Genomic DNA, 57,671 nt, shown 5'->3' on the forward strand with positions numbered 1-57,671 from the left:
GGTGGGTTCAAAGTCTATTTTCTCGATGATTGGCGTCAGGTTCAGCGCCTGGCTGCCGTCCATTTCCTTACTCAGAAAACGGTCGATGTTCTCTTTGGTAAAGAACTGCTCCATCATCAGGGTTTTGATCGCGGTTTTAAACTCTTCAAAACGCGCCGGGATAACGCCCGAACCATACAGGCCTGGTACTTTTTCAAACAACATGTGGACGGCCAGCCAGTTAGTGATGGCACCGGAGAAGGCGAACAGGCCGGCATACAGAGCCAGTTTGCTGGCCGTCAGGTAACCTGCGCCCAGCAAAACAAGGGCAATAAGGTTGGTGATTAAGCTTTTATTCATTACGACAGGGTTCAGGTTGGAAAGAATGGCGGGGATTGTAGGCAAACCTGCCAGGTTTGCCAAGGCGTTCCGGGTTGGTATTACCTGCAGTGCTGTGTCTGAGGGTAGTGGTTAAGCAGGTTGGCCAGGTTGATGGCTTCATGGCAGTTGTTTTTAAAATACAGCCGGGTCACCGTTTCCAGACGGCTTTCCTGGCTTTGTTGCTGATCCAGCCAGATTTGTTGTTCGATGCTGGTTTCCAGCTCGTCCTGGAACGAAGCAGGTGTACCTGGCGGGCGGGTGAATGCCGCAGCGATGGTCTGGTCAAGTATGGCGATAGTACTGCGGTAGGCAGCGTCAAGCCCCTGCAGGTGCAGGTGTTTTACTTTCAGGGGGTGGATCATCCGGCAGGCACTCTGCAACTCTTTAGGTCGCGGGTTAAACTTTACTTTTTCCCACTCTGTGCGTTCAACCGTGGCAAGGTAAAGGCACTCTGCTGCACTGCGGTAGACGTTGGCTTTGGTGCTCATCAGATCGGCTTTGTCCCGGCTGGAAAGTTCTTGTGCCTGGGAGAAAAATGCCGTGGTCAGAAAAAGCAGCATGATGACGTAGTGAAGCTGAGCGGCCATAACTTCCGGGTCTCCTTTTCGAAAATGTGACGCGTATCTGATTCTCGGGCGGGATTTATATCCGGAAATGATTTGAAATGCAACCAATCGTTTTGGGAGCTTATGGGTCTTTTGATTCACCGCAAGTAAGGGTGTTATGCGAGTGCGAGTAGCCGGGAGTTTCCGGACACCAGCCGCTGCTTTTGGCTCCCCTGCCGGGGCATAATGCGGTAAGATTCTGTTAGTTTTAGCAACGAAGTCAGCCCGGTTAATGACAAGGATTGAATGTGCAGTACATAAAAATTAAAGAAGCGATTACAGAGCAGATTGAATCTGGCTACTTAACTCCGGGAAACAAACTGCCATCAGAGCGAAAGCTGGCAGAAACGTTTGATACTACACGGGTCACTCTGCGCGAAGCCCTGTCTTCACTGGAGGCGGAAGGAAAGATTTTCCGTGAAGACCGCCGGGGTTGGTTTATTGCTCCCGGCCCCCTTCGTTATGACCCGGCCAGAGGGCTTAGTTTTAATGCAATGGCTGAAGCCCAGGGACGCAAGCCAAAAACAGAAGTGATTTGTGCAAAAGCGATGCTGGCGAACAAGCAGGCCGCTCAGTTGCTGGAGTTGCCGCCTTTCAGTGATGTTTGCCGGATAGACCGGGTACGTTATCTCGACGACCGCCCGGTAGCTTTTGTGACGAACTACCTGAGGCCTGAGCGTGTTCCCGGATTGGTGGATATCGAACTGACCCAATCGCTGACCGATATTTTGCGGGACGAGTTTGGCGTTGTTTATAAGAAAGTGCGCTACCGGCTGAGTACTTCTTCATTCTCCTGTGATACCGCAGCAGCGCTGAGAGCGACGTCCGGCGCTCCGGCCATGGTGGTGGAGCGGATGAATTATGATGCGCAGGGCACTCTTGTCAGTTGTGATATTGAGTACTGGCGGCATGATTCGATTTGTATTGATTCGGTAGTTGAGCTGGTCTGAATCCGGTATCTGTCCTTGTATCGGATCCCGGGAGAAAGTGGCTGTCTGCAGCACGCCTGGCGGAGTTAATAAACCGATAGCTTTTCTTTGTTCCGAAGCGTATCCTGTTACCAGATTGTTACACGCAGGAATCCCCCAATGCAGCGCAAAGCCTGGCAGACCCCACATAATTTTCTTTTGATCATTTCGGTTGTGGTGCCGATTGCATTTTCCAGCTGGATGGCGCTGTTGAACAACTTCGTGGTCGAGCAGGCCAGTTTTACCGGTGCGGACATCGGCCTGCTTCAGAGCGTGCGGGAGATCCCGGGCTTTCTGGCCTTTACTGCGGTGTTTCTGCTGGTGTTCATCCGCGAGCAGAAGTTTATGATTTTGTCCCTGCTGATGCTTTCGCTCGGTACCGCATTAACCGGCTTTTTCCCGACCCTGTTTGGCCTGCTGGCGACTACGCTGCTGATGTCGACCGGATTCCACTATTTCGAAACCCTTAAGCAATCCCTTTCCCTGCAGTGGCTGACCAAAGACGAAGCGCCTGAATTTCTTGGTAAGATGATTTCAGTTGGCGCACTGGCTTCACTCTGTACTTATGGCGGCCTGTGGGTACTGCTGGAGTTCTGGAACCTGGATTATATCTGGGTTTACCTTTTGACTGGCGGCAGTTCATTTATTGTGATCTGTCTTATCGCGTTCGGCTTTCCCCAGTTTGAGACCCACACGGTGCAAACCAAGAAGCTGGTGCTGCGCAAACGTTACTGGCTCTACTACGCGCTGACGTTTATGAGCGGAGCCCGGCGTCAGATCTTTGTGGTGTTCGCCGGATTTCTTATGGTCGAGAAGTTCGGCTACAGCGCGGCAGATATCACCCTGCTGTTTCTGGTGAACTATGCGTTTAACTGGCTGTTTGCCAAAAAAATTGGCCAGATGATTGGCAAGTTTGGTGAGCGTAAAGCGCTGATATTTGAATATATTGGCTTGTTTATTGTATTTACCGGCTACGCGTTTGTTGAAACAGCAGAGTGGGCTGCAGCGTTGTATATTATTGATCACCTGTTCTTCGCGTTTGCGCTGGCGATCAAAACCTACTTCCAGAAGATTGCTGATCCCGCGGACATGGCCTCCAGTGCCGGTGTTTCTTTTACCATCAATCACATTGCTGCAGTGGTGATACCGGTTCTGTTCGGCATGCTGTGGCTGGTATCTCCTGCAGCGGTTTTCCTTGCCGGCTCGGGTATGGCCATCATCTCTCTGCTGCTTTCAACCATAGTTCCGGCCAAACCGGCGGAAGGTAATGAAGTGAGCTTGCCAGCCTGGTAAAGAGGCTGATGGCGGGTACTAATTTATAGCGCAACTTGTTGAATTAACGAGACGTACTAGACTGATCTTATAGAATAAAAAAAGATGCCTTTTGGGAGGCAGTCAGTATGGCTCGTAATAAAAGAAAGTTTTCCATCCGTTTTACGGTGGGAAGCATGTTCCTGCTCGCAACAACGATCACCGCGTTGTTTGCTATCAGTCTGCAATACTATTTTGGCCGCGCGATGTCCGAGGAGCATGTGCTGGCCAAACTCAGTGTGGCGAGTGCCGGGGTCAGTGAGTATGTGAAAGAACTGCATACCAGTGCTGAAAGCAGTGCGACCCTGCTGCGTAGTGTTTCTGCTATTGCCAAAAACAAACTCAGTGAGACGGAAATCCGCAGTCTGCTGACCCAGGTCCTGCGGGATAATCCGCTGTTCTACAGTATCTACCTCGGCTACGAAAACGAAGACTTCTATCAAATCATCAATCTCGATTCTGCCCCCATTGTGCGAACCAAGATGGAAGCGGGCGACAACGAGCGTTGGGTGGTGATCCGCATCAGTGGTGACAAGTCAGACCGTAAGCGGGAAAACATTTATTACACCGATGATTTTGAGCAGACCCGGATCCAGATTCAGAGCAGTAACTATTTCCCCAGTCAGCGCCCATGGTTTGATGGCGCAACGTCAGAAGCGGTGTTTAAGACCGAGCCTTATCTGTTTAAGCACCTGAAAATTACCGGACAAACCTACTCTATTCGCGGCCAGGCTGCTGTGCTTGGGATTGATATAGTGCTCTCTTCCATCAGCTCTAAGATCACCCCCGAATCAATGGGACTGGCGAATAACGCCGGAGTTGAGTCTTATCTGTTTTCACCTTCCGGGGAAGTGATTGCATCGGGCAGCAGTGGAGCGGATGGGGCCTCGGCATTTACTGTGCCTAAACTGGCTTTTACTTCTGAGCAAAAAGCGCTGCTTGCTTCTACCCGTCCGTTGCTGGTCTCCAATCAGAATGACTGGGAGCCGATAGATTTTTCTGCCGCCGGCCAGCCAATGGGTTATATGGTGGAAGTGCTGAAACTGGTTGGTGAAATGACCGGGCTGAGATTCGAGTTTATTAACGGATTCAGCAGTCAGGAGCTGGTTCAGCGTTTCAGTCAGCTTGAGCTGGATATTTTGTTGTCTGTGCCGGTGATCCATACGCCACTGGGCATGAGCAGCCAGGGCATGCTGTACCAGCCGGTGGCCCGTGCCAGTCTTTCTGCATCCGTTACCAGTAACAACCAGCCGGTTACCGCTGTGATAGCCGGGCGGGGCATTCATCATCTGTTAGATGGTCAGTCGATCAAGCTGGTTGAAGATCTGACCGAAGCTATGGAGCTGCTTCAGGCTGGCATGGTGGATAACATCATGGACTTTCATGCCCCACTGCTTCGCCTTCGTAACCAGTATCCCCAGTTGAATGTCACGCAGGTACCAGAGCTGCCACCGGTGCAGGTTGGGCTGGTAATGCATCAGGCCGACAAATCCCTGCTGGATATTGTTAATCTTGCCCTGCAGGCGATTCCGCCGGAAACCTATAAGAAACTGGCAGATAAGTGGCTGAATAACAGCGCCAAAAAGCACAACCAAATCCCGTATATGGAGCTGATTGAACAGGCACAAAATCAGCCGGGCACTATGGTGACAAGAGACGTGAATGGGGAAGATAAGGTCTTTTATGCCACTTCACTCGGGAGTGAGTTGTTCGCGGTAGTTGTGCCTCAGTCTGTTCTCATGGCGCAGGTGTATCCGAAGCTGGTTCAGTCAGTAACCCTGACGCTGTTTGTGATGCTGCTGTTTATTCCCCTTGCGTGGAAGTTTGGCTCGCCCATCGTGCACCCGGTGACGCTGCTCAGGCGGGAAACCCGTAAGATCAAAGCGCGTCAGTACGATCAGGTCTGCCCGGTCGATACCCGGATCAAAGAGGTGTGGGATTTGTCGGAATCGATGATTGAAATGAGCAAGGAGATACAGCGCTACCAGAAATCTCAGGAAGAGTTCGTTGAATCCTTTATCCGCCTTATCGCACAGGCGATCGATGACAAGTCTCCTTATACTGCCGGTCACTGTAACCGGGTACCGGAGCTGGGCATGATGCTGGCGAAAGCGGCAGAAATGAGTGACCAGGGGCCGTTTAAGGACTTTGAGTTCAACAGTGATGAGGAGCGCCGTGAGTTCAGGATCGCCGCCTGGCTGCATGACTGCGGTAAGATCACAACGCCTGAACATATCGTGGATAAAGGCACCAAGCTGGAGACGATCTATAACCGAATCCACGAAATCCGTACCCGCTTTGAAGTGCTGCTGCGTGATGCGCATATCCGCTACCTCGAAGAGCGTATCAAAGGCGAGCAGCCGGAGCAGATATTGTATGACGCGTTTGAGCAGCGCCAGAGAGAGCTGAAGAAGCAGTTTGCTTTCATTGCAGAAGCCAATATCGGCGGTGAGTTTATGTCTGATGAAGCGGTTGAGGCTATCCAGCAGATCGGTTCCCAGACCTGGACGCGTCACTTCGATGACCGGCTCGGCCTGTCTCCGTTCGAAGAGCTGGCGAAATATGAACGTCCGTTGCCTGCTGAAGAGAAACTGCTCAGCGATAAGCCGGACCATATTGTGCTGCGTGATCATCACAACCTGTACGATCCGAAATTCGGGATCAAAATGGAGACGCCGGAGTATCTGTATAACCGTGGTGAGATTTACAATCTCTGCATCCGACGTGGCACTTTGACTGCGGAAGACAGATATAAAATCAATGAGCACATGCTGAGTGGTATCAAAATCCTGGATGAACTGCCTTTCCCGCCGGAACTGGCGAACGTGCCGCGTTATGCGACGACTCACCACGAGACACTGAAAGGTACGGGCTATCCGAGAAAACTGAGCGCGGAAGACCTGTCTGTTCCCGAGCGTATTCTGGTGATCGCTGATATTTTTGAAGCCCTTACAGCAGCAGACCGGCCATATAAAAAAGCCAAGCGGATCAGTGTGGCCATCGACATTCTTTACAAGATGGCACTCGATGAGCATGTGGATATGGAGCTGTTTAAGCTCTTCCTGGAAAGCGGTACTTACCTTGCGTACGCTGAGCGCTTCCTTCCGCCAGAGCAGATGGATGAGGTGGATATTGAGAAGTACCTTCGTCCATCTGAGCCTGAGGCGGTTGATAAGAGTGAAGTGGAAGAGCAGGTGGATGAGAAGGAGTTGGTGACGCGTTAGGTTTTGGGGCCAGGTTTAGTTTACGGATCGCTTTGTGAGGTCCCGGGTCGGAGCCCGGGATGACGGTGCGTTTTGGTTATTACTTGAATAATAAAAAGAAATTCGTCATTCCGGACGCGTTCCGCTTCACTTACCACCCGCACACAGGCGGGCGCGAGCCGGAACCCCGTGACGCAGGCTGAGAAGCTGAATTATCACCGTTCGCAACATGTTTTCTGTCAGAGAACCAGATGCCAGAGAGGGCAAAACCATCACCAGCCCCCACCGTGTCATCCTGAGCGCGCTCCCGTGAACTTTCCATGCTCTCAGAGGTAAAGCGCGACTCAGGATCTTCTGTCAGCAAGGGCAGAACTCACCTCGCGGCAGCGACTGCACAGAGCTGCAGGCAGCTTTTAAATTTACGGTACTTTGTGAGCAGATCCTGAAATGAATTCAGGATGACATGGGGATGTTGTGCGGGGAGTGGAAAGCAAAACCCCCGAGAGCGTGGAGCGTATGCCTACTTTAATATCGGTGATTTGTTGAGTCTGTAGATCGCTTTATGAGGTTCCGGGTCGGAGCCCGGGATGATGGTGCGTTTTGGCTATTACTTGAATAATAAAAAGAAATTTGTCATTCCGGACGCGTTCCACTGTAATTGCCATCCGCACGCAGGCGGGCGCGAGCCGGAACCCCGTGACGCAGGCTGAGAAGCTGAATTATCACCGTTCGCAACATGTTTTCTGTCAGAGAATCAGATGCGAGAGAGAGCAAAACCATCACCAGCCCCCACCGTGTCATCCTGAGCGCGCTCCCGTGAACTTTCCATGCTCTCAGGGGTAAAGCGCGACTCAGGATCTGCTGTCAGCAAGGGCAGAATTCACCTCGCGGCAGCGACTGCACAGAGCTGCAGGCAGCTTTTAAATTTACGGCATTTTGTGAGTAGATCCTGAAATGAATTCAGGATGACATGGGGGTGTTGTGCGGGGAGGGGAAAGCAAAACCCATGAGAGCATGGAGCGTATGCCGACTTTAATATTGGTGATGTGTAGAGTTTGCTGATCGCTTTATGAGGTCCCGGGTCGGAGCCCGGGATGATGGTGTGCTTTGACTATTACTTGAATAAAAAAAAGAAATTCGTCATTCCGGACGCGTTCCACAGTACTCGCCATCCGCACACAGGCGGGCGCGAGCCGGAATCCCGTGACGCAGGCTGATAAGCTGAATTACCACCGATTTACTGTCAGAAAACCCGATGCCAGAGAGAGCAAAACCATCACCAGCCCCCACCGTGTCATCCTGAGCGCGCTCCCGTGAACTTTCCACGTTCTCAGAGGTAAAGCGCGACTCAGGATCTGCTGTCAGCAAGGGCAGAATTCACCTCGCGGCAGTGACTGCACAGAGCTGCAGGCAGCTTTTAAATTTACGGCATTTTGTGAGTAGATCCTGAAATGAATTCAGGATGACATGGGGGTGTTGTGCGGGGAGGGGAAAGCAAAACCCTTGAGAGCATGGAGCGTATGCCGACTTTAATATTGGTGATGTGTAGAGTTTGCTGATCGCTTTATGAGGTCCCGGGTCGGAGCCCGGGATGATGGTGTGCTTTGACTATTACTTGAATAAAAAAAAGAAATTCGTCATTCCGGACGCGTTCCACAGTACTCGCCATCCGCACGCAGGCGGGCGCGAGCCGGAACCCCGTGACGCGGGCTGAGAAGCTGAATTACCACCGATTTACTGTCAGAAAACCAGATGCCAGAGAGAGCAAAACCATCACCAGCCCCCACCGTGTCATCCTGAGCGCGCTCCCGTGAACTTTCCATGCTCTCAGAGGTAAAGCGCGACTCAGGATCTTCTGTCAGCAAGGGCAAAATTCACCTCGCGGTAGCGACTGCACAGAGCTGCAGGCAGCTTTTAAATATACGGCACTTTGTGAGCAGATCCTGAAATGAATTCAGGATGACATGGGGGTGTTGTGCGGGGAGTGGAAAGTAAAACTCACGAGAGCGTGGAGCGTATGCCGACTTTAATGTCGGTGATTTGTTGAGTTTGCCGATCGCTTTATGAGGTTCCGGGTCGGGGCCCGGAATGACGGTGTGTTTTGCTATTACTTGAATAATAAAAAGAAATTCGTCATTCCGGACGCCTTCTACCTCACTTGCCACCCGCACACAGGCGGGCGCGAGCCGGAACCCCGTGTCACAGGCTGAGAAGCTGAATTATCACCGTTCGCAACATGTTTTCTGTCAGAGAACCAGATGCCAGAGAGAGCAAAACCATCACCAGCCCCCACCGTGTCATCCTGAGCGCGCTCCCGTGAACTTTCCACGTTCTCAGAGGTAAAGCGCGACTCAGGATCTGCGGTCAGCAAGGGCAAGACTCACCTCGCGGCAGCGACTGTACAGAGCTGCCGCGAGGTTTGAATCAGCTCTGCTCAGCCACCTTACCAGCGCGAACAAACACAAACTTCCAAATCGCCAGAACAACCAGCAGGTACGCGATACCCACCCCCATTGCCTGCCAGTGGTAACCCAGCATCATTGCCATAGGCATCAGTGAAATGATGAAAATGTCGGTGATTGAGCCGGGAACGTACGCGATTGCGTAGTCATCCAGTACTTTACTCTTCATTTTGGGATCCACGATACGCAGCAGGGCGATGCCCATTGCGACCGTACCGGTCAGCCAGCCCCAGGAGAAGATGCCTTTTTCAAACCAGTCATCACCCAGAATGCGTGGCGCGACCCAGAAGATCAGCCACAAGGTGAAGCAGATGCCGCCCAGAGCCAGTACCACCATTGGTGCCAGATACTGAACCAGTACGGTAACTTTAATCGCAGAGATACCAAACACAATCAGGTAGTCGGTACTGATCCCGGCAGCGTGGTTGAATACGCCGTCACACAGGTAGCGGGAGGCTTTGGTCTGCTGAGCGATCATGCGCACGAACATACCGCCCAGAAAGCCGGTAACGAACGTCGGGATCTGCACTTTGTCGTGGAACGAAGAGAGGTAATCTGCTGCAACATAAGAGAATGCGGTAACCAGAACCACCAATGCGGCGTGAATCGCGAACGAGTCGACTGACAGAGCAGACATAGAGTCAGTCATTACTTTCTGCTGCAGCTTTGGTTCAACCAGGCCTTTACGCTCAAAATCGTTCATGCTCTTAAACGTGGTGAACTTGTCAATCAGGCCCATTTTCAGCGCGGCCTGCAGGATAAGCATACCCAGCGAGATAGAGATAAAGATCCCCGCAGTTGCAAAGGTCAGGCTCAGGGTAAAGGCATCTTCCCAGCCCAGTGAACCAAAGATGTCACCGACAACCGCAGACGTGCCGTGACCACCCATAAAGCCCGCCGACATAGTGACGCCAAAGCCAGGGTTCAGATCCGGCCAGACGAAGGTCGCCAGCACAAATCCAAACATACCGGCAAACAGCCACTGAGAGACAGAAGCAATCTGGTTAAACGCCCACAGTGAACCAGCGCGTTTGGCGACAACAGAAGGGGAAGGGACGTCGGTCGCAAGACCCAGCGCACTGAACAGCGCAGCAGTCAGCAGGCCAGCGTTAGAGGCAAATGTGTCGGTCCATGGCAGTACATTTGCACCGGCAGGGCCAAGACACAGGCCGAGCAGACCAGCCAGAACTGCCGATGGCAGGTACATTCGCTGAAACAGAGTAATGTGTACACGAAGGATTTTACCCAGCAGCAGCAGGCCGCCGGCAATAGCAAGATCGGTAAGCATCAAACCGTTTGGCATAGATTTCTCCAGGTTAGCAGCCGGAATCCGGCTGAAATTAGTCAAACAGATACCAGTGGCCGGGAGCAGCAGAGTCCTTGCTGGTGGCGGGATGTCCGTATAGTAAAGTGGCGCGTTGAAATGCGCGGGGATTGGTATCCGGTTGATTTTCGCAAATGTCATACCGTTGAAAAGGCGGCATTAAGAAGGGAAACGCGAAAATCAGAAATTAAAAAAGGAGCCCGATAACAAGCTCCTTATTGATTAGTGCGCGAATAGTAATGGAAGAGTCATAAGAAATCAAACAAACGTATCGAACAGCACTGAATGAGTTCTATTTGGCGCATAAAAGCGCCGATTGGTGCAGAATTCCGTCTTCCTGCTTTCCTCTTCTTTAATTTTTACTATCTTCTGAAGTCGACCTCTTCAGTCGAATCCAGACTGATTTCAGTACGTGCTGGTTCCGTTTTCGCGAGAACCTTGCCACCGCGAATGGAGTAACGTACCGGCACCTGACGGCGAACCGCATCAAAGCCATTTTCGGCAGGCAGGATGATAAGGTTACCCGGACGGCCGGTTTCAATGCCGTAGTTCTCACCCAGAGCAAGGGCTTTGGCAGAGTTCCGGCTGATGAGATCCAGTGACTGGTTGATCTGGTCGTAGCCCATTACCTGACAAACATGCAGACCCATGTGCAGAACCTGCAGCATGTTGGCAGTACCCAGTGGGTACCATGGGTCGAACACATCGTCATGACCAAAGCAGACGTTGATATCAGCCGCCAGCATTTCTTTAACCCGGGTGACGCCGCGGCGTTTCGGGTAGTCATCAAAGCGGCCCTGCAGGTGAATGTTCACCAGTGGGTTGGCCACAAAGCTGATGCCGGACATCTTCAGCAGACGGAACAGACGAGAGGCATAAGCGCCGTTGTATGAGTGCATGGCCGTGGTGTGACTGGCGGTAACCTTATCACCCATATTGAACTTGTGGGCCAGGGCTGCCAGGGTTTCCACAAAGCGGGACTGCTCGTCGTCGATTTCATCACAGTGAACATCGATCAGACGGTCGTATTTCTGCGCCAGTTCGAACACATAGTGAAGGGACTCAATACCGTACTCACGGGTAAACTCGAAGTGCGGAATAGCGCCGATCACGTCCGCGCCCAGTTTCACTGCCTCTTCCAGCAGCTCTTTACCGTTCGGGTAGGAGAGAATGCCTTCCTGCGGGAATGCCACAATCTGAATATCAACCCATGGTTTCATCTCTTCACGTACTTCGATCATCGCTTTCAGCGCGACCAGAGACGGGTCGGACACATCCACGTGGGTACGCACGTGCTGGATACCGTTGGCGATCTGCCATTTCAGGGTCTGTTTGGCACGTTGTTTTACATCTTCTACCGAGAGCATTTGCTTACGCTCAGCCCAGCGTTCAATGCCTTCAAACAGGGTGCCGGAGATGTTCCAGCTCGGTTCGCCCGCTGTCTGGGTGGTATCCAGGTGGATATGCGGCTCACAGAACGGTGGCAGCGCGTAGCCACCTTCTGCATCGATAATCTCACCATCGAAATCCAGCGCCTGTTCAGCGGAAATAATCTGGCTGAAATGGCCATTTTCAATCAGGATTTGCTGCAGTGGTGCTTTGTCCTGCAAGCGAACATTTTTAATCAGTAAACTTGTCATTTTGGCGTCCTTAAGCGGTTTGCGCTTTGGAATACTTCTTATTGATAACCGGGTTCAGGATAAGATAACTGATAGCGCCGCCAAGTACAGCATTTACCGGCACGACGCCCGGAAGAAAGTTACCTGCAGCCACACCAATCGCGACTGCTGTAATACCTGCCCAGTTCACGGTTTTGAACATATCGTCAGAGAAGCTCTTGTAACGCTCACGATTTGCCAGGAAGTCAGCGATGATCACGCCGCCAATCGGTGGAATCGCGAGTGAAAGGAATGTCAGCCAGCCTACAAAGTTGTTATACAGCCACAGTGCGCACAGGGTGCCAACCACGCCGTTCGCCATCGAGATGTATTTGCTTGGAAGGCCGGTCACGTTCGAGAAGCCAAGGCCTGAAGCGTACAGGGCGTTGTCGTTGGTGGTCCAGATGTTCAGGCCCAGTACGATAATCGCAGGAAGCAGCAGGCCCTGTGCGATCATCACTTCAGAAATATCTGCCTGGCCTGTCACCGAAGCACCCGCTGCGCCGAAGATGAACATCAGTGAGTTACCGATAAAGAACGCCACCATGGTGATAAGTACTGCGCCAGCTGGTTTCTTACCGAAGCGGACGAAATCAGCAGTCAGGGTGCCTGCACTGACAAACGAGCCAACCACCATTGCCAGGGCCACAGAGAAGTCTACAGGCTGCTGAGGTTCAACTTTCATCAGCTCGCCAACACCGCCTACGCTGTCGATAGCAGTGAAGACAGAGAAGCCGCCCAGCAGCGCGATAGCCGGTACCGCAATGGCAGAGAGCACCATCAGGGCTGAGATGCCAAAGTATACGGTCGCTGTCATCATCAGGCCGGATACCAGGATCAGGGTGTTGGTATCAATACCTGTCGCTTTGTGAACCGGGATAGCAAACATTGCCACGCCCACACCAAACCAGCCAACCTGAGTGCCGCCAAGCAGCAGTGAAGGAAGCCATGAGCCTTTGGTACCAAAAGAGAAACGGGCAAGAAGATGAGTGGAAAGTCCGGTAGAAGCGCCGATGTAGCCGAGGAAGGAAGTGTAAATACCGAGGATCAGGTTGCCGAGGAGAACGGCGAGGATGAAATCATCAAAGCTGAGTCCGGTGCCGAGTGAACCGCCGGTCCACATACTGGCTGAAAAGAACGTCAGCCCCAGCATCACCATCGTCAGGGATGCGACCCCTTTTCGTGCCGATGCCGGTACCGGCCCCAAACTGTAGTTGTTGTCCGCTGCCATCAAAAACCTCTCTCTTTTTTGCTAAATAAACGCCGTATTCCAGCCAAATTGTGGCGCATGATAGTGTCAAAAACATCAGTGTCAATGAGTTTCTTGTGGCTTTAACGTCTGCTATTGATGTTTGTGTAAGTATTTTCTTTTAAAACAAGGGGATGTGGTATTTAAATATTTAACAAATGATTACCTCTGAAGTATTTGCTGTTTTTATGCATAATGTTTGATTTGGGGCGGAGTTATCGGGGTTCATCAAAGGGCGGAGCTGGTGGCTCTGGATACGGCATACTGGTCAAATCCGGCAGAGCGGGCCTGGCACATGGTGCGATAGGCCTGGTCGTAAATCAGTTCGTCGCTGTCACATTCCAGTGGATTGATCACTATCCCCACACTGCCTGAGAGTGGGCAGGAGGTTCCCTGAAACAGGATTCTGGTCGAGGTAAACGCCAGCAGTTCTTTGGCGAGCAGGGTAGGGTCTTCGGTTTGATCAGATATAAGAGCAAAGTGGCAGGAGTCTATCTGACAGATCAGCTTCGCTTTGTTTTTTAGGGAGGAGAAGTTTTTCACCAGCCTCGTCACCGCTTTCTCCTTTGCTTTTTGGCCGGCAATATTCTGGATTTCATCCAGGCCATGCAGTTCGAGGTACAAAAGTGCGTAGTCCTGCCCGCGAATGCGCTTTTGCGCCATGTAAGAGAGCAGGGTCTGGCGATTGGCCAGCCTGGTCTGAGGGTGGGTAAGGCGCAGGGTTTCGAGTCGAGACTGGTTGCGGAAAACCAGGATAAGCAGCGTGACTGAGCAGCCGAGCAGGGTGAACAGGGCATAAGACATACGGGTGATAGCCTGGTGGAGCTGACTGTCCCGCTCATAGTTAAATGTCGCAACACGCTGGAACTCGTTGTTGTAGATTTTATTAAGAACGAACTCTGTATCGACCTGTTTCTCCAGGTATTGCCGCAGTTCTGTTTCATTGAACGGCCCTCTGGCCGGGTCAAGTTTTTTGAAACTGGCGAATATCATCCTCAGATCATGAGCGTTCTTTTCATTCCTGAGCAGAGCTTCGTATCCTGAACCTTCCAGCATAATGTCAAAGGATGACCAGGCGAGATCATAGGCCTGGCTCAGTTCATCATTAGTGATATTCCCGTCAAGATAGCGAACGGCCTCAGATATAAACTGGCTATGCATCAGCAGAAGCTGCACTGCTCCGCGACCGGCAAAGAGTTCGTTTTTATTAATCAGTTCATGTGAGCGGCGGGTCAGGTCGTAACTGATCAGACTGCTTAAAATCATCAGCAATCCGGCCAGAATAACGCCCATTATTTTAAAACGGGAGATCCGCGGCATAGATCAGGGCTCCTCATCACTCACGGTGATTTCATACAGCTGCCAGACCATGTAGTCGTTGTAGATATGGGCCTTGAGCTCATCGTAGTCATCAATCGGAAACATCAGCCACAGTGGCCCACGGCGGCGGATACTCATTTCCTGGTTATCCATCTTCCACGCAAGAATAGGGGAGTAGCGTTCAATGTCATCCAGATTGGCACTGGCCTGGTAGGAGTCCAGTGCACGAAGCGTTATCCAGCGCCCTTTTGGACCTGCCAGCTCAAGCACAGACTCCAGGGTTGGCCCCTGGAAACGAATGGTGCCTACTGTCCATGGTGTTTCGGTATCAATAATCACCTGTTCGTATCGCTTAAAGTCATCGCGGGTCAGCTCAAGCTGCCTGTCTACCGCCCCGTTTATCTTCAGCACTACCTGCTGCTCTGCCTGCACACCAGGCAACCACAGCCAGCCAAATACAGTTATAAGAAGAATCAACCACTGCCTTTTCATAACTCACTCCTGCCAGTAATCGCAGAATTTAGTTAGATCACTGTTTAGTAATCGAAAATCCTGAGTTTCTTATCAGTATAGAAGCTGGGAACTGCTTTGCCACTGAACAAAATGAAACAGGTGTGACAGCAAAATGACGCTGCAAATGTCAAAGGTTTGTCATATGTTCATTTTCAGGTTATTCGAATGTTGTTCTATATCTTACATTTGTGTACGATTTCGAACTAAGGTCACAGTTTTGTACCTTGGTGATGGAGGTTTTCGCTTTTTGCTTGCAGCTAAGCCTTTGTTTATAAGTTTTGTTAAAGAAAATAAATTAAATGAAAAAGCCATTTAAACAGAGGCAGAAAGGGGTGTTCGCTATCGAATTTTCCCTGGGCTTCATAGTGCTGTTTATGTTCACTATGTTGATCTTCGAGACCTGCCGCCTTACCTACATTTGCTCGGTTCTGGATTATGCGACGGCTGAGGCTGCGCGGGATGCGCGGGTGCAGTTGAAGAAGAACCCGAAGCTTAATGAGTACAACAAGCCTGGCTTTGATTGTACTGACGATAAGCTTTCAGATAAACAGAAGCATGAATGCGAGAAAGTTCAGTCTTTTAAAGGTGATGAATTTCAGATTTGGTTCTATTCATTTATAGAGAGGACGAGAGCGGGGGCATTAGGAAAAATTCTGAGTTTTGACAGCAATATGGCTATCAATGGCAAGCACTATAAAAACCTCAAAACACTGATTGATGATACTCCAAACTTAGCAACTTGGAAGAAAAATGCGTTCTCAGTTTTTGAAGTTACCTATTTTTACAAACCTGTGTTCTTCCCTGTTCCACTTTTTAGTACTGATATAAAACGACATGTCCTGGTTATCGATGAGTTTGAGAGGCTCCCCCGTGACAAGAAGTAAGCAATCTGGTGTGTTTGCGATTGAACTGGCATTTGTCTTGATTGGGATGGCTGCCGCTCTTTATTTTTGTTTTGATCTCGGTTATCAACAGATAAGAAAGAGCCAACTGGAAAGAATTTCATATTCATTAGTGAGTGTTCTTAAAGAAAGAAAACTCTATTTTTCATCAAATGAATTGAGTGATGGCAGTGAAGCAAAAGAACTAAGGACTCTGGGTGCAAGGTTACTTAACGTTGATGAAAAAAAAGTATCGGTTGTGATTGAGAGGCGGGTAGGAGTTAAAGGTAAGCGACAAAGTATCCAGGAGAGGTCGGGGGACATCGCTTGCTCAGTCAAAAATAAGTTCGATTCGAGTTTTGATATTCCTTTGGAAAAAAGTAAAAAGATAGCCCCTGTTTATCAGGTTACTGTCTGTCAGAGTGTACCAGCATGGTTTGAGCGTGTGATTGGTAATGATGACAAAAAAACGGAACGGATACTAGCGGCGAGCTCAGCTTTTTTAGGCAGATAAAATTATGCATACAAAACGATTACAACGTGGTGTTGCTGCGATATGGTATGTTTTTCTTATTGGAGCAATTATGTCTCTGGGCGCTCTTGGTATAGAGGGCTCAAGATATATAAGCAAAAAAGCAAGGTTGGGTGATGCTCTCGAAGCCGCGTCTATTGCTGTCGCTTCAAATGACAGGGTGAAAAATGCCTTTAAGGCGGAAGAAAAACAGGCGAGCGGTTATAGTGCTAAGGAAGTGGCTACGAATTGGATTCATTTTTTCTTGCAGGATGATAAGAAAGTAGAGTTGACAGAAATAAAGCGAACAGATGTTAACAACCGGTTTGGGAAAAATGAGCTAATTACTCCCTACAACGTTAATTATGTTCGCTATGACGTAAATGTAAAAACAACACATGAATCCTGGATGAATTTTCCAACTTGGGCAAGTTTTGATGAAAAACTAACCGTAACAAATAAAGGAACATCAGGACGAATAAAAGGTAACCACGAACCTGCGGATGTGGTTTTTGTAGCCGATTACTCAGGATCCATGGACTTTTGTTATGACTCTAAAAGTAAAAAAGAAGATCGCTGGTGTCGGGGTCGAAATAAAAGGAAGAAAATTGAATATCTGAGAGAGGCTATCGACCAGGTTACCAAGGCTTTGTTTGATGTGAATAAGAAATCCACTTTTGGATATATTCCGTTCAATAGAAGGATCGTTGTGCAAAGGGAATTACCAGGAGTTGGAAGTAAGTTTTATTGTGTGTCCCCTTTGTTAGCACCTAAAGCAAAATATCCAGGGGACGAAAGTGGTGATTTTGACTTTGTCAGAAGTAATCCTAACTTTATGTCAGTTTACAAGAAGTATTTTGATGGTGACCGTAAAACATGGTATGACGAAAATAAAATATCTAAACGTCAGAGAGCGATATTTGAGTCTTATTTTATATGGCTTTCAAATGGCTCTCGCTATACGAAAGGATTTTATAAATATGTAGACTACCCTCACAACTGGTTAAAGTCAGAGAAGCGAGGTAAGTTAAAGAAAGGTTTGGTTAACTTTTCCAGTCATATTAGTTTTGAGCGAAGTGCTAGTGAAATCTCAGTTAAGAACAAGCCTATGTTATCTACACCAATGGAGTATAATGCTCAGGGGTATACAGATAATTACAGACCAAACCCTGGATCTTATTGTGGAGGTCAGGGTAGAAACAATAAAGGTAATCGAGTTCCTCTCTATTATAATGTAGAGAGGAAAGGATTTAGTACGGAGTCTGACAGGGTAGATTTTGTAAATAAAATAAAGCAGATGAAGCCATATAGTGGTACGCATGTCTACCAGGGGATTCTTGCTGCACCGCACCAGTTTTATAACGCAAAGAACAAGAACAGGTACATTATTGTATTGTCTGATGGTGTGGAAAGCTCAAATACGTTTTCAAAGCTTGAAAAGTACAAGATGTGTGAAAATATAAGAGAGAAGCTGTCCAACCCTGGTGACGGTAATAAGTATGATGTAAAAATGTTTGTTGTTGGCATCGGTTTTGATCCTGGAAAGGGAGCTGGAGGTAATGCCTATTACAGCTGTTTTGGGAAGGAAAATATTTATCCAGTTAATGATCTTGAGAAGCTGAAAGATGTAATCCTAGGTTTGTTTGCTGATGAAACTGGGCATAATTTTGACCGTTTAAGCCATTGACTATCATAGTGCCCGCTGATGCGGGCTTTCTTATATTTGCTGTTAACTTCAATTTCTTACCTTTCATTCCTTGGGAGGATAAGCGGTCGACATTGGACTTCAGCCGCTACTTTGTTAAACGCAGGTTTGCGTTATCGGATTTGCTTGAATCTGTGGGTGCAGTGTCAATTTAATGGCATGCAGTCTGGGTATGATGTCATGATCTCTGTTTATTGGTTGAGTTATTCGAGGTGTTGTGGTTAATCAAAATCTATAAAAACCAATAACTTAAAACTGGATTTTATACTCTAAGTTGTTGTTTTTGCAGTCTTTGTCAGGTCTGTGTTAAAAAGCGTCCGATGTAAAACAAACTGCTTGTAATGTGACCTTGATCCAGTAAACTAGCCCGTGTCAAAAATACGTTGCTAGTTAAAACTTTAGTCCTTTTCTTTTGGCTGGCTTGTTGTCAAACCTCTTAATAAGAGAATTTAATAATGAAAAAACTGATTAACGATTTCATCAAGAACGAAGACGGTGTAACTGCAATTGAGTACGCAATGCTTGGCGTTGCAATGGCTGTTGGTTTGACTGCCATCATGGGTAACAAATCTGATGAAAGTACCTTTTTGGGCTCTCTAAACAAAGCTTTTAAAAATATCGCAACTGTAATTAATGCGGGTGGTGCAACCCCAACCACCTAATGAAAGAGCTTATTCTAGTTTCAATATTGACCGTCCTGGCGGTCAATATTTTTATCTCAGACTGGAAAGAAAGACGGATCAGTAACCAACTGGTCGGCCTTAACTTTGTAGTTTGCTTAATTTTAGCGTTGCTGCTGGATGCGTCGAATATCTGGCAAGGGATTGTGATCTCATTAATTACTTTTGTACTGGGCCTGTTTCTTTTTCGTTTTAAAGTCTTTGGTGCCGGGGATATTAAGCTGTTAATGGGATATTCGCTCTGTTTTACCTTTCCATTGGCACTGGATAACCTGATTGGTTTTCTTATGGCTGGCGGATTAGTGGTGATGGTTCAGTTTGGCTGGGCGTATCTAACCGCTGGGTATAAAGAGCTTAAGGAAAGGGGCGTCCCGTACGGGATCGCCATAGCCGGCGTCAGCACATTTAATATTGTTTGCTTAGTACTGGACCCTGCCCGCCTATGAAACAAAGACTCACCCACCTTATAGCTATTATTGCGTTAGGTGTAGGTGCTTATGGCCTCTTCAATGAGGTATTTGCTACCAAACCTGAACCTGCACCTGTCGCTCAGACCGAAGCGCCCGAAAATAAGCTCCGCGTTTGGCGCGTTGCTTCAAACATTCAACGTGGCCAAAACTTCAATCCGGATCTACTGGAAGCAGAGATGCTGCCTGAGAGCGAATCTGGTTATGCACTTTTAGACTTGCCTTATGGTAAAGGTGCGGTTTACCGCCATAACCTTAAACCTGGAGCAATCCTTAGTCCTGAAGATCTGGTTACACCGGATGACAATGATTACGTTGATACCATCATTAAGCCTGGTATGACTCCGTTTCCACTTGCAATGGAACAGCGCCACATCATTGCTGCTGGCGTAAAAGCCGGTGACTTTATTGATGTGCTTTCCCTCACGTCATTGCAGCAGAACATGGCACAGCGCGACAGCGTAGAGTCTCCACGCGCTGCCAATATTGACGTGAAGCCTCTTCTGAACCAGGTTCGCGTACTGGCTGTGCAGGGCAAAACCTACGATAACCAGGAGCTGGCTCACTATGGCGCAGATGAAGCGTCCACTCTGGTAACCCTGGTGCTGGAGATCCCTCACACTTTTATCAGTAAGATGACTCTGGCCCGCCGCCTGTCGGCACTGGAAATCTACAAATCCCGTCAGCAGATGTATCTGCCGGAAGCCCAAACCAAAGATATTCTGCCGGGTTATCAGGGTATCGTTGAACTGCGCGGCTCCCGTCGCGGATAAGGTAATCGCTATGCAAGAACTATTACTACGATGGAGCCGCATGGCTCTGCTTGCGGCTGCCTGCGCCTCGGCGCCAGCCTGGAGTGCCGGTCTGACTATTGCTTTGGGAGATGCAACCAGCGTTTCCACTCAGCAGGAGATCGGCACTATTTTCGTTTCGTCTCCGGATGTGGCCGACTATCAAATTCTCGACAGCCACAAGTTTGTCGTGTTTGGTAAACAGCGAGGCGACACCCGCATTATGGTGTTTGGCAAAGACAACACTAAAATTTACGACCGTAAGGTAAACGTAGTGCGTGATGTCAGCCTGGTGAACCGTCAGCTTAAACTGCACTACCCGGACTTAAAGGTGAAGGTTGAGGCTGTTGATGAGCAGGTACTGGTAACCGGTGAGATCATTAATCAAACTCAGCACCTTGAAGTGATCAAACTGATCGGTGAACTGCTGAAACTTGAGAAAGTCGAGCAGAAGCAGGATAAACAAAAAGATGACAAAAACTCCAAGGCGACAGAAATTAAGCCAGTTGTAGCCGATTTTAACAAGAAAGTTGAGTACAAGGGTCTGGTTGACAAGCTGAAGATTGCATCTGCTGATCAAATCAACGTAAAGCTGTCGATTGCTGATGTAAGCAGCACATTAAATGAGGAGTTGGGCTTTAAGTGGGCATCGGGTGGAACTAATGCTGCCGGTCAGTTTCTGTTGACCGACTTTGATGCAGGCAAACTTAGCACCCTGATTTCAGCGATAAATGACACTACTCTGGGTCAGATGCTGGCTGAGCCTAATCTGTCAGTTATTTCTGGTGAGTCTGCAACCTTCCTGGTTGGTGGAGAGTTGCCTACTGAGACCCGAAGCAGTAATGGAACAAATGTCACCTATAAAGAGTACGGTATTAAGCTGGCCTTTGCCGCCAAGACACTTGAGAGTGGACGTATTCGTTTGAAGCTTAAGCCAGAAGTCAGCTCAGTAGACCCGACTCATAAGACGGAAAGTGGTGCAATGGCACTGCGCACCCGCAAAGCCGAAACCACCCTCGAACTCAAAGACGGCGAGAGCTTCGTCATCGGTGGCCTGATGAGCAGCGAAGACGTAGAAGGCATGTCCAAGATCCCTGGCGCGGGTGATATCCCGGTACTGGGCGCTCTGTTCCGCAGCGCTGCGACCAAACGTGAGAAGCGTGAGCTGGTCATTGTTGCAACAGTAAACCGCGTTAAGCCTCAGCACGCTTCGGAAATTCAGTTACCGCACATGCAGCCGACCGGTACGCTTAAACGCCTGTTTGGCATGAGCGAGACACCGAAATACCGCGTGACTTACGATCTGCTGTCTCAAGGGGGCTTTAAGAAATGATCAAATCTTCATTAAAAATAGCGAGCCTTTCTGTGGCTCTGGCAAGTGTGGTGTTGAGTGGCTGTTCAAACCAGCCGATTACAGGCACTGAGGCTGTATTGGTTCCGGTTAAGACTGAACTCAAGCTGGATTACAAGTCAAATAAAGGCAGCGAGAAGCAAAAGCTGGATGAAAAAGCCCATGACTTTATTGTTAGTCAGTTTGAAGCGGATGCTGAGCGGGTAGCGGTTATAGCTTACAGCCAGAAAGGTCAGCGCCTGCAGGCCAAACTGCAAAAGCAGCTGGGCAAGTTCCGCCCGTGGATGAGCTATCACAGCGAGCTGAAAGCCAGGCCAGTAAATGACCTGGTGATACGTGCTGAACGTACTCAGGTGATCATGCCACCGTGTCAGGCGCTGGGTGGTTACAACGCCTGGAGCGTGCAGGATGGCTGCTTTGTCGATCGCGCCCGTAACAAGTCACTGGCGACACCATCGACACTCAGGCCTGTGGTTTCTGAACTCTCAATAGCTGAGGAGAAGTAAATGCTGGATTTAACAGAAGCGCTTAAAGCGACGGAATCCCTGTCAGAAACAAAAGAAGGTCTCAACTCCGTTTTGTTCTATCAGTCTGAGCACTGCCACGAACTCGTTGCAGAAGTGTTCAGTTTTGATTCGCTTGGTGTTCCGGATATGCAGGTGATGAAACCTGCCAACTGGGATGAGTTTTTCTCTAAAAATGCACAGCGGCTGGATCTGGTTCTTATCGAGCTGACTAACTGTGATGATGTGATCGCCAAAATCAACGAACTGGCACCGCAGATCCCAAATACGGCTTCTGTCGTGGTCATTGGTAAAGAAGATGCGATTTCAACCATTCGTTCTCTGAAGGAAATGGGCTTCTATTACGTTTTCTGGCCGGTAGTAAAAGCAGAGCTGAGTGACTTTATGCGCCACGTGGTGAGAAACCACCATGGTGGTAAGGGCCTCGGCAGAGAGCGTAAAGCCAAGCGCATTGCCGTTGTGGGCGCAAAAGGGGGCGTAGGCGCTTCACTTATCGCCTGTGAGCTGGCGAGCTTCCTGCGTCGTGAGACGCACTCCAAAGTTATGCTGGTGGATCACAACTACTGTGATTCCAACCTGGACGTTTTACTGGGTATTGAAGAGTACCAAAAGCTGGATATAAACAAGTCTGCTGTGCAGGTATCCCAATTGGATGAAGACTCAGCTCAGTCACTGCTGCAAAGTGTATGTGACGGTATTGCACTGCTGGCCGCAGATGGCCTCAAGGCATCAATTGATGACTGTAATAAGCAGACCGATGCCATGGTCTCTATGCTGCTTCGTCGCTACAACCTGGTGGTGGAAGATTTCTCATGCTCGCGTGAGTTCCCGCTGGATTATATAGCGTTGTGTGAACATTACGACTCGGTAGTGGTGGTGGCTGACCCAACAGTTTCTGCTGTGCGCTCTGCGAAACGTATCCTGCATAACCTGGATGTGGCGGCGCGCAACAGTCTCAAAACACCGCGTTCTATTGTCGTGCTGAACCAGCACCGTACGTTCCGTGACGGCGTACTGTATGCCAAAGAAATTGAGCAACAACTAAAACGTAAAATTGATGTAGAAGTAGGATACGAGAAATCTATTCCTTCTGTCTTGCTGTCTGGTAAACGCTTTACCGGTATTCGTGGCCGCTTCTCTTCAAAAATGCTCGATCTGGCAGCATTGGTGCTGGGCAGAAAGATTGGCAAAAAAGCCAATCCACTGGCTGAACTGCTCGCAGAACTGCGCAGCAAACTGAATAAGGGGTAAGGCGATGAGTGCAGCTAAATCCCTTTATTTGGATATTCGTAACCGCATTTACGAAGCGCTGGATACCAGTGCGGTAGAGAACGCCAGCCGTGACCAGCTGCGCAATCAGCTGACCAACGGTGTCGACATGCTGGTTGAGCAGATGGAGCAGCCTGTTCCGGCGATTATGCGCCGTCAGTTTGTTTCTAACCTGATAGATGAACTGACCGGCCTTGGCCCGCTTCAGTCGCTGATGGATGATGAAGATATCACCGACATCATGGTGAACGGCCCGGATGCAGTGTTTGTTGAACGCCACGGCCTGGTAGAAAAGAGTGATGTGTCCTTTGTTGATGACAATCAGCTACGCCAAATCGCCCAGCGCATCGTATCCCGTGTTGGACGCCGCGTAGATGAAGCCACGCCGCTGGCCGATGCCCGTCTGCCGGACGGCAGCCGTGTCAACGTGGTGATCAGCCCAATCAGTATCGATGGTACGGCTATCTCAATCCGTAAGTTCAAAAAGCAGAGTATTGGTCTGCCGGAGCTGGTGGAGTTTGGTGCCATGAGCCCGCAAATGGCCAAGGTACTGATGATCGCATCGCGCTGTCGTTGCAACATCCTGATCTCAGGTGGTACCGGTTCGGGTAAGACGACGCTGCTGAACGGCCTTTCTCAGTACATCTCTGAGAAGGAGCGTATCCTGACCATTGAAGATGCAGCTGAGCTGCGTCTTCAGCAGCCGCACGTACTTCGTCTTGAAACACGTGTAGCGGGTACTGAAGGCACCGGTCAGATCAACCAGCGCGATCTGGTGATCAACGCCCTGCGTATGCGCCCGGACCGCATCATCATTGGTGAGTGTCGTGGCTCAGAAGCGTTTGAGATGCTGCAGGCGATGAACACCGGCCACGATGGCTCGATGTCTACTTTGCACGCCAACACCCCGCGCGATGCGCTGGCCCGTGTGGAGAGCATGATTATGATGGCTAACCTGGCGCTGCCGCTGGAGGCGATTCGTCGTACCATCGTCAGTGCGGTGAACATCGTGATCCAGGCAAACCGTCTGCACGATGGCTCACGTAAGGTGACCTCTATTTCTGAAGTCGTGGGCCTTGAAGGCGAGAACGTGGTTATGGAAGAGATCTTCCGCTTTGAACCGGACGAGCGCCAGGGAGAAGGGGAGAAAATCTCCGGCCGCTTTATGACACCAGGCCTGATGCAACGCTCAGAGCTGGCAAAAAAAGCGCGCTACTTTGGCCTGTATGAAGAGCTGATGGCAGCGTTCAGGTAAAACTATGAGTCTCTATATTTATCTGATGCTTATCGGTGGTGTGGCCTGGTATTACAGCTGCAGCCTGAAAAAGCAGAAGACCGCACTGCTGAACAAAGACAGCCATACCAACAGCGAAGATGAGCTGAACCTGGTGAACCTTTCTTCCCTGAAGGGAGAGAGCTTTAAAGACCAGCTTCTGATCCGCTTTAATGGTGTGGCCAAACAGCTGGGTAAGAAAGGCCTGATGCAGGCGGCTGCGGGTATTGCCGCTGTCAGCTTTGCCATGAGCTATGTGGTTGGCGTTTATCTGGCGCTGGGCTTTATGTCTGGCATGGCCGCGCTGGCTGCGACGCCATTTGTTGCCGCTATTCTGCTGTTTCGTTTTCTGCTTAATCGCCGTCAGAAGAAGTTTGAAGAGTCCTTCCCGGACGCCATCAACCTGATGACCAGTGCGGTCAGCTCTGGTGAGAGTGTGATGCAGGCGATTCAGTTCGTGGGCGACAAGCTCGATACCATCGTGGGTCAGGAATTTAAGTGGGTGGGGCAGCGACTGCAGATCGGTGAGTCACCGGATGAGGTGTTTCGCCGCTCGTGCCAGAACTGCCCGTATAAGAGCTACCGCTTCTTTATCATAACCCTGCGCGCCAACATGATCCGTGGTGGTCAGCTGAAAGAGGTGATGACCCGGCTGAACCGCGTGTTGTTTGATGCCCGTTCGGTAGAAAAGAAAACTAAGGCGATGACTTCGGAAGCCCGGCTGTCGGCCAAAATTGTAGGTGCTATCCCGTTTCTGTTTCTGTTTGGCATGCAGTACATGAGCCCGGAGAACTTCCAGTTTGTGATTCATGATCCGGGCGGTCGTATGATCCTTTACTACCTGATCGGCAGTGAAGCGATTGGCATGGGCATTATCTGGTTTCTGATCAGGGGGATCCGCTGATGGCCTCTATGATTATTTCGCTGGTTACTTTTCTGCTTGGGGTAATCGCGTTCAGCCTGCTGCGCAGCTCATCGCAGGCAAAGCAGCGCACCCGGATGCACAAACTGCTTCAGACAGAAGAAGTTGAGTCGGAAGCGAAGAAGAAATTCCGCCTGGCGATGAAGAAAATCAGCGCCGAGAACAAGGTGGAGTTTGAGCAGAAGCTGGAGCAGGCCGGTATCTATAACAAAGGGCTGGCGATTTACTATCTTCCGGCTAAGTTCGGCACCATTATTGTCACTTTTGTTGCTGCGGCGTTCATGGTGATGAGTGAAGGCTGGGTGCTGGAAGACGTGATTCTGCCGGTGTTTGGTGTGCTGGTAGCGGTTATTGTGCTGCCGGATATGATTCTGGCATCGAAGAAGAAAACCGTTGAGCGCAACGTTGGCCGTGAGTTGCCGTATCTGATTGATCTGATGGCGGTGTGCGTGCAAACCGGTATGACACTGGAATCGGCACTGGCTTATCTGGCGGAGGAGCTGCAGGGCTTTGATAAGCACCTTGCTTATCATATTAAGCGAACTGCAGAACGTGCCCGTTTAACCGGGCTGGAAAGCGCGCTGACCGAGCTTGCAGTGCGAATTAACACCCAGGAAGTGCGCAGCTTTACCTTTACGTTGCTGCAGAGCCTGCAACACGGCAGCTCGATCTATCAGGTGTTGATCACCCTTTCAAAGGACATTCGTGAAGTGCAGATGCTGGAGACCGAAGAGAAGATCGGCTCCCTGTCGGCCAAAATGAGTGTTCCCCTAATCATCTTTATTATGATGCCTATCGTGATCCTGATTATCGCGCCGGGCGTAATGAGGCTAATGCAATGAGATTTTTATCTGTTGTGCTGGTGGCTTTGCTGGCTGGCTGTTCGTCTGCCCCAAAAACCATCAGTGATGAACAACGAATGGAGATCACCGAAAACTTCCAGGGATTGCAGGAAAACTATCGTGAGCGTTTACAGAAGAACCCGCAGGACCATCCTGCAGCGGTTAAGCTGGCGCGTGTTTATTTTAAAGCGGGCGATCTGGAAGCGGCTACTTACTATCTTGATCAGATCCCGGATGATACCTGCAGCACCCTTGATGGCTGCTGGCTGACCCGTGCCGATATCGCCTACGCCAACGAAGATTACGATAACGCCAAGTACTGTATCGATTACAGCCTGGCGGTGCAGAAAGATGTGTACGCAGTTAAGAACCTTTACGGCATCATTATGGCGACTGAAGGGGACTTTGAGACCGCGAAGCGCTACTTCTTCGAAGCCCGTCTGGGATTTAAAGATGAGAATGCCATCCGTAACAATCTGGCGATGACAGAGATGATGGAAGGCCGCTATGCAGAAGCTGCCGAGCGCCTGATGCCGCTGTATAAACAGGGCACCACAGACCCAACTATCCGGGCCAACCTGATTGTCAGCCTGATGCGCTCGAAGCAGGAACATGTAGTGAAACAGATCCTGCTGCAGGAAAACAGCGAAGAGCAGGCACTGCTGATGTTTGCCCAGCTGAAAGATGATTTACACACCTGGCCGGAGGTTTCTGGACAGGCACCAACAGACGAGGAAATATAATGAATAAATGGCTGCTTGGCGCCCTGTTCGCCGTATCCGGCGCGGCGTGTGCACAACCAACCCTGCTGCAACAGATGTGTGAAACCACTGCGTTCAATCAGGAACTGACCGTAACCATGGAAACGCCTGTGATCATTGCCCATCACCGCAATGGCCGTATGGTCTCTGGTGAAGAAAACCCGGACATTGATGTAAGCCGTTTTGCACAGCTGCTGGTTGGGGAAAACCAGATTTCAGACGATTGCCTGGCTTACCTTCAGCATAAGAGTGTACTGAAAGTGACGACCACTAAATCTGAAGTGACGGAAAAGGGCGAGCCAATCCTGGCACGCGTGTTCTTCCGCTTTGACCGTTCTGAGCTGAGTGAAACTTCGGTGCGTATTCTTGACCATATCGCGCTTGAGCTGAAGAACAGCCCGAACCTGATCACCCTTGAAGGTCACACGGATGCAAAAGGAAGCGAAACTTATAACATGGCTCTTGGCCTGCGCCGCAGTAAGGAAGTAGAGCAGTATCTGATTAGCAAAGGTATCAACCCACAGAGCCTGAAAGCCACCTCAAAAGGTGAAATGGCTCCAATTGCGGACAACGCAACTTCACAGGGCAGGGAGAAAAACCGCCGCGTTGAGGTCAAAATATAAGTAGTGACTATACTGTTACTAATGTCTCCGGCTTCTCTCAAAGCCGCAAACGGGTCCGAAAGGGCCCGTTTTTTTGCGTGTTAATCAGATGGCTTATTGGGTGACTCATTAATAAGCAATTGGTTAAGTTATTTGTCATCCCGGAAATTCTGCCCACTGTTGCTGCGGTAAGGCACACAGCCAGTTCAGAATTATCCGGGATCTCGTGGAGCGATCTGTATTCCTGCCTAAAGCTAAGTACGGGAGTTACTGAGCTATCCACAGGTGCACAACGCTTTTGTTTTCTTTTCACCTAACCACTCGCACCGTGTCATCCTGAATTCATTTCAGGATCTGCTCACAGAGTGTCGTAAACTCAAAAGCTGCCTGCAGCTATCCGGAGTCGCCACCGCGAGGAAAGTATCGCCCCTGCTGAAACCAGATCCTGAATCGCGCTTAACCTTCTTCGCGTGTGGCGGGTTAACGGGAGCGCGCCCAGGATGACACGGTGGGCGTGGTGAGTGAATGATACTCTGTGCATTCATAGGGCTGTGATGGTTTGGTAGTGGCGTTTTGGGTGGGATGGTTTATCTGGCTTAACTGATCGCTTCACGAGGTCCCGGGTCGCGCCTGGCTGTGGGGGGAGGGTAAGTTCAGTGGAGTGCGCCCGGGATGACGAAGTGTTTGAATAACAATGGTTTACTTACCCTTGCCATCCCGGAAATTCTGCCCGCTGAAGTTATGTAGGCCACGCTGCCAAACCAGATCTATCCGGGATCTCACGGAGCGATCTGTATGCCTGCCTTTGGCTCTGTACGGCAGTTACGGAGCTATCCGCTGGCACACAACAACCGGTCTTCTTTTCACCTAACAACCTACACTGTGTCATCCTGAATTCAGTTCAGGATCTGCTCACAAAGTGTCGTAAATCAAAAAGCTGCCCGCAGCTCTCGGGAGTCGCTACCGCGAAATGAGTCTAACTTTTGCTGAAACCAGATCCTGAATCGCGCTTAACCTTCTTCGCGTGTGGCAGGTTAACGGGAGCGCGCTCAGGATGACACGGTGGGCGTGGTGAGTGAATGATACTCTGTGCATTCATAGGGCTGTGATGGTTTGGTAGTGGCGTTTTGGGTGGGGTGGTTTGTCTGGCTTAACTAAACACTTCACGAGGTCCCGGGTCGCGCCTGCCTGTGGGGGGATGGTAGGTTCAGTGGAGCGCGCCCGGGATGACGAAATATCAAATTAACAATGACTTATATGACCCTGTCATCCCGGAAGTTCTGCTCACCCGAACTCATGTAAGGCGCGATATCAAAACAGAACTATCCGGGATCTCACGAAGCGAACTGTATACCCGCGTCAAGCCTGGTTCCGCGCCTACTGTGCTATCCGCTGGTGCCTAACATCTGGTTTTCTTTTCACCTTGCCACCTGCACTATGTCATCCTGAATTCATTTCAGGATCTGCTCACAGAGTGTCGTAAGTTCAAAAGCTGCCTGCAGTTCTCGGGTGTCGCTAACGCGAAATGAGTCTAACCCTTGCTGAAACCAGATCCTGAATCGCGCCCAACCTCCTCTGCACGGGGCGGGTTAACGGGAGCGCGTTCAGGATGACCCGGTGGGCGTGGTGAGTGAATGGTAATATGTTAGTTCTGAGGGTTGTGATGGTTTGGTAGTGATGCTTTGGGTGGGTTGTTTTGCTTATCTTAACGGATCGCTTCACGAGGTCCCGGGTCGCGCCTGGCTGTGGGGGTATGGTAAGTTCAGTGGAACGCGCCCGGGATGACGAAGTGTTTGAATAACAATGGTTTACTTACCCGTGTCATCCCGGAAGTTCTGCTCACCTGAACTCATGTAAGGCACATAGTTAAACCAGAGCTATCCGGGATCTCACAAAGCGCTTCAGAAACTTAAAATAAGCACAAAAAAAACGGGAGCCAAAAGGCCCCCGTCTATTATCATTTCGTACCACGTACCACGTACCACGTACCACGTACCACGTACCACGTACCGCTTATCCAATCACCGAAATATATGCCTGAAGGATAATCAGGTTCACAATATCAATAAAGAAAGCGCCCACAATCGGTACCACCATAAATGCCTGTGGTGACGGGCCGAAGCGGGTGACCAGTGAGCCCATGTTCATGACAGCCGTTGGGGTAGCGCCCAGACCGAATCCACAGTGGCCGCCAGCAATAACTGCAGCGTCGTAGTTGCCGCCCATCGCTTTAAAGGTTACGAAGTAGCTGAACAGGCCCAGAACCAGCGACTGAACGCCCAGGATCACCAGGAACGGGATAGCGAGATCAAAGATGTTCCACAGTTTCAGGCTCATCAGGGCCATAGAAAGGAACAGCGACAGGGAAACCGTACCCAGCACGTCCACCGTCTCTGCGTGAAGCTGACGGACTTTGGTTACTTCCATCACGTTGGTGATGAACACACCGATAAACAGCGCGTATACGAAATCAGGGATGCGCAGCCAGCTGATTTCCAGTGATGCTATGGCCTGCTCCAGGTATTTGGCACCGGTTACACAGATCAGCAGTACAAACAGAGTCTCGATAACGATTCTGGCGGTAACTTTGTCCTCTTCCAGTTCGTTATAGGTCACCAGCTCAGGAAAGCGCTCGTGCGCGTGAGCATCGGTACCGTACTCGGACTCAATGTTGTTTTTGGTGATTAGCCTCTGGGCGACCGGGCTGCCGATGATACCACCGATGATAAGACCAAAGGTCGCCGACGCCATGGCGATTTCCAGGGTGTTGCTCATGCCATAGTTTTCAGCAAACGTCTGAGACCAGGCTGCACCGGTACCGTGTCCGCCGGACAGGGTAATTGAACCTGCGATGAGACCCATCAGTGGGTCAAGGCCCATAGAGGTAGCCAGAGAGACACCAACACCATTCTGAATGATGATGTATACCGATGCGATGGCCAGGAACCAGAATACTTTGGCTCCGCCTTTCAGCAGTTGCTTGTAGTTAGCCGCCAGGCCAACGGTACTGAAGAACATCAACATAAAGGTGTGCTGCAGGGGCAGGGAAAATTCTAAGTCGATGTTATTAAAGTGAAGACCAGTGATGATCAACGCGACGATCAGGCCACCAACGATAGGTTCAGGAATATTGTACTTCTTCAGGGCCGGGATTTGTCCGTTAACGATATGGCCGATAAAAAGCACACTGATGGCGATCAGGAACGATTCCAGCGCTCCAATTGATATGGTTTCAATCATATAACCTCTTTTCTGGATTTACTTCGGCGCTCCGGCCAACTCCTTGTCGTTAATGTGAATAAATATTCTTATTAACAGACGAAACGCGCAATTCCATTCGCGAGCAAACATGAAAGACAAGGCGGGGAGGGTACTAAGAGGTAAGATGAGTAATGTTAGGGCAATGTCAGGAAGTTGGTTAATAAAATAGCGGCGTGTTTATTAAATAAAATTAAAATTCAATAAAAACAACCCGATAAAACATGAAAAACGTTTGCGCTTATTCTGCATCATTTTGTGAGGTCTGGAGGTTAAAATGGCCAGGAAGTGAGCACTGAACTGCCTGCGTAACACTTTTTAAACGTGTTATTGGTATCTGTTTGTTATAACGACAAATTACGTGATAGCGTGAATTTTGATTCATTGACAAACGGCAGTATTCGTCAACACTTATAATATGGTTAATAGCCGTTCGATGAATTAGTTGCATATAAATGCAGTTAAGTGACCGGAGAGTTACGTGATTTATCAACACGGCTGGCTACCTGTTTTTTTGTAATAAAGGCTGTTCATAAGAAGGATGTCCTATGAGTCTGACAATAAAAAGCCGTTTATATATCTTGTCGATTGCGCCTCTGGTGATTATTGCTCTGAGCCTGATGTTGCTCACCAATTCCAAAACCCATGACCTTTCTAACGAGCAAATGGGTGAGACGCACGCCAAGATGATGGAGATGAAGCAGGCGGAACTTCGCTCCTACCTCGGCATAGCTAAGACTGCGTTGATTCCACTGGAAAAACGCAATGCAACCCGCGAAGAAGCGCTCGAAGTATTGCGTGAGATTAAGTTTGGTAAAAATGGTTACTTTTTTGGGTATGATCAGAGAGGTACCCGTTTGTTGCTGGGTGACATGAACAAAGAGATCGGGGCTAACCACTGGAACCTGAAAGATGCTGAAGGAAACTACTTTATTCAGGACCTGATCAACAACGCCAAGTCTGACAGCTTCTCTACTTACTACTTTCCAAAACCAGGAGAGTCAGCGCCGCTGCCTAAGCTGAGTTTGTCTGCTTACTTCCCCCAATGGGATTTGATGATAGGTACCGGTTTCTATACCGATGATGTGGACGCAGCGATTGATGCGATGAAAGAACGCGCTAACGAGAATGTGAGACAGGCGATGGTAAGTACCGCCATCATCGCCCTGATCATTGTGGCCATTGTTCTTGGTATGGCGATAGCGGTGAACCGCAGTATTCTGAATCCACTGGAGAAATTTGATGAATCAATTCGCTCTTTTGCCAGTGGTGATGCTGATCTGACCGCGCGCATGGAGAAGTTCAAAGTGCCGGAGTTTGGTGCCTTGAGTGATAATTTCAATGCGTTTGTGGACACCCTGCAGAAGCTGATTATTAACGTTACGGATGTCAGCCATGATGTTGTGAATGAAACCGACAGTATGGCTCAGCGTGCTTCCCAGGTTGACCAGCTTGCGATGGGCCAGCGTGAAGAGACCGAGCAGGTGGCAACTGCGATGACGGAGATGACTACCACAGCGAATGATATTTCCAACAGTGCAAGTCAGGCGGCAGCGTCAGCCAAGAGTGCGGATGATAATGCCCAGCATGCTAACTCTATTGTGGTCTCTGCTGCGACTTCTGTAGAAGCACTGGCGCAGGAAATTGCCGAAGCCAATACGGTGATTGGGGATCTGGAAGGTGATGTACAGAACATTTCGACGTCTCTGGGAGTTATCCAGGATATCGCAGAACAAACCAACCTGCTGGCACTGAACGCAGCAATCGAAGCCGCCCGTGCAGGTGAGCAGGGCAGGGGCTTTGCTGTAGTAGCGGATGAAGTGCGAAAACTGGCAAGCCGTACTCAGGAGAGTACCGGTGAAATTCATGCCATGATCCAGCAGCTTAAAGCTGCGTCGGATGCTGCGGTAAATGCAATGAATGCCAGTCAGGAGCGCAGTGTCAGTACCGTTGAAGAGGCCAATGCGGCAAGCGCAGCGCTGGAGCAGGTTCAGGAATCCATCCAGACTATCATGGATATGAACACCCTGATTGCAACAGCGACCGAAGAGCAGAGCCTTGTTGGTCAGGAGATCTCTCAGCGTATCGTGGTGATTTCTGATCAGAGCGCCAGCTCGGCTGAGCTCGCCAATGAAAACCGCTCAGGCAGCCAGAATCTGAATGGTAAAGCAAATGAACTGTCCGGTCTGGTAGGCCGTTTTAAAGTCTAGTGACAGAAGCAAACTAAAAAGGCGAACCAGATGGTTCGCCTTTTTTAAATCATGTGCGTGTCTGCCAGCGTTTATTTGTAGAACGCTTCCACTTCGCCTTTCAGTTTGATCAGCATTGGCTGACCCCAGCGGTCTTTAGCTTTAGGAGAAGCAATTTTCACCCAGCCTTCGCTGATGCAGTACTCTTCAACATCAGTACGCTCTTTGCCGTTCAGGCGGATACCAATGTGGTGTTCAAAACACTCAGCATTGTAGAATGGGCTGCGAGGGTTGCCTGCCAGATGATCCGGCAGAGCTGGTTTAGAGCTGTTGTCACTCATGTTTGTAAACCTGAATTAGATAATGAGATGCGCATTTTAGACAAAGTTCATCCGGGGCTCAACTAATACCAGTCAGCACAAGTATTAGTTGAGCCCCGGCAGGCTGGACCAGCTGTTTTCTGAGCATCTGTTTGGTGGTCTTGATTCAATTTACTACCTGAGAAGGAGTAGGGGCGAGAAGATTAAAGTTGATCTTGATCAATATGCGGTTTTTTTAGCATAGTGTTTTTTGACATTACTGTCAGTTGCACAATACTTGTAAACAAAAGGTTAAAAACTGTGTGGGTATAACCATTACTCACCACACATGCAATGTCAGGCTGGCTGGTGACCGATATATTGTGAGGACGCCAAGCCATGAACATGTCAATCCGTAGCCGCCTTTATGTGCTGGCTATTTTACCCCTTATCATCGTCGCTGTTTGTATGATGCTTCTGACTGATTACGAAACGCACGAGCTTAATCATCAGCAGATGGAGCTCACCCACGAAAGAATGATGCAAATGAAGAAAGCGGAGTTGAAATCCTATCTTCAGATCGCAGAGACCTCTCTAAAACCTGTAATTGATGCTAATGGAACCCGTGAAGAAGCAGTTGCTGTGCTGAAAAGCATTAAGTTTGGCAGCAGTGGTTATCTGTTTGCCTATGACTCAAAAGGTATCCGCGTAGTACAGGGACAGAGTGGTGCTGGTGTGGGTAACAGTTACTGGAATTTGCAGGATAGTCACGGCAATTACCTGATTCAGGATTTGCTGCGAAACGCCAGAACCGGGGACTTCACTACCTACTACTTCCCTAAACCCGGTCAGACTGAGCCTTTGCCTAAGCTGAGTTTTTCAGTTTTCTTCCCTCAGTGGGATTTGATGGTAGGGACCGGTTTTTATACCGATGATGTGGACGCAGTTATTGCAGATATGGAAGCCACGAGTGACGCCCAAGTTGCGTCGGCCATGGTTAACATGGCGATGTTTGAAGTGCTGATCGTTGTTATCGTGGCAGTGATGGCGATGTTCGTCAGCCGCAGTATTCTGACTCCGCTGGGTATGTTTGATAAATCTATTGAGAGCTTCGCCAGTGGTGATGCGGATCTGACCGCACGTATGCCTGAGTTCAAAATTCCTGAGTTTGCCCGCCTGAGCGGAAACTTCAATACCTTTGTCGGAAGCCTGCAATCTATCATCAAGAGTGTATCGGAAGTGAGCGAGCAGGTCTTGATGGAAACTGATCAGATGAACTCCCGCGCAACTCAGGTGGATGATATTGCCGCCGGACAGCGCAGTGAAACTGAGCAGGTTGCTACCGCGATGACAGAAATGACAACCACAGCGAATGACATTTCCAACAACGCAGCCCAGGCCGCGCAATCTGCCAAAGATGCCGATGACAATACCAAGCATGCCAATACCATCGTAGTAGCAGCGGCTGATTCAGTCGTGGCACTGGCCGGTGATATTTCACAGGCCAATGAAGTGATCTCGAAGCTGGAAGGCGATGTACAGAACATCTCGACTTCACTTGAAGTCATTCAGGATATCGCAGAGCAGACCAACCTGCTGGCACTGAATGCCGCGATTGAGGCAGCCCGCGCCGGTGAACAGGGTCGTGGATTTGCAGTGGTAGCGGATGAAGTCCGTAAACTGGCCAGCCGTACCCAGGACAGCACCGGTGAGATCCATACCATGATCGAGCAGCTGAAGAATGCGTCTGACGCCGCGGTTAACGCCATGAGTGCCAGTGAAAGCCGCAGCCAGTCCACTGTGGATGAAGCCAAGGCTGCAAGTATTGCCCTGGAACAGGTACAGGAACATATTCACAACATCATGGATATGAACTCGCTGATTGCGACCGCTACAGAAGAGCAAAGTACGGTCGGACAGGAGATTTCCCAGCGTATCGTGATTATTTCTGACCAGAGTGCCAGCTCTGCTGAACTGGCGAATGAAAACCGACTGGGTGGCCAGTCACTGAACGGAAGAGCACAAAAACTGGCACAGCTGGTAGCAAGGTTTACGGTGTAACATTGCCGTGCGTCCGCGCCCTGGCCGCCCGTTGGCCAGGGCTTTTTTGATCTAGTGGTTCAGCAGATATCGGAGGTGAGGGAACAGATCGCTTGCCAGCAGGCCAATTTCTCCGTCTTCTGCCGCGCAACGGTCAGCTGCCGCGCTGTGCAGCCAGACACCACAGCAGGCCGCGGTACTCAGTGGTAATCCCTGTGCCAGCATCGCGCCAAGCACGCCACTCAGTACATCGCCCATTCCCGCGCTGGCCATTCCCTGGTTTCCGGCGCTGCAAACCCATGTACGCTCACCATCGCAGATAAGGGTACCGGCCCCTTTGAGAACCACTACTCCTCCATATTTTTTTTGCAGCTGTTCAGCTGCTTTGTAGCGATCACTTTCGATTTCAGCCACCGTGCAGCCGAGCAGGCGGGAAGCTTCACCCGGGTGTGGGGTCAGGATACGTCCGCCATCTTCAAAAGGATGTTTGGCAAGCAGGTTCAGGCCGTCAGCATCGACGACTTTTGGCAGGTTCTGAGAGATAAAGTCATCAAACCAGTCCTGGGCATCCACTTCCTGGCCAAGGCCTGGTCCAATTACAAGGCAATCGGCCCAGGCAAACAGGGGCTGCGGGTCAATGCCCTCGTTTTGCCATCCGGAGACCATGACCTCCGGCCTCGCAACGACAATGGATTCCACATGTTCATGGTGAGTGACCACTTTTGTCATCCCCGCTCCGCAGCGGGCGCAGGCTTCACTGGCCAGGCGGATGGCACCAGGCATACCGTAACCGCCACCGAGCATCAGTACCCGGCCGTTATCGCCTTTATGAGCAGTCGCTTTACGCCGGATTATGGGGTAGGGCAGGCTGCTTTGGTCAAGCAGCTGAACGGTTGAGTGGGCAATACCCCCGAACTCCATTCCTACGCCCAGGTCAGCCAGCTGCAGCACACCACGATAGTGGCGGGCTTTGCCGGTATGCAGTCCTCGCTTGTGGCCAATAAAGGTTATAGTCAGGGTCGCTTTGACTGATTTACCCAGCACCCGGCCCGTATCGGCGCACAGGCCGGAAGGGGCATCGATGGCAACGACCGGAGCAGGGTAGTGGTTAACCATATCGATGGCGTGGCGGGCATCTTCCCTTACGTTTCCGCTCAGACCCGTGCCGAGCAGAGCATCAACCAACAAATCCACATCCAGTGGCATGGAGTCCGGCAGCGGATTGATTTCCCCCCCGGCTTCAAGCCAGGCCTGCTGAGCGGTTTTGGCATCCCCGCTGGTTTTGGACGGATCTCCAACATGCCAGAGTGACACCTGAATACCCGCTTTCAGCGCAAGAGTGGCGACCACATAGCCATCACCGCCATTATTGCCGCCTCCGCAAATCACACCCAGGTGGCGGGTATTGGGGTAGTGGCGGGCGATGGCATCAAACACCGCGTGCCCGGCACGCAGCATCAGTTGATACATTTCGATTCCGGCGAGTTTCGCGGCTTCGCGCTCACCATTACGGATCTGCTCTGCAGAGTAAAGAAAGATTGGGGACATAATCAAAGCCAACTGAGATAACGTCTTATAACGATAGCACTTTTGGTCAGAATTGGATTTGAACCAGGCTATACAATAGTCTCATTCATCCGGTAAATAGGAGTAAAAGTCCGTGGATACTCAAATGGCGATTTCGAATTATCTCGGCGTACTGCTGGTGGTGCTGCTGGTCTACCCGTTTGTTCTGGTCGGCCTGCAAATGGCTATTTATGATGTAAAAGTGCGCAGTAAAGCGACCCGTTGGTTCAATGTGATTTGCGCATTTCTGTTGGGAGTTATGCTTCTGCTGCACCTGCAAACAGAAGTGTTCTACGGAAAAGAACTGTTAGACGCCTGGTATGCGGCTAATCCTGAAGACAGGCCCCAGTAAGGTCAGTTTCTCAGAAGCTTAATATAACAAAGCCTCTGAAGAGCAGAGGCTTGTTATGCAGTTCTGGTCAGGAACGGGGCTGCTTATTACGCGCGTTACTTTTTACGGGCGTTGCCAAGGAATGTATGCCAGTCATCGCTGATTTTCTGGTAATTGTAGGCACAAAACTCCTGACGATCGCTCAGGTTTTCTTTACCCACTTCATCGAGCAGACCGGCGTATTTTTCCGGGTCACTGCCGTATACCAGGCACAGGGTCTGGAAGTAGCGCTGCATATTGAAACTGTGTTCATCAATATACTCAGCCATGTGGATCTCTTTTGGCATTTCCTCGCTTTCAAAGGCGAACATATCGGCCGCGCTGATGGCGCTGTCTGCCCCGTTTTCCAGGTAATCAATCATCACGATTGCCGCAAGATTATCTACTGCGTCTTCTTCTTTACCGAGGATAGGGATCTGCTTATCAACGATATAAGCGTGGCCTATTTCGTGGAACAGTGTGTGCAGAACGGTATCCAGCACACCTTCTTTGGCGGGCTTGCCATACTTCTCATCGTATTTATTCTTGGTGAAGTAGTAGTTGGCCTCTGCCATAAAGGAGTATGGCATCTGGATGGTATTGCTTTCCGGATTAAACAGCGGGCCGTCATCCGAGCCGTATTCAATAGTCAGCGGAGTAGTGAACGGGAACAGCTCTTCACCGAGCTGGAGCACAGTCTCGTTAACGCCGCTTTGTTTGATAAAGTCGCGGATGTCAGTTTGCTCTGCGTTTTCTGGTGGCAGATAAGTGACAGAAATCGGGTCAGCAGCGAGTGCAAAAGAGGAAGTTGCAGTTAACAGCGCCGCCAGTGCCAGCTTGTTCATAGATGGTCCTTTGTTGTTTTTATTCAGACGCTTCCGTGCCAGGAGAGGCCGGAACGATTACTGAAATTGTGCGCGGGATTTCGGATTTGTCAACGTGGACGCTCTGGTTTTGTGCCAGCGGGAGGGATGAAAAGCAGAAGCCACAGCTTTTGCTTTTCAGAAAGAAGAACATCAGAGAAGTACGATGGTCACCCAGGTGATACCGGCCAGAATCAGGGCGACAAAAACTGTGGCGGAGCCAATGTCCTTGGCGCGGCCGCTGAGTTCATGGCGTTCCGGGCCAATGCGGTCTACTACCGCTTCAATGGCGGAGTTGATTAGTTCAACGATCAGGATCAGTAACAGACTTGCGATCAGTGCCAGCCGTTCAAGTTTAGTGACCGGCAGAAAGAAAGTGACCGGTACCAGCACGGCGATCATAGCGATCTCCTGGCGGATGGCTGCTTCATTCTTCCACGCGGCTTTCAGCCCCTGGATGGAATAGCGGGTGGCGTGAAGAATCCGGGTGAGTCCGGTGGCTCCGGGTTTCATGTTTTGCTTACCTGTTGGCTCTGTATTGGATGGCTATTGTAATGAATTTACTTCTATTTCTCCAGATACCTCAGGCACGTGTGTTCCCGGTTACTGTTTTCTCAGCCGGGATGTGTAAATCCCTCTAAACTTATACAAATAAGCATGCAGTAATGGATCATTTCCCCATCTGGCCCGGATCCGAAGTGGAGTGAAGGGGGAAGTTTTTTTGTTTTTTGAGACTGGAACAGCAGCGTATGGCCCGAAATTTCATCATTTTTATTTTGCTTTGCGTAAGCGGTTTATTTTCTTCGCTGCTACAGGCGGAGGAAAAGCTGGTGGTTGCCAATTCAAAAGCCTGGAAACCTTTCTCATATCTTGATGAAAAGGGAGAACCACAGGGGATTTTAATTGAGTTGTGGCGTGAATATGGGCGGCGAAACGGTGTATCTGTAGAGTTTCGCCTTACTGACTGGAATGAGTCTCTGGAACTGGTAAAACACGGTGAGGCGGATGCTCATGCCGGGCTGCTTTGGTCAGAACCGAGGGAGGCTTTTCTGGATTACTCCGAACCGTTTTTTGATATCGAGGCGCATTTGTTTTTCAGCCAGGATCTAATCGGGACCCGGGTGGGTGATTATATTGCCTCCGGTAAAGGAAAGGTCGGCGTTGTAGCCGGCGGGTTTGAACAGCATTTTGCAGAACAGAAACTCCCGACGCTCACGCTGGTGGCGTTCGATAACAACCGCCAGTTAATGGACGCAGCGATAAGAGGAGAGGTCAACGCCTTCATCGCTGATCTTCAGGTGGCCAACTTCTATCTGTATGTGTCGTACGATCCTACCCATTTTGTGCCGGTTAAGCACCTGTATACGCATGCCATTCATCCTGCCGTCGCAGAGGGGAACAAAGTCATGCAAACCCGCTTAAACGAGGGATTTGCCAAATTGTCTGATGCGGATAAAGATCGGGTAATGCAACGCTGGATGCACATTGAAAAGGTCTATCCTCAATGGCTGCTGCCATTGACGGTGGCCGGACTGTCGTTGGTGGTGATTATTTATATTCTCAGCCTGCACCGCTTGGTTAAAATCCGCACCAGTGAACTTGAGGTGGCGAACGAGAACCTTGCGCTGCTTGCAACGACGGATCCGCTCACGGGGATTCATAACCGGCGTTACTTTGTTGATGAGCTGGATCAGTTTAAACCGGCCAGCAGGCAGATCACCGTGATGGTGTTTGATATTGATGACTTCAAAAAAATAAACGACAGCTTTGGTCATGCGGTAGGCGACGAGGTGATAAAAGCTGTGGCAGAAGTTATCTCCGGATCACTGCCTGAGGGGAGCCTGTTTGCCCGCGTAGGGGGGGAGGAATTTGCCGCTGTATTGAGGGGAGAAGAGTTCTCTGTCGTTGAAAGGCTGGGCAGTGAGATTTGCCAAAAGCTGGAAAGGATATCGGTCTCCGCACTGCCTGAGGGATATCCGGTTACCGTCAGTACCGGTGTTGCCTGGTATGAGTATATAAACCGGGTCCCTGAGTTGAGCGATGCAGATCAGTTGATGTATCGGGCAAAAAGTCAGGGGAAGAATCAGTCCGTCAGTCAAAAGATGTAACAGGATGAATCGTGACCGAATAGTACCCGGATTGCTCTTAAAATGAGCAAACAGTTGAGTTATAGAGAAAAAAGTGATTTCAGGGCTTCCAATTTCATCGCTCTGTGGCATTATGAATCCCGTAGCCGATACAAAGCGTGCATCGTATAATGGCTATTACCTCAGCCTTCCAAGCTGATGATGCGGGTTCGATTCCCGCTGCACGCTCCAGATTCTGTAAAAAGCCCGCTCAACTGAGCGGGCTTTTTCGTATGTGCGGTATCTGGCTCCGGAGAAGTGCTCCTGTTTCGTCTCTTTCTGTGGCGTTGACCGGGAACTGGTCAGTGTGAGAGACTCCGGAGCGTTATCTGGTATAAGTGAATCAGGTGAAAATCCTGGACTGTACCCGCAACTGTAAACGGTGTTCTTTACTCTCATTTTCTGAGTATGAAGATGCTCTCCCGGAGCAAAGCCGTGAGTCAGATCCTGCCAGCTAACACAACGTATTATCTGGGCGGGAGCACTCAGAGGTTTTTCAGCATGATTACCCCCCGGATTTGTTCCTGTCAGTTTTATGGCGTGGTATTGCGTCATCTCAACCGAATAAGGGGTGTTCATGCCTGCTGTTAATAAGGTACTAACGGTATCTGTTCCTTCTGCCGGCTTTTCTTATGTTGCCTGAAATACCTGAGTTGAGCAGTGATTCAATGCTGACCAGTGCCCTTATCCTGATCCTCGCCCTGTGGATGGATAAACTGCTGGGAGAACCCCAAAGATTTCATCCTCTTGTAGGGTTTGGCTGTTTGGCGAACGCGCTTGAAGAGCGATGCCGTAGGCTGACGGCTTTGAGTGATAAGCAGAAGGGAGTTCTGGCCTGGCTTATCGCGGTGGTTCCCCTTGTTGTCGTGACTTTTCTTTTATCAGAGGCAGTGAAAGCGCTGTCGCTGCCACTATGGTTCATACTGAACGCTGTTGTGCTGTACCTGACTATCGGTGGAAAAAGCCTGACCGATCACGCTAAAGCGATTTATACCCCGCTTCAGTCTGGCGATATTGAACAGGCCCGCTACGCCGTATCCATGATTGTCAGCCGCGATACAGACAAAATGAGTGAAAGGGAGATCGCATCCTCTGCGATTGAATCTGTGCTGGAAAACGGCAATGACGCCGTTTTTGCCCCCCTGTTCTGGTTTGTTGTTTTAGGCGCTTCTGGCGCTGTGTTGTTTCGCCTCGCTAATACGCTTGATGCGATGTGGGGTTATAAGAATGAACATTACCTGCACTTTGGCTGGTTTACTGCAAGAACGGATGATGTTCTTGGCTGGGTCCCGGCCCGCATTACGGCGTTAACCTACGCCTTTCAGGGGAATTTTAATACGGCGATCAAGTGCTGGCGAAAGCAGGCGAAAGAGTGCAGCAGCCCAAATGGTGGCGTGGTTATGACCACTGGTGCCGGCGCGTTGGGAGTGATCATCGGCGGGCCAACGTATTACCACGGTGTGCTTCATGACAAAAAGCCTATGGGGTGCGGAGAAGTCGCAGACTGGCGCGCCATTCCTCCGGCTAATCGGCTGGTTTCACGGGGCAGCTTTTGGCTGAGTTACCTTTGGCTGATTTGTGTTTTGGGGGCTGTATGATGCGTTTCAGAGAGGGCTCAATGGAGAGAGTGAGTTAATGGCGGTTAGACATGGCGGGAACCTGATAGAGATCGCCCGTGAGTATGGCGGTGAGCCTGAAGGGTGGGTTGACCTCTCTACCGGAGTCAGTCCGTTTTCGTATCCGGCAGACAGTATTCCTGTATCGGTGTGGAACAGGTTACCCGAAACCGGTGACGGACTGGAGCTGGCGGCACAGGCGTATTATGGCGCGGGTTCAGAACCCCTGGCAGTGGCTGGCTCTCAGGCGGCGATTATGGCGCTGCCGGGTGTGATCACCTCTGAGTGTGGACGCTGTGGAACGGTAGTTTTGCCCCGTGTGGGCTATAAAGAGCACCAGCATGCCTGGGCAGAGTTCCGGTCAGGTGGACAGCAGTGGCAACTGGACTTCTATGATGGTTTTCCCTCACCGCAGCAGATTGAAACAGGCGACGTGGTGCTGGTAATTAATCCAAACAACCCCAGTGGCAGATACACCAGGACTGACGAGCTGTTAAACATCAGGCGTGTTATGGCAGCAAAGTGTGGTTATCTCATCGTTGATGAAGCTTTTGCTGACTGCACGCCGGAGATCTCTGTGCTCAGTACCACAGGGGAGGACGGCTCCGGAGAGCGTTCTGACGATGGCGCGGGGCTGATTGTGCTCCGTTCCGTGGGGAAGTTTTTTGGGCTTGCCGGTGCCAGAGTCGGTTTTGTATTTGCAGAGCCGCCGATCAAAACGCGGTTGCAGGAATCGTTGGGGCCCTGGACCGTCGCAGGCCCGGCGCGCTGGGTGCTGAAAAAAGCACTGGCAGATCGCCTCTGGCAGCAGCAGGCAAAGAAAAAGATAACATCGGCGTCATCGCAGCTGAACCAGTTGCTTGATAAGTACCTTGGCGCAGAGAGGGCCGGAACTGCTCTGTTTACAACGGTGTACCTTGAGAACGCCCCGTATTGTCATGAGGTGCTTTGTCAGCACCAGGTGCTGACACGGCTGTGTGATGAAAAAAACGCGCTGCGTTTTGGATTACCTGCAGATAAGAACCAGTGGGAGAAGTTGGAGCACGCATTGGCAGAGCTGGCATACAGCCGCAATCAGCGGGTGGCAGAGGCTCAGTGAGGCTTTACTTAATTCGCCATGGTCAGACAGAGTGGAATGCAGAGTACCGGCTTCACGGCTGGCTGGACAGTCCGCTGACTCCTGAGGCAGTTTCCCTGCTGGAACAGACAGAGCTTCCTCAGTCAGACAAGCTGGTTATCTTCAGCAGTGACCTGGGCCGGGCGGTACACAGCGCCAGCATCATCGCCCAAAAGAGTGGGGAAGAAGTGGTGCAGGACAACAGGCTGCGGGAACGGAATTACGGAGCGCTGCAGGGAGAAGTTATCGATGAAGACGAGTTCCTGAAGCCTGTATGGCAAAGGTATCATCAGCGCTACCTGCAGAAGCTAGGTGGTGATTTTGATATTGAGTCAGAAAGCAGTTTTGAGCGGCGAATCGTCTCTTTCCTTTCGGATTTAAGTTCACTGGATGACAGTACAAATGTCGTCATTATTGGCCACGGAGAGTGGTTAAGGGCAGCGACAAATATCATTCAGGGCGTACCATCCTGGTATTATGGTGACGGGATTGCTGCAAATGGTTCACTGGTTATCCTCAACTGGACTCCAACGACGCTGACTAATCACGACTTAGCTGAATAACAGCAGATACAAAAAAAGGCCTGGTGTTCCCCTCCAGGCCTTTGGTCTTACATCATCACTATTTAATAGAGTGCCTCTGTTCCCAACCGGATCAGTTGGCTGCCAGTGGCTCAGCAGTAAAATTATCCTGTTTGCTGCCCGGTGCTTTGATGGTCAGCGAGATAGCCAGTGAAATTACCAGCAAACCCAGCATCAGGTAGAAGGTTGCGGCAAATCCGCCGAACAGTGAGGCCACCACAGAGCCGATAAAGCTGCCAATGCCGAAGTTCAGGTAGATAAAGCCGTAGTTCTTGGTCAGGTTGTTCAGGCCGAAGAAATCACTCACCAGAGAAGGGTAAACGGTAATGGTTCCGCCGAAACAAAACGCGATACACGCTACTGCGAAATAGAAGCTCATTGCCGTCGCTGGCGCAAAAAGCAGGGCAGCAACACCAGCCAGACAGGTCAGCAGCGCAATCGAGATAACGCGTACACGGGCAATACGGTCAGACAGTACACCCAGAACCAGACGTCCGCCCAGGTTACCGACTGCGATAATTGCAACAGAGGCTGCTGCTGTGGTCATGGAAAGGTGAACGTAGTTTTCGCCGATGTCTTTCGCAACACCAATCACGTACAGGCCGCTCATGCATACTGTCAGGAACATCGCTGCCAGCATCCAGAACTGAGAGTGTTTCATCGCTTCTGCCAGGCTGAAGTCACGGCTTGCGTTTTCGCCTGCGGTGCTGGTTTCCTGTTTAGGCGCGTCGGTCATCATCATGCCGCCAACGACAACCATGATCATGCACACCAGACCCCAGGTTTCGAACGTGATTTCGAGGCCGGTGGTAGTCAGCAGATACATCAGAATGTATTTAAACGCCAGCGCGCCCAGGCCGTACGCACCAATGGCGCAGGCAGATGCCAGTCCTTTGCGGTCCGGGAAGAACTTCACGCAGTTGGAAAGCACCATCAGATAACCGGTACCGTCGGCAAAACCTACCAGCAGGCCGGCAAACACGTACAGCATAATCAGGTTAGTGGCATGGCCGGTCAGGTACAGGCTGATGCCGATCATCAGGCCGGAAGCAATGGTCACTTTGCGAATGCCAAAACGCTCCTGCATTTTGCCTGAAAGGGAAGAGGCGACAGCCAGCGCCAGGCTCAGGATCCCGAAGGAAAAAGCAACGCGGCTGACAGGCTCAGAAAGTTTGTCGGCAAGCTGGGCGTTGAAAAGACTCCATGTATACACAGAGCCAAGGGCAAACTGAGTGATCACTGTTCCCAGCATGGTAAGGGCGCGGGTGCGGCCCGATACCGGATTGGCCATTTTGTTATCTCCACTGATTTAAAATCTTTCGGGCGGCTTGCGCCCTTTAATGACCCACAAAATACGGGGCTTTGCGGAGATAACAACAGGCTGGCGAAACTATAAAATGAGATGTATCAATAGCGGAATGAACTGCAATATAGCGGAATGAATTACAGCTCCATCCGCTCACGGAATGCTTTGATGTTCCCGCGGCTGACCGGGATCTGAGCCTCAGCATCGCTCAGTTTCAGTAGATAAGTGCTGTTTACCCAGGGGGTGATCTCCTGAATTTTCTCAAGGTTTACCAGGTAAGAGCGGTGGGTTTTGAAAAACTGCTCTGGCGGCAATTTATCCATCAGCTCGCTGATGCTGCACTGGGCGATAAGCTCGCCTTCACCGGTGAACACCTTTGTCACTTTCTCGCTCGCTTCGGCGTAAATCACCTCTTCTGCCCGGGTAACCCGGATCCGGTTTCCGCAGTGCAGGTTGAGCGTCTTCGGCTTGTTTGATACAGCGGCCGGAGCCGGTTGTGGCTGACACTCAACACTGGCTTCGAGTTTCGCCAGCAGCCCTTTTACCCGCTCTTCGCTCAGCGGTTTAAGCAGGTAGTCAAACGCTTCCAGCTCAAAGGCATCAACGGCAAACTCTTTGTATGCGGTGGTAAACACGATATGCGGCTTCTGGGCAAACTGGCTGATGTTGCGCGCCAGCAGCATACCGTCAATCGACGGCACCTGAATATCCAGAAACGCGATATCCACCCGGTTACTCTGCAGGTACTTAAACGCCTCCAGGCCATCATCAAAGGTGGCGACGATTTCGATGTTGCTGAAACTCTGAATAAGGTAGGTCAGCTCTTCGCGGGCCAGGTATTCATCTTCAACGATCAGGGCTTTTAGCATGCTTGCTCCTGCTGATTTGCTGACTGGGTTGGCTGGACAGTAAACGACATTCGGGTTCCCTGCTCAAGGCGTTCGATAGTCAGGCCCTTTCCATATAGCATAGTCAGGCGCTGGTGAACGTTGCTCAGGCCGATATGGCCTGTAGCCATCGCGCCGCTGTGGAGGTCATCGATCACCTGTTGGCTGATCCCGACGCCACTGTCTTCAATGGTTACGTTCACCATCTCACCGGCCTGTTTTACCGAAATACTTACCACGCCCGGAGAGCGGGACGGTTGGATACCGTGCAGAATCGCATTCTCCACCAGTGGCTGGATCAGCAGACAGGGGATGGTGGACTCAACCGGGTCAATATCAAACACTACGCTGAGTTTATTGCCGAAGCGCGCCTGCTCGATAGCGACGTAATCTCTGACCTGCTGCAGCGCGACATGGATATCGATCAGCTCCTCGGTACGTTCCAGGTTATAACGCAGGATATCGGCCAGTTTGGCGATAAGCTGGCGGGCTTTGTCCGGCTGGATACGCACCAGGGTGGAGATGGCGTTCAGGGCGTTAAAAAGAAAATGCGGATTGATCCGGCTCTGCAGCGCGCTGAACTCGGCTTTACTGGCCATGGTTTTAAGCTGTTCGACCCGGCCTACTTCCATCTGGGTGGAGATAAGCTGAGAAAGACCAATCGCCATTTCTCGCAGCGCCGGACGGATCTGATGTGGTTTATGGTAGAAGATCTTCAGTGTGCCGCTGACTTTGCCGTTTTCCCACAGCGGGATGATCAGCAGCGAATGAAAGTCGTGGACGTTAAGGTTGTTGCTGATGATCTGCTGTCCGGTGCGCACCGCCTGCTGTGCCATTTCGCATATCTGACTGGCATTGAGATACTTCTCTTCCCCGGCGCCGACATAGGCCAGTACATCTTTGGTATCGGTAATGGCAACGGCGTCAGCCTGAGTCTCTTCGCCGATGATCCGGCATACCTTCGCCAGGGATTCACGGCTGTTTTTGCGAAAGTGGGGCAGGGTCCGGTTGGCGATATCCAGCACCAGCTTTGCCTGACCGGCAGCGACCAGGTCTTTCTCTTTTTCCAGCCCCTGAACCAGACGAATGATAAGCCCGATACAGACGGTGCCGGAGATCATCGGCACGCTGATATGAGAGACGATCTGCCAGGCGTGCGCTTTGTCATCAGAGAGCGCCACAATCAGCACCATGGTCAGCATCTCACAGAAAGCACCGGCCAGAATGCCCAGCAGTACATAGTGACGGCGGTGACACTTCTGGTGGATCCAGGTCGCCAGCAGACCGGCAATAATACTGGTGATCAGACAGGCGACAGAAGTCGGCCCGTCGATATCGATAAGGTAACGGTGGACACCGGCGATAAGCCCGGCAGGAATGCCGATCCAGGGCCCGAACAGAATACCACCGGCGATAACGGCGATAATGCGCACGTTAACCAGTGAGCCATCCACTTCGATACCGGTATAGGTACTGAAAACTGCAAACAGCACAAACAGCAGAGAAATCGCGGCGGTTTCTGCAGGGCGGCGGTGGCGTTTATTAACGATATGCTGAAAAGGGTGGGTCAGCGTCAGAAAAAACAGCGCCATCAGCAGCAGCGCGGCCCGTTCAAACACGGCCAGCAGCATCATGAGTTGTTCGGTGTACACGGTGTACCTTGTTCAGGTCTGAAAAAGGTCACCGATTGTACGCCTGTGATTTAAAAATTACACCCCTTTGATGTACTGGGCGTTGCGTGTTGGCTGAACAGCTTCTCCGATCAGCGTGCCTTTCTCTTTATCCTCAATCGTTTGCAGGAACAGGGCGATAAGCTCCTGCTCAGAAGCAGAGACACGGGTCTCGGTCCGGATATCACGCAGGTCGATCAACACGTCGGTCAACAGCTCCGGCAGATCGGCCAGGATATCCAGGTTCAGCACATTGTGCTCAGCGAAGATGCTGTTATGGCTGCCGCGCTGTTTCTGTACCACATACGGGTTATCTTTCAGATTGATAATTGAGGTACGCTTCTCACAGCGGCGCAGACAGCCCTTGTTGACCTTGATCTTACGGCAGCCCTCGGTCTGCTGGAACAGACACTGGCGGCTGGTCAGCAGGGTGTTCGGGTGGTAGACACTGTAAAACGTTCTGAATCCGGCCGGGCGCTTAACATGGCGCAGCTGCTTTTTATTCAGTTCACCAGAGAGAAACGCACCGGATGCCGCGTACTCTTCTTTCAGGCACAGCAGCGAGTATGAGTTGGCACTGTTCATCTGCGGGCCTGCGATCCACTCAAGGCCCAGAGATTTGGCGATGTAGCCGACACCGGAGTTATTGGTGATAAACCGCTGCGGACGAACCTGCTCCAGAAACGCTTTTGCGGCGTTAAAGTCATCCCCGATAAGAATCGCCGGGAACCATGGTTTCAGCTTTGGATTGGCGGTAAACAGCTCAATCATCGCACCCAGTTCAGCGTTAAGACCCATCGGAAGCTGGTAGTACACTTCGCACTCATCCAGCTCGCACAGCGCAACATCAGAAGCTGAAGAGATCAGCACAGAAAGCGCAGGCTTGCCCGCCGGGTTAGCTTCCAGAGCAGGGAGCTTTGGCGTTTCCATCGCACCTTTCAGGCTGCTGCGCTGGCTGTTTTCAAAAAAGGATTCAAATGGAGCTGTTTTCTCAGCAACTTCTTCGATGATGCCGGTTTTGGTATCAAACAGGTTTTTCTTAACCCGTTTGAACTCCTCTTCGCTGTTGCAGTTTTCCAGTTTGGCAAAGTGGTACGGCGCATGGTCACGGGGATTATCGATGTACATGCTTTTGCCGTATTCGCTTTTCAGGAAGGCATTGGAGAAGTCGCGGTTAAATACGGTGTAGAGTCCGGTGGTATCTTCAGACAGGGCGACGCCGTCACACAGGCGGTCGATCTGTTTGCGCCAGGTATCGACCACGGTATAGACGTAGTGAGATTTCTTGATCCGGCCTTCGACTTTAAGCGAGTAAACCCCGGCTTCCGCCAGTTCCTGCAGGTTACCAAACGCTGAGTTGTCTTTCAGGTTGAGCGGATAGCTGTGTCCGGTACGTGTGGTTTCATATTGCTCACGACAGGGCTGGCTGCAGCGTCCACGGTTACCGGATGCGCCGTTACGCGCCGAGCTGATATAACACAGCCCGGAAAAGCCGATGCAGTAAGAGCCGTGCACGAACACTTCCATCAGTACGTTATGCTGATGGCCAAACTGCGCCAGATGGCGGATCTCATCAATATTCAGCTCACGGGAGAGGTTCACCCGGCTGGAACCCAGCAGGCTCAGGAAAAGGATTTGCCCTTCGTTATGAGTATTAAGCTGGGTAGAGGCATGCACATCCAGCTCAGGGAAGTGGTGCTTAAGCAGGTACGCCAGCCCCAGATCCTGCACGATCACCCCATCAATCGCGGTATTACGCAGTTGCGCCAGCAGACGCATCACCGCTGGGATTTCGCTTTCCAGGATCATCACATTAAGCGTGAGGAAGATTTTACAGTTGTGCTCATGAGCAAGCGCAAGCACCCCATCGAGGTTCTCAAGGCTCAGGTTTGCCGCCCGGTTTCGCGCGTTAAAACGGTCCAGCCCGCAATAAACCGCATCCGCCCCGGCCGCAATCGCCGCTTTAATCGAGTCCAGATCGCCACCCGGCGCCAACAACTCAAACTGCTCTCGTTTCACAACTTCATCTCACACTTTAAAAACGAGGGCGTATCTTAGGAGGTTGGGGGGGAATGTGCCAGAAGTTTTGGGGTGGTGTTCACCTGCGTGGGATTACATACCGAGTATAAAGTACTCACTCTGGCCTGAAGGAAATGGGGAGATATCTGGAGTTTGGAAACAAGCTGTTGCCCCGAAATGAGTTTTGCAACCTGTACCTCTTGTTGGGCTGATGTGCTTACTGGCATACTTTTGCTAATGTTATCCACTTATTTGTCGTGATACACCAATGGAGGGGGATAAGTTGCCAGTTGAACTGTTCAAATATCGTGCTTTTGACAAATACACCATTCTCAACCTTTTGAATCAAACTGTTTGGCTTCCTAGAGTTGAACAGTTAAATGATCCTTTTGATGGTCAATTCAAGCTAACTGATACTGTTCCTAACACCGATAATTTCATCGAGTACTGCACTAGATTCCCCAAATGGTTTGGGCAACATGAAGGTGGACTAACGATCAATAAAGAGAACATCCGCAATGAAATGTTCTTACCCGATGGAACTCCAAGCAATGAGCTAAGAGAATACGCCCAAAGCTTCAAAGAGTTTTTTGAGAACAAATGCAAGGATACTGGTGTCTTATCTCTTTCATCAACTGCTGAAAATACTACGATGTGGTCTCATTATGGTGATGAGCATACTGGCATCTGCATAGGATATGATCCTACGAAGTTGTTTAATAAATCATATGGCAATGGCCTGCCATGGTTGAAAGAAGTTAAGTATCTAGACGAATCTCTTATATCAAGGAACAGTTACCTCCTATTTGCAGAAAGTGGATTTGGTAGTTCCTCAAAAGCGACAAAAGAGTTTTTCAAGAGAATGCTTTCTGTTAAAGCAATAGACTGGGCCTATGAAAAGGAGTGGCGATTCATCTTCCCCGAGTGTGGTGGGCGAATTTTCTCTATTAATAAGAGTGCTATTACTAGTATAACGTTTGGTTTGAGAACTACGGTTGATTCCAAGCATGCACTTGTTAACCTAGTTCGAAACTTAGGGATACATCCCAAAACCTACCAAATAGTTCGAAATACAGAGACACTTGGGCTAAAGAAGGTTGAGTTGACCAGTAAGTCAAAGTACTGGACAAAGGTAGCTGAAGAGTAGGTCAATGTTGCCCCAAAGTGATTTTGAGCTACAGTCGGTGACTGAGCCTCGTCACTAGATTGACCTATTCTTCCTAATGACTAACATTAACGTGTTTTATGGAAGTATATGAGGGTAAACTGAATGCCAATCACGGGATCTGAACGACATACATTTTCATTCGACGGCGGCGATAAACTCACCACCATTGGCGCGACCTTTTTTGTATCGTATCTTTACTATCTGCACGTGGACACAACCCACAGAAATTGGGCTTCAATTAAAACGCAACGTTCACGTATTAGTGCTATAAACAACTCTGAGAATTATTATCGAGCTTGGTTATCGCAAGTTCAGAATATGAGCGACGTAAATCTGAATCGCAACACTCTTGGTTTGAAAGGGCCTACTATCAAACAAATGGCACTGGCAGTACAACAAAATCTGTGAAATGGTTGTTAGTCGCTACGAATTATGAATGGGCTCCAAAGTTTGCTTAAATACCAAAAGAGTCTGATGATCCAGCCTCTTGATTGATACAGACGAAAGTGCAAGCAACGAGGTTTATGTTCAACTTCGTACAAGAATTTACTTAACGCTAATTTTTTGCGGCACTACGTTAGGTTCTGGGTTTCCTTTGCAACGATACACAGCCATAGTAATTCCCCAACCATTAGTTATGGTTGAATCATTTTCATAACCTTTCCCATAAGCAGCACAGTGTGCCGCTACTTCTCCAAGCATATGAGGATAATTTATAACAGATGAGTCATAGTTAACTTGAACAACATCCTTATCAGCAAAATCAATATTGTATGAGCCGCCCCAAACAGCAATACAGCCACTAAGCATCAAAGTTGTTACAATTACAATAGAACAGAACAGTTTTTTCATCTTTAAATCTCTGATAAATACATTAAAAACATCATACTATAAGTGGCTTTTAGGCTGTAAAGTTTTTGTCCAAAAGTGTGCCTGCAAGACATGACCACAAGTACCGACTAGGGCAAGCAGCCCAAGTCTGTTAAAATCCTCCGCCTCCCTGCCTTCTCTTCATGACAAATTACAACAGTCTTGTTTAGAACGGATACCACACAACTTACCATTTCGGTAAGTAAGATACCTGAGAACTCGTTATGATGACTGATGAAGAAAGAATTGAACTGCAACAAAACAATCCATTGCACGGCCTGAAGCTGGAGACAATGCTGAAAGAGCTGGTGGATTACTATGGCTGGGACATTCTGGACACAGCGATGCGTTTTAACTGCTTCAATACAAACCCGTCGATTGCGAGCAGTGTTAAGTATCTGAAGAAAACCAAATGGGCGAGAGAGAAGCTGGAGAACTTCTATCTGTACCGCTTTAAGCGTATGCCCCGCGCTTCGGCTGAAGAGTATGAGCTGACTCCACGGGCCCGCACCTTCCCACATGGCCTGGAGCCCAAAGAGCCAATGCAGCTGACGGTTGAATCCATCCTGAAGTCACAGGCAAAGGCGGCGTCTGCTCACAAGCAGCGTTCATCGCGTAACCGTAATTTTCGCCGTTAAGTCCGCGGATTAGCCGGAACAACGGTAAACCGGGCCAGTGCCTGCACTTCGCCAGTAAGATGCAGGGCTGATCCGGTTCACGAGTTCTTTCCTGAATTATCTTTCCGAAGTACAAGCATGCTGTCAGGCACTTGTCCCCGGTTGTTGCTCTCCTTTCTTCCTGTTGTACCGCTCAATCAGCGAAACCAGATACTTAGACTTAAACTGTTGACTAGCCAGTGCCTGTTTGATCGGTGGCAGCCTCAGGATCACTCCCAGTATCGCAGCCATGACTCTGTGGTTCAGGTGCGCCTGATTATCAAAGATCAGGTTGTGCAGGGTGCCGCGTTCAATCGCCATTAATACCGCTTTGTGGGTGGAGTCTACCGGGGTGATCACCCGTGTCTCTCTCGATTTCAGGGTGATGCCATCTTTGGTACATACCCGCGCACAAACACCGCAACCCAGGCAGGTATCCTCATCCAGCAGGGCAACCCTGGCCCGTTTGTGTTTTGGGTCGTGTTTGGAGCTCAGTGTCATGGCGTCTACCGGGCATACATCAACGCATTTGCTGCAGCCGTTACAGTTATCGAAGTCGATCACCGGCAGGAAGTTGGTAGTGTGGATAGCCTGGGTGGAGCCGACTCTTCTGGCGGCCACCAGCGCTTCGCAACAACAGCTGCAACAGTTACAGATAAAGTTAACTTTGTTCTGAATGTTTTCGCCAAACTGCACCAGGTTGTGTTCGTAGGCCTCATCGAGAAGATCCAGGCACTCATCTTCTGTGATCTGCCGTGCGTAGCCATGCTTAATTAATGACCTTGCGGTGTTATTGAAGGTCATGCAGATATCCATAGGCGCATCACAGGCCTCGCCGATATGCTCTTTCTTGTGGCGGCAATAGCACATTCCCACACCGATATGGCTGGCGGTTTTGATCACCTCGCTGGCCCGCTCGTAGTCCAGCACATGCAGGGCGTTGTCCTCGCTAAGCACCTTTTCATTCACAAAGGCACGGCCCAGCGGGGTCTCTCCGCTGCCGAAAAGGTGGGTGACAAACTCATCTTCCACGTTGATGTACTGATGGAACAGCTCACTCAGGACTTTCTGGTCCAGCTCTCCGCCGGTACGCATCAATGAGAACTCAAAAAAGCCAGCCATGGGAGGGGGCAGAACGTAGGTTTGAGCGCCATTGGTATCTTCCAGATCCAGTAACAGGGCTTTTGAGGCCAGGGCATCCAGCTGTTTGGCGGTCGTTTCCAGGTCCAGATCCCAGGCTGCGGCAGCTGTCTCTACGGTGAAGGGTTTAATGGGAAGCAGGGAAACCAGCCGGGCTTCCTCTTCACTGAACATGACATTAAGGATTTTAAAAAGCGTTTCGCTGGGGGGAACGCCCTGGGGGAATTTGTTCAGTCGCTCCGTCAGCTTTTCATAGTTACCCTTGATCGTGTTATGCGCCATCTGGTCACCCTCTCGTTACGTCTTATATGGTTCTGACAGCCTTTGCTTTCCTGTTGCATGACTTCTGTTGAGTATAGGCTCTACATTTGGCGCAGATGTGCGCTGTATCCAGGAAAGGGAAGAAGGTCATGGGGTTTGAGAGATCCTCGCTGGGTGCTGAGAGGTTATTGCTTTGAGGGAGGAGTACTGCTGACTTGAGTGGAGGGCTGTATCAATAACATTTTTATGATTTGGTGTGGTACCATTTGTGCAGGTACATCAGATTGAAAGGTCTACATGTTTAAGTTTCTAATTCGGACAACCGTTGTTCTGGCTCTTTGCCTGCTTTTCAGCACTTTTGCAGCGGTACTGACATACACGCGGTTAAGCTACGAAGAACCTATTGCAGAGATCCAGTTTACCAAAGCGCCAGATGATCGTTCTGTTGCGATTATTAACAGCCCGGACTTGCATGACAAAGCACTGGTGATAAGTGGTGACCAATGGCGGATTGACGCCAGCTTCATCAAGATTAAGCCAGTGTTTAATGTGTTGGGAGTTGATGCTCAATATCGGCTGGATCGCTTTGAAGGCCGGTATAAAGATATTGAACAACAGCGAAATTCAGACATGTTTTACCATGACCTTTCTGAAGGAAAGGTGTTTTCCGTCCCTGAGTTTCTCGTGAAGTACAACTTTGTTGTCGATGCGGTGTATGGAAGCTCTGCCTACTATGATATCAAATATGATACTAACTTCATTTTGCTCAAGACACAGAGCGGGCTGATTGTTCGTGAAGAAGCAGCGGGTGAGAGTGAGTCACTGAAACATAAAGTGCTTAACTGGCTTTCATAGTATCAGGCACTGATCTTTCGCAAGCTTTCAATGTCAAACCAAGATAGTCTCCCTGCCATAATCCCCTCCAACAAAGGAGGCCATCATGACAACCCTCAATCAATTTATTCCTAAAGCCAAAGGCGCACTGCTGGGTCTTGCGCTGGGCGATGCCCTTGGCACTACGCTTGAGTTTCAGAGCAAAGATACTTATCAGTCATTAACCGATATGGTCGGCGGTGGGCCGTTTGGGCTTGAGGCGGGGCAGTGGACGGATGATACCTCCATGGCACTGTGTCTGGCGGACTCGCTGCTTCACTGTAAAGGGCATGATCCCAGAGACCAGATGGAGCGATATCTGCGTTGGCGCGATGAAGGCTACAACTCGGTTACTGGCGGTTGCTTTGATATCGGTAATACCGTGTCACAGGCACTGAAAAAGTTTGAGAAAACCGGTGAACCCTATGTTGGTTCGGATGACCCTTACAGCGCTGGTAATGGCAGCCTGATGCGTCTGGCTCCGGTTGTAATTTTCTATGCGATGAACCGCGATCTCAGCCGGGATCAGGTACTTGAGTTTGCGGCGCTGAGTTCAAAAACCACTCATGGTGAAGCGCGTTGTTTGAAAGCCTGTCAGATGATGGCGTATCTGCTGGCGGATATCTTCAATGGTGAAACCTGTAAACAGCAACTGGCAGACAATCTTAAAGACCGTTTCTCAATTGATAACGGTGGCATACCAGAGCTGGATAAAGCCCTGCATTACGCAGTCAGCCCGGATGCCCGCAGGGATAACATTACCGGCAATGGTTATGTGGTTAACTCCTTTCAGGCGGCGCTGTGGTGCTTTATGAATTCAGAGACGTTCCGCGATGGCGCACTTCTGGCAGCGAACCTGGGGGATGATGCCGATACCACCGCAGCGATTTACGGCCAGATTGCCGGGGCTTTCTACGGTGAAGAAGGTCTGCCGCAGGAGTGGCTGGAAATACTGGCATGGCGTGAAGTAATTGAGCAGAAAGCGTTTGATTTAGCAGTCAAAGGCTTTGGAGAGAATCAGTTCAACCTGTTCAGGGTGCAGATGCGCGAGCCGGTTCAGGTTGAGCCACTGGAACCACAGGAACTGCCGCAGGAAGAGCTAAAGGAACTGGCCAAACAGTGCCCGATACTGGATTTACGTCAGCCGCAAACCCGTGAGGGTCTGCTTGAGCATTTTCAGACCTTCTTCCGTTTTACTCTTGGCATGCCTGAGCTGGTGATCAGCGAGTCGACTCATATTATTGATGAGGTTGAACGCGGCTATTACGCCTGGCTGGATGGGATTGACCCAGATGATGTTGAATATGGTTCATTTATCGGCGCTCTGTCTGACCGGGGGATGGTGGCCTATTTGTTGCTCAGTCATGACCTGCCGGACACTATTGGGCTGGATGCCACCACCGGTGAACCGGATTTCGAGCCGCAGTTTGAGATTGAAATCGACAAGGATAACAACTGGGATACTGTGGGTGATTACATTGATTGCTGCCTGCAGATCAATCAGCACTATCTGAAACTTAAAGAGGGTGGAGAATGAGCCAGAGTGACTTGTATCAGCGCTTTGTCCGTGAAATCAGTGGCTACTATGAGAAGTTGATTGAAAAGTGGGAGGGGCGGTTATCACTGGAGCAGTTCAAAATCTGCCTTTATCACGAGCTGAAACGTCATTGTGCTATCACCGGATCGCCCGGCCACACATTGCAGCAGTCTTTGCTGGCAGAGTTTGAAGCAGAGATCCCGGCTATTAATCAGAGTAAGCCGGGTCACTGGTTTGACTTTGCCTGGGATGTGCAGGAGTGGGTGTGTGGTGAAACCGGGGATTATGGGTTTGGTATCAGCAGCGATCAGGATAGGGCACAGTGCAAAGTCCCCGAAACATTGTCGGTTGCCGAAAGTGCTCTTTATGTGCCAGACACGCCGGACGGTTTGGGCTCTCAGGCAATTAACCGCGCTCTTTTCGCCCTCATGCCCCGGCCAAAGCTATACCGGCCGGAGGTGAATCACGAGCATGAGTTGTGGCGCCGTCTGGAGGCTTACCTGAGAGAAACATTCTGGAACCCGCGGCCACAGCTTGATGTTCCGGGTGTGGCGGATGCGTTTAAACAACTGGTCAATGAAGTCTACAGCTTTTGTCTGGTCCGTACGGAACCGGCAACCTTTGCGGCCTGGCTTTACCTGTGGCAGGACATTGAACTGGGCAGGCCATACAGCAAAGAGTACTGCGCCAGCATCGGTTATCATCTGCGCCTTATACATGAGGGAATGGGCTGCGTAATGAACGCGCACAGATTGTTTGACGGCGCATTCTATGAGCTGATGGAAGCACCAGAAAAACTGGCGGCTTATAAAACTTTGTTGCCTTCACTGCCACTGCTGGAGGTCAGCGCAGAGCGTATCGCTGATGACAGTGCTTTCCGTGTCGCTCTGTGGTGTTACCCAAATGAAGCGCAAAGCCGTATTGAGCTGACATTTGAAGAAGATGAACAGGTTGTACTGTATCAGCCACTGGATAATCGTCAGCATCACTGCACCCTGGAGCAGGCCGCGAGAACCCTGCGTGAACACTTCAGCCACTTTTCTGAGGAGCAATAATGAACGCGAATCCCCGATATACCGATTTGGTCAATGAAGATGGCTCTCCTTTGCGAGGCTCTTACGCGATGGGATTGCATCCGAACCCGAAGTTTTACAAGTATGTGTGGCGCGTGTTTCATCGCGGGATGCCGGAGGGGAAAGCCTTTTTCGATATGCCTCAGCTCTCGACTCATGCCTGCATGACTCTTCTGAATGAACTGCGTGCTAAAGGAGAGGGCTATCTGATTTACAACACCCTGCGCCCGCGTCGTGGTGATGTGCCTTTTGATTTCAGCCACGAACGCTGGCAGGGCTATATCATTGCACCTGTTCTGGAAGACGACACCGACCCGGAATGGGAAGGCTTTAAGTAATCCTGACGAGGTACAGACGATGAGCAGTAAGAAGAAAGCCAATAAGGCTCTGTTAAAGCAAATTGAGCAACGTGACGCCCCACTGAGAGCGTTGCATGCAGAGCTGTTCCCCGAAGAGTATGACGAGCTCTGCGACAGCATTGAAGAAGCAAGAGCCCGTGCCCGGGGTGAAAATCCTATGAGTAAGGAGTACCAGCAAAAAGTGAATCAGCGCAGGCTGGAGATGGGCGTGGAGCCATTTGGTGGTGTGGGATCAGACGGCCAGGATGGCCTGATATCAAGCTGGGAGTATTGCC

The 57,671-nt window shown here is 50.3% G+C and carries 51 protein-coding genes, 1 tRNA gene and 1 riboswitch (2 of these 53 running past the window's edge); of the genes, 32 read left to right on the forward strand and 20 right to left on the reverse strand.

Going from position 1 to position 57,671, the window contains the following annotated elements; translation table 11 throughout:
* On the reverse strand, positions 1–339 hold the 5' end (the start) of the coding sequence (locus ACVB80_RS07535) for a DUF445 domain-containing protein (RefSeq protein WP_481080665.1). 366 nt of this gene lie to the left of the window's left edge; the window shows 339 of its 705 coding nt (coding positions 1–339); it begins with the start codon at positions 337–339; the stop codon falls past the left edge of the window.
* 80 nt (positions 340–419) lie between these two features.
* Complete coding sequence (locus tag ACVB80_RS07540) at positions 420–947, reverse strand: hypothetical protein (protein WP_481080666.1); 528 nt, start codon at positions 945–947, stop codon at positions 420–422.
* Positions 948–1,213: 266 nt separating this feature from the next.
* Between ACVB80_RS07540 and phnR the strand changes: the two genes are divergently transcribed.
* The 3 genes from phnR (at position 1,214) to ACVB80_RS07555 (ending at position 6,468) form a co-directional block, all read left to right on the forward strand.
* Positions 1,214–1,915 (forward strand): phosphonate utilization transcriptional regulator PhnR, encoded by a 702-nt coding sequence (gene phnR, locus ACVB80_RS07545; protein WP_481080667.1) that lies wholly within the window; start codon positions 1,214–1,216, stop codon positions 1,913–1,915.
* A 138-nt stretch (positions 1,916–2,053) separates the two neighbouring features.
* The gene (locus ACVB80_RS07550) at positions 2,054–3,226 is read left to right on the forward strand and encodes an MFS transporter (RefSeq protein ID WP_481080668.1); all 1,173 of its coding nucleotides are present in this window, start codon (positions 2,054–2,056) and stop codon (positions 3,224–3,226) included.
* Between the two features lie 107 nt (positions 3,227–3,333).
* Complete coding sequence (locus ACVB80_RS07555) at positions 3,334–6,468, forward strand: HD domain-containing phosphohydrolase (protein WP_481080669.1); 3,135 nt, start codon at positions 3,334–3,336, stop codon at positions 6,466–6,468.
* A 1,119-nt stretch (positions 6,469–7,587) separates the two neighbouring features.
* Here the strand turns inward: ACVB80_RS07555 and ACVB80_RS07560 are convergent.
* The 7 genes from ACVB80_RS07560 to ACVB80_RS07590 all read right to left on the reverse strand — a co-directional run bounded on the left by ACVB80_RS07560 (position 7,588) and on the right by ACVB80_RS07590 (position 14,952).
* Positions 7,588–7,815 carry a hypothetical protein gene (locus tag ACVB80_RS07560; RefSeq protein ID WP_481080670.1) on the reverse strand — a complete coding sequence of 76 codons (228 nt, stop codon included), beginning with the start codon at positions 7,813–7,815 and terminating at the stop codon, positions 7,588–7,590.
* A 269-nt stretch (positions 7,816–8,084) separates the two neighbouring features.
* Positions 8,085–8,312 carry a hypothetical protein gene (locus ACVB80_RS07565; protein WP_481080671.1) on the reverse strand — a complete coding sequence of 76 codons (228 nt, stop codon included), beginning with the start codon at positions 8,310–8,312 and terminating at the stop codon, positions 8,085–8,087.
* Positions 8,313–8,871: 559 nt separating this feature from the next.
* Positions 8,872–10,212, reverse strand: a complete 1,341-nt coding sequence (locus ACVB80_RS07570; RefSeq protein WP_481080672.1) for a sodium/glutamate symporter — start codon at positions 10,210–10,212, stop codon at positions 8,872–8,874.
* Positions 10,213–10,595: 383 nt separating this feature from the next.
* Positions 10,596–11,873, reverse strand: a complete 1,278-nt coding sequence (locus ACVB80_RS07575; RefSeq protein ID WP_481080673.1) for a cytosine deaminase — start codon at positions 11,871–11,873, stop codon at positions 10,596–10,598.
* A 10-nt stretch (positions 11,874–11,883) separates the two neighbouring features.
* Positions 11,884–13,122 (reverse strand): cytosine permease, encoded by a 1,239-nt coding sequence (gene codB / locus ACVB80_RS07580; RefSeq protein WP_481080674.1) that lies wholly within the window; start codon positions 13,120–13,122, stop codon positions 11,884–11,886.
* Between the two features lie 246 nt (positions 13,123–13,368).
* Positions 13,369–14,460, reverse strand: a complete 1,092-nt coding sequence (locus ACVB80_RS07585) for a diguanylate cyclase domain-containing protein (protein WP_481080675.1) — start codon at positions 14,458–14,460, stop codon at positions 13,369–13,371.
* 3 nt (positions 14,461–14,463) lie between these two features.
* The gene (locus ACVB80_RS07590) at positions 14,464–14,952 is read right to left on the reverse strand and encodes a putative pterin-binding protein (RefSeq protein ID WP_481080676.1); all 489 of its coding nucleotides are present in this window, start codon (positions 14,950–14,952) and stop codon (positions 14,464–14,466) included.
* A gap of 320 nt (positions 14,953–15,272) precedes the next feature.
* On the opposite strand from ACVB80_RS07590, the gene ACVB80_RS07595 reads away from it, so the two are divergent.
* The 14 genes from ACVB80_RS07595 to ACVB80_RS07660 all read left to right on the forward strand — a co-directional run bounded on the left by ACVB80_RS07595 (position 15,273) and on the right by ACVB80_RS07660 (position 27,573).
* On the forward strand, positions 15,273–15,857 hold the full coding sequence (locus ACVB80_RS07595) for a TadE/TadG family type IV pilus assembly protein (RefSeq protein WP_481080677.1): 585 nt from the start codon (positions 15,273–15,275) through the stop codon (positions 15,855–15,857).
* The gene (gene tadF / locus ACVB80_RS07600; RefSeq protein ID WP_481080678.1) at positions 15,844–16,368 is read left to right on the forward strand and encodes a tight adherence pilus pseudopilin TadF; all 525 of its coding nucleotides are present in this window, start codon (positions 15,844–15,846) and stop codon (positions 16,366–16,368) included. Before ACVB80_RS07595 ends, tadF begins: the two co-directional genes overlap by 14 nt.
* A gap of 4 nt (positions 16,369–16,372) precedes the next feature.
* Complete coding sequence (locus tag ACVB80_RS07605; protein WP_481080679.1) at positions 16,373–18,052, forward strand: pilus assembly protein; 1,680 nt, start codon at positions 16,373–16,375, stop codon at positions 18,050–18,052.
* A gap of 473 nt (positions 18,053–18,525) precedes the next feature.
* Complete coding sequence (locus ACVB80_RS07610) at positions 18,526–18,732, forward strand: Flp family type IVb pilin (protein WP_481080680.1); 207 nt, start codon at positions 18,526–18,528, stop codon at positions 18,730–18,732.
* A complete protein-coding gene (locus ACVB80_RS07615) occupies positions 18,732–19,196 on the forward strand; it encodes an A24 family peptidase (RefSeq protein WP_481080681.1) in 465 nt (154 codons plus the stop codon). Before ACVB80_RS07610 ends, ACVB80_RS07615 begins: the two co-directional genes overlap by 1 nt.
* A complete protein-coding gene (cpaB, locus tag ACVB80_RS07620; RefSeq protein WP_481080682.1) occupies positions 19,193–19,990 on the forward strand; it encodes a Flp pilus assembly protein CpaB in 798 nt (265 codons plus the stop codon). Before ACVB80_RS07615 ends, cpaB begins: the two co-directional genes overlap by 4 nt.
* Before the next feature lie 10 nt (positions 19,991–20,000).
* Positions 20,001–21,341 carry a type II and III secretion system protein family protein gene (locus tag ACVB80_RS07625; RefSeq protein WP_481080683.1) on the forward strand — a complete coding sequence of 447 codons (1,341 nt, stop codon included), beginning with the start codon at positions 20,001–20,003 and terminating at the stop codon, positions 21,339–21,341.
* Positions 21,338–21,865 carry a hypothetical protein gene (locus ACVB80_RS07630; RefSeq protein ID WP_481080684.1) on the forward strand — a complete coding sequence of 176 codons (528 nt, stop codon included), beginning with the start codon at positions 21,338–21,340 and terminating at the stop codon, positions 21,863–21,865. The genes ACVB80_RS07625 and ACVB80_RS07630 overlap by 4 nt, the downstream gene beginning before the upstream one ends.
* Positions 21,866–23,134 carry a CpaE/TadZ family protein gene (locus ACVB80_RS07635; RefSeq protein WP_481080685.1) on the forward strand — a complete coding sequence of 423 codons (1,269 nt, stop codon included), beginning with the start codon at positions 21,866–21,868 and terminating at the stop codon, positions 23,132–23,134.
* A 4-nt stretch (positions 23,135–23,138) separates the two neighbouring features.
* On the forward strand, positions 23,139–24,407 hold the full coding sequence (locus ACVB80_RS07640; RefSeq protein ID WP_481080686.1) for a TadA family conjugal transfer-associated ATPase: 1,269 nt from the start codon (positions 23,139–23,141) through the stop codon (positions 24,405–24,407).
* Between the two features lie 4 nt (positions 24,408–24,411).
* Positions 24,412–25,329: a type II secretion system F family protein gene (locus ACVB80_RS07645; protein WP_481080687.1), complete on the forward strand. Its 918-nt coding sequence runs from the start codon at positions 24,412–24,414 to the stop codon at positions 25,327–25,329.
* Positions 25,329–26,189, forward strand: coding sequence for a type II secretion system F family protein (locus tag ACVB80_RS07650; RefSeq protein ID WP_481080688.1), 861 nt, complete (start codon positions 25,329–25,331; stop codon positions 26,187–26,189). The genes ACVB80_RS07645 and ACVB80_RS07650 overlap by 1 nt, the downstream gene beginning before the upstream one ends.
* A complete protein-coding gene (locus tag ACVB80_RS07655) occupies positions 26,186–26,932 on the forward strand; it encodes a hypothetical protein (RefSeq protein WP_481080689.1) in 747 nt (248 codons plus the stop codon). The genes ACVB80_RS07650 and ACVB80_RS07655 overlap by 4 nt, the downstream gene beginning before the upstream one ends.
* Entirely contained in the window at positions 26,932–27,573 is a 642-nt protein-coding gene (locus ACVB80_RS07660) for an OmpA family protein (protein WP_481080690.1), read from the forward strand. The genes ACVB80_RS07655 and ACVB80_RS07660 overlap by 1 nt, the downstream gene beginning before the upstream one ends.
* Positions 27,574–29,565: 1,992 nt before the next feature.
* Here ACVB80_RS07660 and gltS read toward each other — a convergent pair.
* Complete coding sequence (gene gltS / locus ACVB80_RS07665; protein ID WP_481080691.1) at positions 29,566–30,792, reverse strand: sodium/glutamate symporter; 1,227 nt, start codon at positions 30,790–30,792, stop codon at positions 29,566–29,568.
* A 566-nt stretch (positions 30,793–31,358) separates the two neighbouring features.
* Between gltS and ACVB80_RS07670 the strand changes: the two genes are divergently transcribed.
* Positions 31,359–33,020, forward strand: coding sequence for a methyl-accepting chemotaxis protein (locus tag ACVB80_RS07670; RefSeq protein ID WP_481080692.1), 1,662 nt, complete (start codon positions 31,359–31,361; stop codon positions 33,018–33,020).
* A gap of 71 nt (positions 33,021–33,091) precedes the next feature.
* Here the strand turns inward: ACVB80_RS07670 and ACVB80_RS07675 are convergent, their stop codons facing one another.
* Positions 33,092–33,340 carry a DUF3297 family protein gene (locus tag ACVB80_RS07675; RefSeq protein WP_481080693.1) on the reverse strand — a complete coding sequence of 83 codons (249 nt, stop codon included), beginning with the start codon at positions 33,338–33,340 and terminating at the stop codon, positions 33,092–33,094.
* Between the two features lie 357 nt (positions 33,341–33,697).
* On the opposite strand from ACVB80_RS07675, the gene ACVB80_RS07680 reads away from it, so the two are divergent.
* Positions 33,698–35,359: a methyl-accepting chemotaxis protein gene (locus ACVB80_RS07680; protein WP_481080694.1), complete on the forward strand. Its 1,662-nt coding sequence runs from the start codon at positions 33,698–33,700 to the stop codon at positions 35,357–35,359.
* 51 nt (positions 35,360–35,410) lie between these two features.
* Here the strand turns inward: ACVB80_RS07680 and ACVB80_RS07685 are convergent, their stop codons facing one another.
* Positions 35,411–36,886, reverse strand: a complete 1,476-nt coding sequence (locus tag ACVB80_RS07685) for an NAD(P)H-hydrate dehydratase (RefSeq protein WP_481080695.1) — start codon at positions 36,884–36,886, stop codon at positions 35,411–35,413.
* A gap of 124 nt (positions 36,887–37,010) precedes the next feature.
* On the opposite strand from ACVB80_RS07685, the gene ACVB80_RS07690 reads away from it, so the two are divergent.
* Positions 37,011–37,256, forward strand: a complete 246-nt coding sequence (locus ACVB80_RS07690; protein WP_481080696.1) for a hypothetical protein — start codon at positions 37,011–37,013, stop codon at positions 37,254–37,256.
* Between the two features lie 95 nt (positions 37,257–37,351).
* Here ACVB80_RS07690 and ACVB80_RS07695 read toward each other — a convergent pair whose 3' ends face one another.
* Together ACVB80_RS07695 and ACVB80_RS07700 are read right to left on the reverse strand one after the other, a co-directional pair.
* On the reverse strand, positions 37,352–38,119 hold the full coding sequence (locus tag ACVB80_RS07695; RefSeq protein ID WP_481080697.1) for a DUF4344 domain-containing metallopeptidase: 768 nt from the start codon (positions 38,117–38,119) through the stop codon (positions 37,352–37,354).
* Positions 38,120–38,290: 171 nt separating this feature from the next.
* A complete protein-coding gene (locus tag ACVB80_RS07700) occupies positions 38,291–38,650 on the reverse strand; it encodes a diacylglycerol kinase (RefSeq protein WP_481080698.1) in 360 nt (119 codons plus the stop codon).
* A 317-nt stretch (positions 38,651–38,967) separates the two neighbouring features.
* On the opposite strand from ACVB80_RS07700, the gene ACVB80_RS07705 reads away from it, so the two are divergent.
* From ACVB80_RS07705 to ACVB80_RS07725, 5 genes are all read left to right on the forward strand, one after another.
* Positions 38,968–40,245: a transporter substrate-binding domain-containing diguanylate cyclase gene (locus ACVB80_RS07705; RefSeq protein ID WP_481080699.1), complete on the forward strand. Its 1,278-nt coding sequence runs from the start codon at positions 38,968–38,970 to the stop codon at positions 40,243–40,245.
* A gap of 135 nt (positions 40,246–40,380) precedes the next feature.
* Positions 40,381–40,455 (forward strand) — tRNA-Gly (locus ACVB80_RS07710).
* A 121-nt stretch (positions 40,456–40,576) separates the two neighbouring features.
* A riboswitch (cobalamin riboswitch) is annotated at positions 40,577–40,732 on the forward strand.
* 163 nt (positions 40,733–40,895) lie between these two features.
* Complete coding sequence (cbiB, locus tag ACVB80_RS07715; protein WP_481080700.1) at positions 40,896–41,861, forward strand: adenosylcobinamide-phosphate synthase CbiB; 966 nt, start codon at positions 40,896–40,898, stop codon at positions 41,859–41,861.
* A 37-nt stretch (positions 41,862–41,898) separates the two neighbouring features.
* Entirely contained in the window at positions 41,899–42,978 is a 1,080-nt protein-coding gene (locus ACVB80_RS07720; RefSeq protein ID WP_481080701.1) for a threonine-phosphate decarboxylase, read from the forward strand.
* The gene (locus ACVB80_RS07725; protein WP_481080702.1) at positions 42,975–43,559 is read left to right on the forward strand and encodes a histidine phosphatase family protein; all 585 of its coding nucleotides are present in this window, start codon (positions 42,975–42,977) and stop codon (positions 43,557–43,559) included. Before ACVB80_RS07720 ends, ACVB80_RS07725 begins: the two co-directional genes overlap by 4 nt.
* A gap of 91 nt (positions 43,560–43,650) precedes the next feature.
* Here ACVB80_RS07725 and ACVB80_RS07730 read toward each other — a convergent pair whose 3' ends face one another.
* The 4 genes from ACVB80_RS07730 to ACVB80_RS07745 form a co-directional block, all read right to left on the reverse strand.
* Positions 43,651–44,868, reverse strand: a complete 1,218-nt coding sequence (locus tag ACVB80_RS07730; RefSeq protein WP_481080703.1) for an OFA family MFS transporter — start codon at positions 44,866–44,868, stop codon at positions 43,651–43,653.
* A 152-nt stretch (positions 44,869–45,020) separates the two neighbouring features.
* A complete protein-coding gene (locus ACVB80_RS07735; protein ID WP_481080704.1) occupies positions 45,021–45,752 on the reverse strand; it encodes a LytR/AlgR family response regulator transcription factor in 732 nt (243 codons plus the stop codon).
* Complete coding sequence (locus ACVB80_RS07740) at positions 45,746–47,404, reverse strand: LytS/YhcK type 5TM receptor domain-containing protein (protein ID WP_481080775.1); 1,659 nt, start codon at positions 47,402–47,404, stop codon at positions 45,746–45,748. The genes ACVB80_RS07735 and ACVB80_RS07740 overlap by 7 nt, the downstream gene beginning before the upstream one ends.
* Before the next feature lie 75 nt (positions 47,405–47,479).
* A complete protein-coding gene (locus tag ACVB80_RS07745) occupies positions 47,480–49,459 on the reverse strand; it encodes a U32 family peptidase (RefSeq protein ID WP_481080705.1) in 1,980 nt (659 codons plus the stop codon).
* A 283-nt stretch (positions 49,460–49,742) separates the two neighbouring features.
* Here ACVB80_RS07745 and ACVB80_RS07750 point away from each other — a divergent pair, with 283 nt between their 5' ends.
* Positions 49,743–50,606 carry a DUF2971 domain-containing protein gene (locus ACVB80_RS07750; RefSeq protein ID WP_481080706.1) on the forward strand — a complete coding sequence of 288 codons (864 nt, stop codon included), beginning with the start codon at positions 49,743–49,745 and terminating at the stop codon, positions 50,604–50,606.
* Positions 50,607–51,173: 567 nt separating this feature from the next.
* Here ACVB80_RS07750 and ACVB80_RS07755 read toward each other — a convergent pair.
* Entirely contained in the window at positions 51,174–51,479 is a 306-nt protein-coding gene (locus ACVB80_RS07755; protein ID WP_481080707.1) for a hypothetical protein, read from the reverse strand.
* Between the two features lie 242 nt (positions 51,480–51,721).
* Here ACVB80_RS07755 and ACVB80_RS07760 point away from each other — a divergent pair, with 242 nt between their 5' ends.
* Complete coding sequence (locus tag ACVB80_RS07760; RefSeq protein WP_481080708.1) at positions 51,722–52,135, forward strand: VF530 family protein; 414 nt, start codon at positions 51,722–51,724, stop codon at positions 52,133–52,135.
* 123 nt (positions 52,136–52,258) lie between these two features.
* Here ACVB80_RS07760 and ACVB80_RS07765 read toward each other — a convergent pair whose 3' ends face one another.
* Positions 52,259–53,575, reverse strand: a complete 1,317-nt coding sequence (locus tag ACVB80_RS07765; protein WP_481080709.1) for a 4Fe-4S dicluster domain-containing protein — start codon at positions 53,573–53,575, stop codon at positions 52,259–52,261.
* A 276-nt stretch (positions 53,576–53,851) separates the two neighbouring features.
* On the opposite strand from ACVB80_RS07765, the gene ACVB80_RS07770 reads away from it, so the two are divergent.
* From ACVB80_RS07770 to ACVB80_RS07790, 5 genes are all read left to right on the forward strand, one after another.
* A complete protein-coding gene (locus ACVB80_RS07770; protein WP_481080710.1) occupies positions 53,852–54,409 on the forward strand; it encodes a hypothetical protein in 558 nt (185 codons plus the stop codon).
* Between the two features lie 85 nt (positions 54,410–54,494).
* Positions 54,495–55,964, forward strand: a complete 1,470-nt coding sequence (locus tag ACVB80_RS07775) for an ADP-ribosylglycohydrolase family protein (RefSeq protein WP_481080711.1) — start codon at positions 54,495–54,497, stop codon at positions 55,962–55,964.
* A complete protein-coding gene (locus tag ACVB80_RS07780; RefSeq protein ID WP_481080712.1) occupies positions 55,961–57,019 on the forward strand; it encodes a hypothetical protein in 1,059 nt (352 codons plus the stop codon). Before ACVB80_RS07775 ends, ACVB80_RS07780 begins: the two co-directional genes overlap by 4 nt.
* Entirely contained in the window at positions 57,019–57,375 is a 357-nt protein-coding gene (locus tag ACVB80_RS07785; protein WP_481080713.1) for a hypothetical protein, read from the forward strand. The genes ACVB80_RS07780 and ACVB80_RS07785 overlap by 1 nt, the downstream gene beginning before the upstream one ends.
* A 19-nt stretch (positions 57,376–57,394) precedes the next feature.
* A protein-coding gene (locus ACVB80_RS07790) for a hypothetical protein (RefSeq protein WP_481080714.1) crosses the window boundary here: on the forward strand, positions 57,395–57,671 show its 5' portion. Its footprint extends 17 nt past the window's final position; only the first 277 of its 294 coding nucleotides appear in the window; its start codon is at positions 57,395–57,397; its stop codon lies off the right edge, out of view.

Source organism: Vibrio sp. 9-16B-A1 (genome assembly GCF_056726165.1).

Excerpts from the sequence above, each read along its gene's own strand:
- ACVB80_RS07540 (WP_481080666.1), bottom strand. The coding sequence starts at position 947 with ATGGCCGCTCAGCTTCACTACGTCATCATGCTGCTTTTTCTGACCACG.
- ACVB80_RS07550 (WP_481080668.1), top strand. The coding sequence starts at position 2,054 with ATGCAGCGCAAAGCCTGGCAGACCCCACATAATTTTCTTTTGATCATT.
- ACVB80_RS07555 (WP_481080669.1), top strand. The coding sequence starts at position 3,334 with ATGGCTCGTAATAAAAGAAAGTTTTCCATCCGTTTTACGGTGGGAAGC.
- ACVB80_RS07570 (WP_481080672.1), bottom strand. The coding sequence starts at position 10,212 with ATGCCAAACGGTTTGATGCTTACCGATCTTGCTATTGCCGGCGGCCTG.
- ACVB80_RS07575 (WP_481080673.1), bottom strand. The coding sequence starts at position 11,873 with ATGACAAGTTTACTGATTAAAAATGTTCGCTTGCAGGACAAAGCACCA.
- codB (WP_481080674.1), bottom strand. The coding sequence starts at position 13,122 with ATGGCAGCGGACAACAACTACAGTTTGGGGCCGGTACCGGCATCGGCA.
- ACVB80_RS07585 (WP_481080675.1), bottom strand. The coding sequence starts at position 14,460 with ATGCCGCGGATCTCCCGTTTTAAAATAATGGGCGTTATTCTGGCCGGA.
- ACVB80_RS07590 (WP_481080676.1), bottom strand. The coding sequence starts at position 14,952 with ATGAAAAGGCAGTGGTTGATTCTTCTTATAACTGTATTTGGCTGGCTG.
- ACVB80_RS07595 (WP_481080677.1), top strand. The coding sequence starts at position 15,273 with ATGAAAAAGCCATTTAAACAGAGGCAGAAAGGGGTGTTCGCTATCGAA.
- ACVB80_RS07605 (WP_481080679.1), top strand. The coding sequence starts at position 16,373 with ATGCATACAAAACGATTACAACGTGGTGTTGCTGCGATATGGTATGTT.
- ACVB80_RS07610 (WP_481080680.1), top strand. The coding sequence starts at position 18,526 with ATGAAAAAACTGATTAACGATTTCATCAAGAACGAAGACGGTGTAACT.
- ACVB80_RS07615 (WP_481080681.1), top strand. The coding sequence starts at position 18,732 with ATGAAAGAGCTTATTCTAGTTTCAATATTGACCGTCCTGGCGGTCAAT.
- cpaB (WP_481080682.1), top strand. The coding sequence starts at position 19,193 with ATGAAACAAAGACTCACCCACCTTATAGCTATTATTGCGTTAGGTGTA.
- ACVB80_RS07625 (WP_481080683.1), top strand. The coding sequence starts at position 20,001 with ATGCAAGAACTATTACTACGATGGAGCCGCATGGCTCTGCTTGCGGCT.
- ACVB80_RS07630 (WP_481080684.1), top strand. The coding sequence starts at position 21,338 with ATGATCAAATCTTCATTAAAAATAGCGAGCCTTTCTGTGGCTCTGGCA.
- ACVB80_RS07635 (WP_481080685.1), top strand. The coding sequence starts at position 21,866 with ATGCTGGATTTAACAGAAGCGCTTAAAGCGACGGAATCCCTGTCAGAA.
- ACVB80_RS07640 (WP_481080686.1), top strand. The coding sequence starts at position 23,139 with ATGAGTGCAGCTAAATCCCTTTATTTGGATATTCGTAACCGCATTTAC.
- ACVB80_RS07645 (WP_481080687.1), top strand. The coding sequence starts at position 24,412 with ATGAGTCTCTATATTTATCTGATGCTTATCGGTGGTGTGGCCTGGTAT.
- ACVB80_RS07650 (WP_481080688.1), top strand. The coding sequence starts at position 25,329 with ATGGCCTCTATGATTATTTCGCTGGTTACTTTTCTGCTTGGGGTAATC.
- ACVB80_RS07655 (WP_481080689.1), top strand. The coding sequence starts at position 26,186 with ATGAGATTTTTATCTGTTGTGCTGGTGGCTTTGCTGGCTGGCTGTTCG.
- ACVB80_RS07660 (WP_481080690.1), top strand. The coding sequence starts at position 26,932 with ATGAATAAATGGCTGCTTGGCGCCCTGTTCGCCGTATCCGGCGCGGCG.
- gltS (WP_481080691.1), bottom strand. The coding sequence starts at position 30,792 with ATGATTGAAACCATATCAATTGGAGCGCTGGAATCGTTCCTGATCGCC.
- ACVB80_RS07670 (WP_481080692.1), top strand. The coding sequence starts at position 31,359 with ATGAGTCTGACAATAAAAAGCCGTTTATATATCTTGTCGATTGCGCCT.
- ACVB80_RS07675 (WP_481080693.1), bottom strand. The coding sequence starts at position 33,340 with ATGAGTGACAACAGCTCTAAACCAGCTCTGCCGGATCATCTGGCAGGC.
- ACVB80_RS07680 (WP_481080694.1), top strand. The coding sequence starts at position 33,698 with ATGAACATGTCAATCCGTAGCCGCCTTTATGTGCTGGCTATTTTACCC.
- ACVB80_RS07685 (WP_481080695.1), bottom strand. The coding sequence starts at position 36,886 with ATGTCCCCAATCTTTCTTTACTCTGCAGAGCAGATCCGTAATGGTGAG.
- ACVB80_RS07690 (WP_481080696.1), top strand. The coding sequence starts at position 37,011 with ATGGCGATTTCGAATTATCTCGGCGTACTGCTGGTGGTGCTGCTGGTC.
- ACVB80_RS07695 (WP_481080697.1), bottom strand. The coding sequence starts at position 38,119 with ATGAACAAGCTGGCACTGGCGGCGCTGTTAACTGCAACTTCCTCTTTT.
- ACVB80_RS07700 (WP_481080698.1), bottom strand. The coding sequence starts at position 38,650 with ATGAAACCCGGAGCCACCGGACTCACCCGGATTCTTCACGCCACCCGC.
- cbiB (WP_481080700.1), top strand. The coding sequence starts at position 40,896 with ATGTTGCCTGAAATACCTGAGTTGAGCAGTGATTCAATGCTGACCAGT.
- ACVB80_RS07720 (WP_481080701.1), top strand. The coding sequence starts at position 41,899 with ATGGCGGTTAGACATGGCGGGAACCTGATAGAGATCGCCCGTGAGTAT.
- ACVB80_RS07730 (WP_481080703.1), bottom strand. The coding sequence starts at position 44,868 with ATGGCCAATCCGGTATCGGGCCGCACCCGCGCCCTTACCATGCTGGGA.
- ACVB80_RS07735 (WP_481080704.1), bottom strand. The coding sequence starts at position 45,752 with ATGCTAAAAGCCCTGATCGTTGAAGATGAATACCTGGCCCGCGAAGAG.
- ACVB80_RS07740 (WP_481080775.1), bottom strand. The coding sequence starts at position 47,404 with ATGATGCTGCTGGCCGTGTTTGAACGGGCCGCGCTGCTGCTGATGGCG.
- ACVB80_RS07755 (WP_481080707.1), bottom strand. The coding sequence starts at position 51,479 with ATGAAAAAACTGTTCTGTTCTATTGTAATTGTAACAACTTTGATGCTT.
- ACVB80_RS07760 (WP_481080708.1), top strand. The coding sequence starts at position 51,722 with ATGATGACTGATGAAGAAAGAATTGAACTGCAACAAAACAATCCATTG.
- ACVB80_RS07765 (WP_481080709.1), bottom strand. The coding sequence starts at position 53,575 with ATGGCGCATAACACGATCAAGGGTAACTATGAAAAGCTGACGGAGCGA.
- ACVB80_RS07770 (WP_481080710.1), top strand. The coding sequence starts at position 53,852 with ATGTTTAAGTTTCTAATTCGGACAACCGTTGTTCTGGCTCTTTGCCTG.
- ACVB80_RS07775 (WP_481080711.1), top strand. The coding sequence starts at position 54,495 with ATGACAACCCTCAATCAATTTATTCCTAAAGCCAAAGGCGCACTGCTG.
- ACVB80_RS07780 (WP_481080712.1), top strand. The coding sequence starts at position 55,961 with ATGAGCCAGAGTGACTTGTATCAGCGCTTTGTCCGTGAAATCAGTGGC.
- ACVB80_RS07785 (WP_481080713.1), top strand. The coding sequence starts at position 57,019 with ATGAACGCGAATCCCCGATATACCGATTTGGTCAATGAAGATGGCTCT.